53 protein-coding genes (1 of these 53 running past the window's edge) are annotated in these 57,530 nt (G+C 70.4%); 13 read left to right on the forward strand and 40 right to left on the reverse strand.

Annotation, left to right across the window (positions count from 1 at the left end):
- Positions 1-112: 112 nt before the first annotated feature.
- From ACWFR4_RS01500 to hisI, 4 genes are all read right to left on the reverse strand, one after another.
- Positions 113-355, reverse strand: coding sequence for an HGxxPAAW family protein (locus tag ACWFR4_RS01500; protein WP_453468861.1), 243 nt, complete (start codon positions 353-355; stop codon positions 113-115).
- Between the two features lie 141 nt (positions 356-496).
- Positions 497-1,153, reverse strand: coding sequence for a TIGR02234 family membrane protein (locus tag ACWFR4_RS01505; RefSeq protein WP_453650206.1), 657 nt, complete (start codon positions 1,151-1,153; stop codon positions 497-499).
- A gap of 22 nt (positions 1,154-1,175) precedes the next feature.
- The gene (locus tag ACWFR4_RS01510) at positions 1,176-2,657 is read right to left on the reverse strand and encodes an anthranilate synthase component I (protein WP_453468863.1); all 1,482 of its coding nucleotides are present in this window, start codon (positions 2,655-2,657) and stop codon (positions 1,176-1,178) included.
- Between the two features lie 75 nt (positions 2,658-2,732).
- Positions 2,733-3,107 (reverse strand): phosphoribosyl-AMP cyclohydrolase, encoded by a 375-nt coding sequence (hisI, locus tag ACWFR4_RS01515; protein WP_453468864.1) that lies wholly within the window; start codon positions 3,105-3,107, stop codon positions 2,733-2,735.
- A gap of 83 nt (positions 3,108-3,190) precedes the next feature.
- Between hisI and ACWFR4_RS01520 the strand changes: the two genes are divergently transcribed.
- Positions 3,191-3,826 (forward strand): TIGR03085 family metal-binding protein, encoded by a 636-nt coding sequence (locus tag ACWFR4_RS01520; protein ID WP_453468865.1) that lies wholly within the window; start codon positions 3,191-3,193, stop codon positions 3,824-3,826.
- 7 nt (positions 3,827-3,833) lie between these two features.
- Here ACWFR4_RS01520 and ACWFR4_RS01525 read toward each other — a convergent pair whose 3' ends face one another.
- The 10 genes from ACWFR4_RS01525 to hisD all read right to left on the reverse strand — a co-directional run bounded on the left by ACWFR4_RS01525 (position 3,834) and on the right by hisD (position 11,563).
- Positions 3,834-5,081: an MFS transporter gene (locus ACWFR4_RS01525; protein ID WP_453468866.1), complete on the reverse strand. Its 1,248-nt coding sequence runs from the start codon at positions 5,079-5,081 to the stop codon at positions 3,834-3,836.
- Between the two features lie 14 nt (positions 5,082-5,095).
- Complete coding sequence (locus tag ACWFR4_RS01530) at positions 5,096-5,683, reverse strand: ArsR/SmtB family transcription factor (protein WP_453650208.1); 588 nt, start codon at positions 5,681-5,683, stop codon at positions 5,096-5,098.
- A 129-nt stretch (positions 5,684-5,812) separates the two neighbouring features.
- Positions 5,813-6,568 carry an imidazole glycerol phosphate synthase subunit HisF gene (gene hisF, locus ACWFR4_RS01535; RefSeq protein ID WP_100592253.1) on the reverse strand — a complete coding sequence of 252 codons (756 nt, stop codon included), beginning with the start codon at positions 6,566-6,568 and terminating at the stop codon, positions 5,813-5,815.
- The gene (locus ACWFR4_RS01540; protein ID WP_453467190.1) at positions 6,565-6,966 is read right to left on the reverse strand and encodes a RidA family protein; all 402 of its coding nucleotides are present in this window, start codon (positions 6,964-6,966) and stop codon (positions 6,565-6,567) included. Before ACWFR4_RS01540 ends, hisF begins: the two co-directional genes overlap by 4 nt.
- On the reverse strand, positions 6,963-7,691 hold the full coding sequence (priA, locus tag ACWFR4_RS01545) for a bifunctional 1-(5-phosphoribosyl)-5-((5-phosphoribosylamino)methylideneamino)imidazole-4-carboxamide isomerase/phosphoribosylanthranilate isomerase PriA (protein WP_116502603.1): 729 nt from the start codon (positions 7,689-7,691) through the stop codon (positions 6,963-6,965). The genes ACWFR4_RS01540 and priA overlap by 4 nt, the downstream gene beginning before the upstream one ends.
- A complete protein-coding gene (gene hisH, locus ACWFR4_RS01550) occupies positions 7,691-8,353 on the reverse strand; it encodes an imidazole glycerol phosphate synthase subunit HisH (protein ID WP_453467188.1) in 663 nt (220 codons plus the stop codon). Before hisH ends, priA begins: the two co-directional genes overlap by 1 nt.
- A gap of 20 nt (positions 8,354-8,373) precedes the next feature.
- Positions 8,374-8,538, reverse strand: coding sequence for a hypothetical protein (locus tag ACWFR4_RS01555; protein ID WP_405481918.1), 165 nt, complete (start codon positions 8,536-8,538; stop codon positions 8,374-8,376).
- A 3-nt stretch (positions 8,539-8,541) separates the two neighbouring features.
- A complete protein-coding gene (gene hisB / locus ACWFR4_RS01560; protein ID WP_266565282.1) occupies positions 8,542-9,135 on the reverse strand; it encodes an imidazoleglycerol-phosphate dehydratase HisB in 594 nt (197 codons plus the stop codon).
- Positions 9,132-10,247 (reverse strand): histidinol-phosphate transaminase, encoded by a 1,116-nt coding sequence (locus ACWFR4_RS01565; RefSeq protein ID WP_453650210.1) that lies wholly within the window; start codon positions 10,245-10,247, stop codon positions 9,132-9,134. Before ACWFR4_RS01565 ends, hisB begins: the two co-directional genes overlap by 4 nt.
- The gene (gene hisD, locus ACWFR4_RS01570; RefSeq protein WP_453467196.1) at positions 10,244-11,563 is read right to left on the reverse strand and encodes a histidinol dehydrogenase; all 1,320 of its coding nucleotides are present in this window, start codon (positions 11,561-11,563) and stop codon (positions 10,244-10,246) included. Before hisD ends, ACWFR4_RS01565 begins: the two co-directional genes overlap by 4 nt.
- A 234-nt stretch (positions 11,564-11,797) precedes the next feature.
- On the opposite strand from hisD, the gene ACWFR4_RS01575 reads away from it, so the two are divergent.
- From ACWFR4_RS01575 to ybaK, 4 genes are all read left to right on the forward strand, one after another.
- Positions 11,798-13,372 carry an oxidoreductase gene (locus tag ACWFR4_RS01575; RefSeq protein WP_453650212.1) on the forward strand — a complete coding sequence of 525 codons (1,575 nt, stop codon included), beginning with the start codon at positions 11,798-11,800 and terminating at the stop codon, positions 13,370-13,372.
- Positions 13,373-13,514: 142 nt separating this feature from the next.
- On the forward strand, positions 13,515-14,510 hold the full coding sequence (locus tag ACWFR4_RS01580) for a hypothetical protein (protein WP_453467195.1): 996 nt from the start codon (positions 13,515-13,517) through the stop codon (positions 14,508-14,510).
- A gap of 11 nt (positions 14,511-14,521) precedes the next feature.
- Positions 14,522-15,304: an LON peptidase substrate-binding domain-containing protein gene (locus ACWFR4_RS01585; protein WP_453467183.1), complete on the forward strand. Its 783-nt coding sequence runs from the start codon at positions 14,522-14,524 to the stop codon at positions 15,302-15,304.
- A 36-nt stretch (positions 15,305-15,340) separates the two neighbouring features.
- Positions 15,341-15,841: a Cys-tRNA(Pro) deacylase gene (ybaK, locus tag ACWFR4_RS01590; RefSeq protein ID WP_453467193.1), complete on the forward strand. Its 501-nt coding sequence runs from the start codon at positions 15,341-15,343 to the stop codon at positions 15,839-15,841.
- A 147-nt stretch (positions 15,842-15,988) separates the two neighbouring features.
- On the opposite strand, the gene ACWFR4_RS01595 is transcribed toward ybaK, so the two are convergent.
- The 4 genes from ACWFR4_RS01595 to ACWFR4_RS01610 all read right to left on the reverse strand — a co-directional run bounded on the left by ACWFR4_RS01595 (position 15,989) and on the right by ACWFR4_RS01610 (position 20,479).
- Complete coding sequence (locus ACWFR4_RS01595; protein WP_453650214.1) at positions 15,989-16,648, reverse strand: AAA family ATPase; 660 nt, start codon at positions 16,646-16,648, stop codon at positions 15,989-15,991.
- A 34-nt stretch (positions 16,649-16,682) separates the two neighbouring features.
- Positions 16,683-17,516 carry an ABC transporter permease gene (locus tag ACWFR4_RS01600; protein WP_453467180.1) on the reverse strand — a complete coding sequence of 278 codons (834 nt, stop codon included), beginning with the start codon at positions 17,514-17,516 and terminating at the stop codon, positions 16,683-16,685.
- A 51-nt stretch (positions 17,517-17,567) separates the two neighbouring features.
- A complete protein-coding gene (locus ACWFR4_RS01605) occupies positions 17,568-18,590 on the reverse strand; it encodes an ABC transporter ATP-binding protein (protein ID WP_453650215.1) in 1,023 nt (340 codons plus the stop codon).
- Between the two features lie 581 nt (positions 18,591-19,171).
- Positions 19,172-20,479 carry an NYN domain-containing protein gene (locus ACWFR4_RS01610; protein ID WP_453467177.1) on the reverse strand — a complete coding sequence of 436 codons (1,308 nt, stop codon included), beginning with the start codon at positions 20,477-20,479 and terminating at the stop codon, positions 19,172-19,174.
- Between the two features lie 306 nt (positions 20,480-20,785).
- Between ACWFR4_RS01610 and ACWFR4_RS01615 the strand changes: the two genes are divergently transcribed.
- The gene (locus ACWFR4_RS01615) at positions 20,786-20,965 is read left to right on the forward strand and encodes a hypothetical protein (protein WP_116502594.1); all 180 of its coding nucleotides are present in this window, start codon (positions 20,786-20,788) and stop codon (positions 20,963-20,965) included.
- A 115-nt stretch (positions 20,966-21,080) separates the two neighbouring features.
- On the opposite strand, the gene dnaE is transcribed toward ACWFR4_RS01615, so the two are convergent.
- A complete protein-coding gene (gene dnaE, locus ACWFR4_RS01620; protein WP_453650217.1) occupies positions 21,081-24,620 on the reverse strand; it encodes a DNA polymerase III subunit alpha in 3,540 nt (1,179 codons plus the stop codon).
- Positions 24,621-24,845: 225 nt separating this feature from the next.
- Between dnaE and ACWFR4_RS01625 the strand changes: the two genes are divergently transcribed.
- From ACWFR4_RS01625 to ACWFR4_RS01645, 5 genes are all read left to right on the forward strand, one after another.
- Complete coding sequence (locus tag ACWFR4_RS01625; protein WP_453467271.1) at positions 24,846-26,171, forward strand: DUF2252 domain-containing protein; 1,326 nt, start codon at positions 24,846-24,848, stop codon at positions 26,169-26,171.
- An 83-nt stretch (positions 26,172-26,254) separates the two neighbouring features.
- Positions 26,255-26,944, forward strand: a complete 690-nt coding sequence (locus ACWFR4_RS01630; protein ID WP_453650219.1) for a hypothetical protein — start codon at positions 26,255-26,257, stop codon at positions 26,942-26,944.
- 61 nt (positions 26,945-27,005) lie between these two features.
- Positions 27,006-27,824 (forward strand): thioredoxin domain-containing protein, encoded by an 819-nt coding sequence (locus ACWFR4_RS01635; protein ID WP_453650221.1) that lies wholly within the window; start codon positions 27,006-27,008, stop codon positions 27,822-27,824.
- Positions 27,825-27,924: 100 nt separating this feature from the next.
- A complete protein-coding gene (locus ACWFR4_RS01640) occupies positions 27,925-29,604 on the forward strand; it encodes an alkaline phosphatase D family protein (RefSeq protein ID WP_453467288.1) in 1,680 nt (559 codons plus the stop codon).
- A gap of 318 nt (positions 29,605-29,922) precedes the next feature.
- The gene (locus ACWFR4_RS01645) at positions 29,923-30,921 is read left to right on the forward strand and encodes a zinc metalloprotease (protein ID WP_453467277.1); all 999 of its coding nucleotides are present in this window, start codon (positions 29,923-29,925) and stop codon (positions 30,919-30,921) included.
- A gap of 16 nt (positions 30,922-30,937) precedes the next feature.
- Here ACWFR4_RS01645 and ACWFR4_RS01650 read toward each other — a convergent pair whose 3' ends face one another.
- The 6 genes from ACWFR4_RS01650 to ACWFR4_RS01675 form a co-directional block, all read right to left on the reverse strand.
- A complete protein-coding gene (locus tag ACWFR4_RS01650) occupies positions 30,938-31,507 on the reverse strand; it encodes a dienelactone hydrolase family protein (protein ID WP_453467279.1) in 570 nt (189 codons plus the stop codon).
- A gap of 52 nt (positions 31,508-31,559) precedes the next feature.
- Positions 31,560-33,146 carry a Na+/H+ antiporter gene (locus ACWFR4_RS01655; RefSeq protein WP_453467281.1) on the reverse strand — a complete coding sequence of 529 codons (1,587 nt, stop codon included), beginning with the start codon at positions 33,144-33,146 and terminating at the stop codon, positions 31,560-31,562.
- Between the two features lie 174 nt (positions 33,147-33,320).
- Positions 33,321-33,824, reverse strand: coding sequence for a GNAT family N-acetyltransferase (locus tag ACWFR4_RS01660; RefSeq protein ID WP_372565166.1), 504 nt, complete (start codon positions 33,822-33,824; stop codon positions 33,321-33,323).
- Entirely contained in the window at positions 33,821-34,762 is a 942-nt protein-coding gene (locus ACWFR4_RS01665) for an RluA family pseudouridine synthase (protein ID WP_389533187.1), read from the reverse strand. Before ACWFR4_RS01665 ends, ACWFR4_RS01660 begins: the two co-directional genes overlap by 4 nt.
- Positions 34,763-34,824: 62 nt before the next feature.
- Positions 34,825-35,406, reverse strand: a complete 582-nt coding sequence (gene lspA, locus ACWFR4_RS01670; protein ID WP_453467283.1) for a signal peptidase II — start codon at positions 35,404-35,406, stop codon at positions 34,825-34,827.
- Between the two features lie 102 nt (positions 35,407-35,508).
- Positions 35,509-36,474, reverse strand: a complete 966-nt coding sequence (locus tag ACWFR4_RS01675) for a TraR/DksA family transcriptional regulator (RefSeq protein ID WP_453650223.1) — start codon at positions 36,472-36,474, stop codon at positions 35,509-35,511.
- 344 nt (positions 36,475-36,818) lie between these two features.
- On the opposite strand from ACWFR4_RS01675, the gene ACWFR4_RS01680 reads away from it, so the two are divergent.
- On the forward strand, positions 36,819-37,010 hold the full coding sequence (locus ACWFR4_RS01680) for a DUF1059 domain-containing protein (protein ID WP_116502588.1): 192 nt from the start codon (positions 36,819-36,821) through the stop codon (positions 37,008-37,010).
- 380 nt (positions 37,011-37,390) lie between these two features.
- The gene (ileS, locus tag ACWFR4_RS01685; RefSeq protein WP_453469018.1) at positions 37,391-40,519 is read left to right on the forward strand and encodes an isoleucine--tRNA ligase; all 3,129 of its coding nucleotides are present in this window, start codon (positions 37,391-37,393) and stop codon (positions 40,517-40,519) included.
- A gap of 267 nt (positions 40,520-40,786) precedes the next feature.
- Here the strand turns inward: ileS and ACWFR4_RS01690 are convergent, their stop codons facing one another.
- From ACWFR4_RS01690 to ACWFR4_RS01760, 15 genes are all read right to left on the reverse strand, one after another.
- Positions 40,787-41,977: a DivIVA domain-containing protein gene (locus tag ACWFR4_RS01690; RefSeq protein ID WP_453650225.1), complete on the reverse strand. Its 1,191-nt coding sequence runs from the start codon at positions 41,975-41,977 to the stop codon at positions 40,787-40,789.
- A gap of 46 nt (positions 41,978-42,023) precedes the next feature.
- Positions 42,024-42,308, reverse strand: coding sequence for a YggT family protein (locus ACWFR4_RS01695; protein WP_033318070.1), 285 nt, complete (start codon positions 42,306-42,308; stop codon positions 42,024-42,026).
- Between the two features lie 75 nt (positions 42,309-42,383).
- On the reverse strand, positions 42,384-43,022 hold the full coding sequence (locus ACWFR4_RS01700; RefSeq protein ID WP_227294226.1) for a cell division protein SepF: 639 nt from the start codon (positions 43,020-43,022) through the stop codon (positions 42,384-42,386).
- Between the two features lie 127 nt (positions 43,023-43,149).
- Positions 43,150-43,869, reverse strand: coding sequence for a YggS family pyridoxal phosphate-dependent enzyme (locus ACWFR4_RS01705; RefSeq protein ID WP_116502585.1), 720 nt, complete (start codon positions 43,867-43,869; stop codon positions 43,150-43,152).
- A gap of 6 nt (positions 43,870-43,875) precedes the next feature.
- Positions 43,876-44,607 carry a peptidoglycan editing factor PgeF gene (pgeF, locus tag ACWFR4_RS01710; protein WP_453462331.1) on the reverse strand — a complete coding sequence of 244 codons (732 nt, stop codon included), beginning with the start codon at positions 44,605-44,607 and terminating at the stop codon, positions 43,876-43,878.
- Positions 44,608-44,642: 35 nt separating this feature from the next.
- Positions 44,643-45,851, reverse strand: coding sequence for a cell division protein FtsZ (gene ftsZ / locus ACWFR4_RS01715; RefSeq protein ID WP_453462328.1), 1,209 nt, complete (start codon positions 45,849-45,851; stop codon positions 44,643-44,645).
- 285 nt (positions 45,852-46,136) lie between these two features.
- Positions 46,137-46,979: a cell division protein FtsQ/DivIB gene (locus ACWFR4_RS01720; RefSeq protein ID WP_453650228.1), complete on the reverse strand. Its 843-nt coding sequence runs from the start codon at positions 46,977-46,979 to the stop codon at positions 46,137-46,139.
- Positions 46,980-47,118: 139 nt separating this feature from the next.
- Positions 47,119-48,213, reverse strand: coding sequence for an undecaprenyldiphospho-muramoylpentapeptide beta-N-acetylglucosaminyltransferase (gene murG / locus ACWFR4_RS01725; RefSeq protein ID WP_453462322.1), 1,095 nt, complete (start codon positions 48,211-48,213; stop codon positions 47,119-47,121).
- Positions 48,214-48,219: 6 nt separating this feature from the next.
- Positions 48,220-49,533 (reverse strand): putative lipid II flippase FtsW, encoded by a 1,314-nt coding sequence (ftsW, locus tag ACWFR4_RS01730; RefSeq protein WP_453650230.1) that lies wholly within the window; start codon positions 49,531-49,533, stop codon positions 48,220-48,222.
- A gap of 87 nt (positions 49,534-49,620) precedes the next feature.
- Positions 49,621-51,069 carry a UDP-N-acetylmuramoyl-L-alanine--D-glutamate ligase gene (gene murD / locus ACWFR4_RS01735; RefSeq protein ID WP_453462316.1) on the reverse strand — a complete coding sequence of 483 codons (1,449 nt, stop codon included), beginning with the start codon at positions 51,067-51,069 and terminating at the stop codon, positions 49,621-49,623.
- Positions 51,051-52,124, reverse strand: coding sequence for a phospho-N-acetylmuramoyl-pentapeptide-transferase (gene mraY / locus ACWFR4_RS01740; RefSeq protein WP_266565220.1), 1,074 nt, complete (start codon positions 52,122-52,124; stop codon positions 51,051-51,053). The genes murD and mraY overlap by 19 nt, the downstream gene beginning before the upstream one ends.
- Positions 52,121-53,533, reverse strand: coding sequence for a UDP-N-acetylmuramoyl-tripeptide--D-alanyl-D-alanine ligase (locus ACWFR4_RS01745; protein WP_453462313.1), 1,413 nt, complete (start codon positions 53,531-53,533; stop codon positions 52,121-52,123). The genes mraY and ACWFR4_RS01745 overlap by 4 nt, the downstream gene beginning before the upstream one ends.
- 4 nt (positions 53,534-53,537) lie before the next feature.
- Positions 53,538-55,202: a UDP-N-acetylmuramoyl-L-alanyl-D-glutamate--2,6-diaminopimelate ligase gene (locus tag ACWFR4_RS01750; RefSeq protein WP_453650232.1), complete on the reverse strand. Its 1,665-nt coding sequence runs from the start codon at positions 55,200-55,202 to the stop codon at positions 53,538-53,540.
- Positions 55,203-55,233: 31 nt separating this feature from the next.
- On the reverse strand, positions 55,234-57,204 hold the full coding sequence (locus tag ACWFR4_RS01755) for a peptidoglycan D,D-transpeptidase FtsI family protein (protein WP_453462307.1): 1,971 nt from the start codon (positions 57,202-57,204) through the stop codon (positions 55,234-55,236).
- 4 nt (positions 57,205-57,208) lie between these two features.
- Positions 57,209-57,530, reverse strand: partial view of a hypothetical protein gene (locus ACWFR4_RS01760; RefSeq protein ID WP_453462304.1) — the 3' portion only. It continues 203 nt past the right edge of the window; 322 of the gene's 525 nt are visible here — the last part of the coding sequence; its start codon lies off the right edge, out of view — the gene reads right to left on this strand; its stop codon occupies positions 57,209-57,211.

The following is a 57,530-nucleotide window of genomic DNA, read 5'->3' on the forward strand; positions in this document are numbered from 1 at the left end:
TTCTGGCGGGCGCGGGCCGGGCGGCCCCGGGGCGGGGGGGGTGCGGGCGTTTGCGGGGCGGGGGCCCCCCCCCCGCCCCCCCCCCCCCCCCCCCCCACGACGTGGGGGAGGCTCAGGCCTCCGCGGCGACGACCTCGGGCGAGACGGCCGGCAGCGACTGCGGCTTCGGCTTGCCGAGACCCGCGGCGCTCATGGCGCCGCCGACGACCGCGGCGATGGCGAGCAGGGCCATGCCCGCCCAGAAGCCGACGGGGTTGGCCATCACCATGAAGGCGCCCGCGACGCAGAAACCGATGAAGGCGATGATGACACCGGTCCAGGCGGCCGGGGTGTGTCCGTGGCTGCTGTCCGCCATGGTTGCTCCTCGTTGCTCAATGCGTGGCTGATGCGTGGCCTCGTACCCCGCGCGTGGCACCGCGCTGGGTGGTGAGCCGGACGCTCGTGCCCATTGTCCCGCACTCGCGGGCATGGGCGGCACTCGGGGTCCGGGGCCCCGCTATGCCTCGTGTGTGGGGTCCTCGCCCCGGTCGAGGGCCTTCCACAGCTCCTCGGGGCGCTCCGGGTCGACGGGACGGGCCGCCTTGCGGGGCCGCGGGGTGCCGTCACGCTCGTAGCGGCCGCCCATCGACGGCCAGGAGCGGCCGTAGCGCAGGGCGAGCAGGCCGGCCAGGAGGATGAGCGCGCCGCCCGCGGCACCGACGTACGGCCATACGGTGTGGCCGAGGGAGCCGATGGTGGCGGCGGTGTTGCCCGAGACCTCGGCGGCCTTCTCGTCGAGGGCCGCGCTGTCGCCGGCGCCGAGGACGGCGGCGACGACGGCGCCCGCGCCGCTGAGCGCGAGGAGCCCGGCGACGAGCGTGCGCCCGGCGCGGCGGACCGCGAAGACGGCGACGAGGGCCGCGAGCCCCACTATGGCGAGGGCCGCGGGCACTCCGGTGACGTCACTGCCCTTGGCGGCGAGCGGGAAGCTGCCGCCGGGCACGGTCGCGGACCCGGAGGCCCACTCCTGCCGCGAGGAGAGCAGGGCCACCGCCGCGCCGACGGCGCCGAACAGGAGCGCGGCGGCGAGGCTGCGGCGGCCGTTGCGCGCGGCGGCCGTCTCCTGGGAGGCGGTCCCGGCTTCGGTTCGGGGGGATGGCACTGCGGAAGTCACCTCACCACTATCCCCCACGCCGTCAGGCGTCGTGCATCCGGTTGGCCGTGTGCACGGCGCGCAGCACCGCCGCCGCCTTGTTGCGGCACTCGGTGTCTTCGGCGACGGGATCGGAGTCGGCGACGATACCCGCTCCGGCCTGCACATATGCGGTGTTGTCGCGCAGGAGTGCGGTGCGGATGGCGATGGCCGTGTCGGAGTCCCCGGCGAAGTCGAGATATCCGACACATCCGCCGTACAGACCGCGCCGGGAGGGTTCGAGCTCGTCGATGATCTGCATCGCGCGCGGCTTGGGCGCGCCCGAGAGGGTGCCCGCGGGGAAGCAGGCGGTGAGGACGTCGAAGGCGGTGGTGCCCGGGGCGACCCGGCCGGTGACGGTCGACACGATGTGCATGACGTGCGAGTAGCGCTCGACGGACATGAAGTCGACGACCTCGACGGAGCCCGGTTCGCAGACGCGGCCGAGGTCGTTGCGGCCGAGGTCGACGAGCATCAGGTGCTCGGCGCGCTCCTTGGGGTCGGCCAGGAGTTCGTCGGCGAGCGCCTGGTCCTCCTGGGGGGTGGCGCCGCGATGCCTGGTCCCGGCGATGGGGTGCACCATGGCGCGCCCGTCCTCGACCTTGACGAGGGCCTCCGGCGACGAGCCGACCACGTCGAACCCGTCGAAGCGGAACAGGTACATGTACGGCGACGGGTTGGTGGCGCGCAGGACCCGGTAGACGTCGAGCGCGCTGGCCGTGCACGGCGTCTCGAAGCGCTGCGAGGGCACGACCTGGAAGGCCTCGCCCGCCCGGATGCGCTCCTTGATGTCCTCGACGGCCTCCTGGTAGTCCGTGCCGCCCCACAGAGCGGTGAACTCCGGGAGTTCGGAGGGCGGCAGCGCGGCGGGGGCCTGGACGACGGGCCGGGAGAGGTCGGCCTCCATCGCGTCGAGGCGGGCCACGGCGTCCGCGTAGGCCTCGTCGACGCCGGTGTCGAGGTCGTTGTGGTTGATCGCGTTGGCGATCAGCAGGACCGAGCCGTCCCAGTGGTCGAGGACGGCGAGGTCGCTGGTGAGCAGCATCGTCAGCTCGGGGAGCTTCAGGTCGTCGCGCTCGCCGGGGCCGATCTTCTCCAGGCGGCGCACGATGTCGTAGCCGAGATAACCGACCATGCCGCCGGTGAACGGGGGCAGGCCCTCGTAGCGGGGGGTGTGGAGGGTCTCGACCGTGGCACGCAGGGCGGCGAGCGGGTCGCCGTGGGTGGGGACGCCGACGGGCGGGGTGCCGAGCCAGTGCGCCTGGCCGTCGCGGGTGGTGAGGGTGCCGGCCGAGTGGACGCCGACGAAGGAGTAGCGGGACCACGAGCGGCCGTTCTCCGCGGATTCCAGGAGGAACGTGCCGGGGCGTTCACCGGCCAGCTTGCGGTACAGACCGACGGGGGTGTCGCCGTCCGCGAGGAGCTTGCGGCTGACGGGGATCACTCGGCGGTCGGTCGCGAGCTTGCGGAAGGTCTCGAGATCCATAGGAAGAGCTTAGGGCGTGTCCGGACAGGTCCGGTGCGCCGCCCGGTCCGTGGAACGGGCGGCGGGGCGGTGGTCTCAGGCGCCGGTGCCGGTCACCGTCAGCTCGTCCGCGTCGAAGCAGGTGCGGTCGCCGGTGTGGCAGGCCGCGCCGACCTGGTCGACCTTCACCAGGAGGGTGTCCGCGTCGCAGTCGAGGGCGACCGACTTCACGTGCTGGAAGTGACCGGAGGTGTCACCCTTGACCCAGTACTCCTGGCGGCTGCGGGACCAGTACGTGCAGCGGCCCGTCGTCAGCGTGCGGTGCAGCGCCTCGTCGTCCATCCAGCCGAGCATGAGCACCTCGCCGGTGTCGTACTGCTGGGCGATCGCGGGGACCAGGCCGTCGGCGCTGCGCTTGAGGCGGGCGGCGACGGCGGGGTCGAGGCTGCTGGGCGGGGGCGTGCTGGTCATAGGGACCATTGTGCCGCGCCCCGCGTGCCCTTTCGGGCGGGCGTCCACTGGGCGGACCGGTCGGGCGGTCGTAGGCTGGCCGTATGTCGACCCATGCAAAGCGTGAACGACTTCTCCTCGCCGACCTGTTGGAGGCGGCGGGCCCGGACGCCCCGACCCTGTGCGAGGGCTGGAACGCCCGTGATCTCGCGGCCCATGTGGTGGTGCGCGAGCGCCGCGCGGACGCCGCGGGCGGGATCCTGATCAAGCAGCTGGCGCAGCGTCTGGAGCGGGTGCAGGCCGAATTCGCCGAGAAGCCCTACGACGAGCTGATCCAGCTGATCAGGACGGGCCCGCCGCGTTTCTCGCCGTTCTCCCTCAAGCAGATCGACGAGGCCTCGAACGCGGTCGAGTTCTACGTCCACACGGAGGACGTGCGCCGCGCGCAGCCGGACTGGACGCCGCGCGAGCTCGACCCGGTCTTCGCGGACGTGCTGTGGTCGCGCCTCGAGCGGATGGCCCGCGTGATCGGCCGCAAGTCGCCGGTCGGCCTGGTCCTGCGCCGCCCGGACGGCCGAACGGCGGTGGCGCACAAGGGCACGCCCGTGGTGACGGTGACCGGTGAGCCCGCCGAGCTGCTGATGTTCGCGTTCGGCCGGCAGGACGCGGCGCGGGTGGAGACGGAAGGCGAGAAGGACGCGATCGGGAAGCTGCACGAGGCGAAGCAGCTCGGCATCTGATGCGGGTTCAGGCCGGGAGTTCGGCGCGGCGCAGCGGCGTGCGGCACAGACCGTAGACGCCGGCGAGGGCACAGATCGCGGCGCTGGCCACGAAGACCGGACCAGTGCCCCACAGGCCGACGGCCGCGCCGGTCAGCGGCATGGTGAGCGGGACGAGACCGAGGCTGCACAGGCTCGTGACGGCGGTGACCCGGCCGATGTAGGCCGGGTCCGCGTGGGTCTGTGTGAGCGCTCCGCACAGGGCGCCGCTGAGACCGGCGAGCAGCCCGATGACCAGCGCGACGGCGACCGCGGCGGCGAGGTGCGGTACGAAGGCGAGCGCACCGATGGCGGCGGCGCCGCCTCCCATGGTCGTGGCGAGGACGAGACCCGCGCGCGGCACCCGGCCGCGGACGGCGAGGAGCAGCGAGGCCGCGCCCGCGCCGACGCCGAACCCGGCGAGCACCGAGCCCATCCCTGAGGCGCCCCAGCCGCGCTGGTCGGCGAGGAGGGTCAGGCCGACGTTCAGGGGGCCGACGAAGCCGAGGTCGCTGAGGGCGATGACGACGACCAGCGGGGCGAGGACGCTGTGGCGGCGGACATATCGCAGACCGTCCGCGAGGCCGTTCCTCGCCGGGGCGCCGCTCTTGCCGTTGTCGTCAGGCAGGTCCCGGATGCGCAGGGACATCAGGAGCGGCAGCGAGATCGCGAACAGCAGTCCGGCCGCGCCGAACGCCGCCGCGGGGCCGCCGAGCGCGACGCCGAGACCGCCCAGGGGCGCGCCCACGACGTTGGCGAGGCGGACCGCGAGTCCACGCATGCCCTGGACCCGGGCGAGCTGGTCGCGTCCGGTGACGCGGGCGGGCAGTGCGCCGACGGCCGGGAGAAAGAGGGCGTCGACGATGCCGAAGACCAGGCCGAGGAAGGTGAGCGGCCACAGGCCCGGTCGGGTCGCGAGGAAGAGCCCGGCGACGCCGAGGACCGCGGCGCTGCGCACGGCGTCGCCGGCTATGACGATGCGGCGCGGCCCGAGCCGGTCGGCGATCACTCCCCCGCCGAGCATCAGCAGGGCCCGGGGTGCCGCGCTGACCGCCATGACGATCCCGGCCTGCGAGGGGCTGCCCGACTGGACGGCCGCCCAGGACAGGGCGACGTAGTAGATGTTGTCGCCGATCATCGAGGCGCCGTAGGCACCGAGCCAGCGCAGCACGTTGCCGTCGCGGTGGGCGGGCTTCTCGGGGTCGGGGGTGCGGGTGAGGGGCGCGGTCACGGTCATGGGAGGTGGTCCTCTCAGGCGCGGAACGGGAAGCCGTGCAGGTGCAGCGCGACGTTCTCGCGCCCTTGGGTGTCGCCCGCGGCCTGTGCGGCGCGGCCCTGCTCGTCGTACTTCCTGATGACGGCGAGCAGCTCGCCCGTCAGCTCGGTCAGCTCGGCCGCCGTCAGAGGCATCAGGGCTTCGGAGTCCGAGGACGCGGCGCGCCACTCGGGGGCCCAGGTGGAGCGCTCGTCGAGGTAGCGGCGGTAGAACTCGCTGCGCTGTTCGTAGAAGAGCCGGGTGGCCGCCTGGTGCGCCGCGGCCTTCTCGGGGGCGTCGCCGAAGTCCGCCTCGTGGATGCTGACGCCGTCGGACGCGGGCTGCCACCAGCGCTCGCGGCCGTCCCGCTGCGCCCCGGGCGCCTCTTCGATGAGCCCGGCGTCCGCGAGCTTGCGCAGGTGGTAACTGACCAGCGAGACCGCCCCGTCGACCTGCTCGGCGAGCTGCGACGCGGTCGCGGTGCGGGCGACGACCAGGGCTCGGTACAGCTGCGAGCGCAGCGGGTGGGCGAGCGCCTTGAGGGTGCCGAGGTCCGTGATGCGGCGGGTCTGTTCGTCGGTCATGGCATGAGCCTAGATACGAAAGAAATATTGCGCAACAGAAATTGCGCAACTGATCCTGTGCATCGGGCCGAGAAAAAGGCCCCGGCCACCCTGAGGGTGACCGGGGCCTGAGAGCGTGCGCTCCCGGCGTCAGCGGACGGGGTGACCCGCCTCGCGCAGCGTCTCCTTGACCTCGCCGATCCGCAGATCGCCGAAGTGGAAGACGGACGCGGCGAGCACCGCGTCGGCGCCCGCGGCGATCGCGGGCGGGAAGTGCTCGAGGCGTCCCGCGCCGCCGGACGCGATCACGGGCACCGTGACGTGCTTGCGGACGGCCGCGATCATCTCGATGTCGTAGCCGTCCTTCGTGCCGTCGGCGTCCATCGAGTTGAGCAGGATCTCGCCCGCGCCGAGCTCGGCGGCCTCGTGCGCCCACTCGACGGCGTCGATCCCGGCGGACTTGCGGCCACCGTGCGTCGTCACCTCGAACGTGCCGGACGGCGTGCGGCGCGCGTCGACCGACAGGACGAGCACCTGGCGGCCGAACCGCTCGGCGATCTCGCGGATCAGCTCGGGGCGGGCGATGGCGGCCGTGTTCACGCCCACCTTGTCCGCGCCGGCCCGCAGCAGCTTGTCCACGTCGTCCGCCGTGCGGACGCCGCCGCCGACGGTGAGCGGGATGAAGACCTGTTCGGCGGTGCGGCGCACCACGTCGTAGGTCGTCTCGCGGTTGCCGGAGGACGCCGTGATGTCGAGGAACGTCAGCTCGTCGGCGCCCTCGGCGTCGTACACCTTCGCCATCTCGACGGGGTCGCCCGCGTCGCGCAGGTTCTGGAAGTTGACGCCCTTGACGACCCGGCCGTTGTCCACGTCCAGGCAGGGGATGACCCGTACGGCCAGCGTCATGACGGTGTGTCTCCTCGGTACGCCTCCACCTCGACCTCGACGACCAGGCTCGGGTCGATGAAGCCGGAGACGATGATCATGGATGCTGCGGGGCGGACGGCGTCGAACAACTCCTTGTGGGCCCGGCCCACGTCGTCCACATCCCGCGCATGGGTGATGTACATACGGGTGCGCACCACATGCTCGCTCCCGAGCCCCAGGGTCTTGAGAGCGTCGAACGCGGCCTGGAACGCGTTGAGCGTCTGCTCGTACGGCGTTCCCGCATCGATGACACCGTTGACCACGGACGTACAACCGGACACCAGGACAAGGCCGTTGGGCAGTTCGACCGCGCGCGAGTAGCCCATGGCCTCCTCCCACGGCCCGTCCGAGTCGACCCTGCGTACGCCGTCGATCATGACGCCACCGCGGCGAGGGCCTCTTCCAGCGTGAAGGCCTTCGCGTACAGCGCCTTGCCGACGATCGAGCCCTCGACGCCCAGCGGGACGAGCTCGGAGATGGCGCGCAGGTCGTCGAGCGACGAGACGCCACCGGAGGCGACAACGGGCCGGTCGGTCACGGCGCACACGTTGCGCAGGAGCTCCAGGTTCGGGCCCTGCAGCGTGCCGTCCTTGGCGATGTCGGTGACGACGTAGCGGGCGCAGCCCTCGGAGTCGAGGCGCGCGAGCGTCTCGTAGAGGTCGCCGCCGTCGCGGGTCCAGCCGCGGCCGCGCAGCGTGGTGCCGCGCACGTCGAGGCCCACCGCGATCTTGTCGCCGTGCTCGGCAATGACCTTGGCGACCCACTCGGGGGTCTCCAGGGCGGCGGTGCCGAGGTTGACGCGGGTGCAGCCGGTGGCGAGCGCGGCGGCGAGCGTGTCGTCGTCGCGGATGCCGCCGGACAGCTCGACCTTGATGTCCATGGCTCGCGCGACCTCGGCGATCAGGGCACGGTTGTCGCCCGTGCCGAACGCGGCGTCGAGGTCCACGAGGTGCAGCCACTCGGCGCCGGAGCGCTGCCACGCGAGGGCGGCCTCGAGCGGGGAACCGTAGGAGGTCTCGGTGCCGGACTCGCCGTGCACGAGACGTACGGCCTGGCCGTCGCGGACGTCGACGGCGGGGAGGAGTTCGAGCGTGCGGGACATCAGAGGGTTCCGATCCAATTCGTGAGGAGCTGGGCACCGGCGTCGCCGGACTTCTCGGGGTGGAACTGTGTCGCCCACAGTGCGCCGTTCTCGATGGCGGCGATGAACGGCTCGCCGTGCGTGGCCCAGGTGACCTTCGGCGGGCGCATGTGGACGTTGCCGACCTCGAAGTCCCACTGCTGCACGGCGTAGGAGTGCACGAAGTAGAAGCGGGCGTCGCTGTCGAGGCCGGCGAAGAGCTCGGTGTCCTGCGGCGGGCGGACCGTGTTCCAGCCCATGTGCGGGACGATCTCGGCCTTGAGGGGCTCGACGGTGCCGGGCCACTCGTCGAGGCCCTCGGCCTCGACGCCGTGCTCGATACCGCGCGCGAAGAGGATCTGCATGCCGACGCAGATGCCCATCACGGGGCGGCCGCCGGCCAGGCGGCGGTCGATGATCCAGTCGCCGCGCGCTTCCTTGAGGCCCTTCATGCAGGCGGCGAAGGCGCCGACGCCGGGGACGAGGAGGCCGTCGGCGTTGAGTGCGGTGTCGAAGTCGCGGGTGATCTCGACGTCCGCGCCCGCGCGGGCCAGGGCACGCTCGGCGGAACGGACGTTGCCGAACCCGTAGTCGAAGACGACGACCTTCTTGCCGGCTGTGCCGGCGGGCTTGGCTGAAGTCATGGCTGGCTGCTCCCTGCCCCTCAGTTCCAGTAGTCGAGCCGCAGGACACCGGCGACCAGACACATGGCCGCGGCGATGGAGAGCAGCGCGATCAGGCTCTTGGGCAAGCCCTGCTTGACGAAGGAGATGACGCCGCCGATCAGGAAGAGACCGACGACGATGAGGACGGTGTTGAGGCCGTTCATGGCTTAGAGGGCGCCCTTCGTGGACGGAAGGATGCCCGCGGCGCGCGGGTCGTGCTCGGACGCGTAACGCAGCGCGCGGGCCAGCGCCTTGAACTGGCACTCCACGATGTGGTGCGCGTTGCGCCCGTACGGGACGTGGACGTGCAGCGCGATCTGGGCCTGCGCGACGAACGACTCCAGGATGTGCCGGGTCATCGTCGTGTCGTAGGAGCCGATCATGGGGGCCATGTTCTCGGGCTCGGTGTGCACCAGGTAGGGGCGGCCGGAGAGGTCGACCGTGACCTGGGCGAGCGACTCGTCCAGCGGGACGGTGCAGTTGCCGAAGCGGTAGATGCCGACCTTGTCGCCGAGCGCCTGCTTGAAGGCGGCGCCGAGCGCGAGGGCGGTGTCCTCGATGGTGTGGTGCGTGTCGATGTGCAGGTCGCCCTCGGTCTTGACCGTGAGGTCGAAGAGGCCGTGGCGGCCGAGCTGGTCGAGCATGTGGTCGTAGAAGCCCACGCCCGTGGAGACTTCGACCTTGCCGGTGCCGTCGAGGTCGATCTCGACGAGGACCGAGGTCTCCTTGGTGGTCCGCTCCACCCTGCCTACGCGACTCATGCGTTCCGCTCCTTCTTGATTGCGCGTACCGCATCGAGGAACGCGTCGTTCTCGTCCGGGGTGCCCGTGGAGACACGCAGCCACCCGGGTACGCCGTTGTCCCGGACCAGCACGCCCCGGTCGAGGATCTTCTGCCACACCGCGTGCGCGGCGCCTTCGCCTTCGAATCGGCCGAACTGCACGAAGTTGGCGTCCGAGTCGGTCACTTCGTAGCCCGCCGCCCGCAACTCGGTCACCAGGCGGTCGCGTTCGTCCTTCAGCTGCTCGACGTAACCGAGGAGCGTGTCGGTGTGCTCCAGGGCGGCGAGTGCCGTGGCCTGGGTGACGGCCGACAGGTGGTACGGCAGGCGCACCAGCTGGACGGCGTCGACGACGGCGGGGGCGGCGGCCATGTAGCCGAGGCGCAGGCCCGCCGCGCCGAACGCCTTCGACATCGTGCGCGAGACGACGAGGTTCGGCCGGCCTTCGAGCAGCGGGAGAAGGGACTTCCCGTGGCTGAACTCGATGTAGGCCTCGTCGACGACGACCATGGACGGCTTGGCGGCCTGCGCGGCCTCGTACAGGGCGAGGACCGTCTCGGGCGGGACCGCGCTGCCGGTGGGGTTGTTGGGCGTCGTGATGAAGACGACGTCCGGGCGGTTCTCGGCGATGGCCTTCACGGACGCTTCCACGTCGATGGTGAAGTCCGCGCTGCGCGGTCCGGAGATCCAGCCGGTGCCGGTGCCACGCGCGATGAGTGCGTGCATCGAGTACGAGGGCTCGAAGCCGATGGCGCTGCGGCCGGGGCCGCCGAAGGTCTGCAGGAGCTGCTGGATGACCTCGTTCGAGCCGTTGGCGGCCCAGACGTTCTCGATGCCGACGTGGTGGCCGCCGGTGCGCGTGAGATAGCCGGCGAGCTCGGTGCGCAGCTGGACCGCGTCCCGGTCGGGGTAGCGGTTGAGGTCGCGGGCGGCCTCGCGCACGCGCTCCGCGATCCGCTCGACGAGCGGATCGGGCAGCGGGTAGGGGTTCTCGTTCGTGTTCAGGCGTACGGGTACGTCGAGCTGGGGGGCGCCGTACGGGGACTTGCCGCGCAGCTCGTCCCGCACGGGCAGATCGTCGATACCGGTCACTGGCCGGGAACCTTCCATTCGAACCTTGCCTTGATCGCCGCGCCGTGCGCGGGCAGGTCCTCCGCCTCGGCGAGCGTGACCACGTGGTGGGCGACGTCGGCGAGGGCGTCGCGCGTGTAGTCGACGATGTGGATGCCGCGCAGGAAGGACTGGACGGACAGACCGGACGAGTGGCAGGCGCAGCCGCCGGTGGGCAGCACGTGGTTGGAGCCCGCGGCGTAGTCGCCGAGGGAGACCGGCGCCCAGGGGCCGACGAAGATCGCGCCGGCGTTCTTCACGCGCTGGGCGACCGCGGCGGCGTCGGCGGTCTGGATCTCCAGGTGCTCGGCGCCGTACGCGTCGACGACGCGCAGGCCCTCGTCGACCCCGTCGACCAGGACGATCGCGGACTGCCTGCCACGCAGGGCGGGGACGATCCGGTCGTCGATGTGTTTGGTGGCCGCGATCTGCGGCTCCAGCTCCTTCTCGACGGCGTCCGCGAGCTCCGCCGAGTCGGTGACGAGGACGGCGGCGGCGAGCGGGTCGTGCTCGGCCTGGCTGATCAGGTCGGACGCGACGTGCGCCGGGTCGGCCGTGGCGTCCGCGAGGACCGCGATCTCGGTCGGGCCCGCCTCGGCGTCGATGCCGATGAGGCCGGTGAAGTAGCGCTTGGCCGCGGCGACCCAGATGTTTCCGGGGCCGGTGACCATGTTCGCCGGGGCGCAGGACTCGGTGCCGTACGCGAACATCGCGACGGCCGTGGCGCCGCCCGCGGCGTACACCTCGTCGACGCCGAGCAGCGCGCACGCGGCCAGGATCGTCGGGTGCGGGAGGCCATCGAACTCGGCCTGGGCCGGCGAGGCGAGGGCGATCGACTCGACCCCGGCCTCCTGCGCGGGCACCACGTTCATGATCACGGAGGACGGGTAGACGGAGCGGCCGCCCGGCGCGTACAGGCCGACGCGCTCGACGGGCACCCACTTCTCGGTGACCGAGCCGCCGGGGACGACCTGCGTGGTGTGGGTGGTGCGGCGCTGCTCGCGGTGGACGATGCGGGCCCGGCGGATCGACTCCTCCAGGGCCGCGCGGACGGCGGGGTCCAGCTGCTCCAGGGCGTCCTGGAGGGCCTTGGCGGGAACCCGTACGGACTCCAGCTTCACCCCGTCGAACTGCTCCGCGTAATCGATCAGTGCCGCGTCGCCACGATGATGCACGGCCTCGCAGATCGGACGCACCTTCTCGAGGGCGGCCTGAACGTCGAAGTCGGCTCGGGGCAGCAGGTCGCGCAGTGCGGGGCCCTCGGGGAGGGCGTCGCCGCGCAGATCGATTCGGGCCATCGGCAGAAATTGCAGCACGTGCTCAATTCTCGCAGACGCCACATGAGCGACCGACGTCCGTATCAATGGCTGATACGGATCACCGCGCGAGACCGGAGGAAGACCTTCACCAGTAGCGTTCAGGCCGTCACTCAGCGGGCATGAACAGTTGTACTAAACCCACGAGTAGCGGAGCCGTACCGGGACGTGCGGGCTCCGTGTGGATCCGGGGGTCTACGGGGAGGAAGACGAGTCGTGGTCGACGGTACCGGCATCGGTGACCCGCCGGACGGTCTCACGGGCGCCGAGATCGGCATGTGGCAGGCCTTCCGCAACGGCAGTGTCTACGACCTGAGCTCGGGCGACCCGGACGTGGACGACCCGCACGGCGGACAGGCCTGGGGGCCCGGACGCAGCGTGCGGGCGCGGATCGTGGCCTGGCTGCTGCTGGACGGGCCACCCGCGCTGTCCGGGCGTGTCGCGTCGCTCAAGCTCAAGGGCGTACAGATCATCGACGCGCTCGACGTCTCGGGCGGCGTCGTCGTGCCGTACGTCGAGCTGAAGCAGTGCCGTTTCGAGAAGGAGATCCTGGTTCCCGAGGCCCGGTTCACCACCCTGCGCCTGGTCGACTGCTCGATCCCCCGCCTTGAGGGCGCCCGCGTCCACACGGAGGGCGATCTGCATCTGCCGCGCTGCCGCTTCCACAGCGGTGTACGCCTCACCGATGCGCACATCGGCACGGACCTGCTGCTCAACCAGGCCGTCGTGTACCGCGACCGGCGCGGCAAGTCGATCATGGCGGACGGCATGTCCGTCGGACAGGACCTGCAGGCCGAGATGCTGGAGACGCACGGGGAGCTCAGCCTGCGCGGTGCCCAGATCGGCGTCTCGCTCAGCCTGCGCGGCAGCCGGCTCTCCAACGCGTACGGGAGCCGCGCGCTCAACGCGCCGCAGCTGACGGTCGAGCGCTCCCTCTACCTGACCCCCGCCGGTGTCGGCAATCCGCTCCAGACCAGCGGCACGACACCGGCCCGCGGCACCCGCGTGCAGCGCTTCGAGTGCCAGGGCGGGGTGCGGCTCGACGACGGCCGGTTCGGTGACGCCGTCGACCTCGACCAGGCACGCTTCCACCTGGAGAACGACCAGGAGGTGTCGCTGCGCCGCATCCAGACGCCCGAGCTGCGCTTCCTGTGCGAGCGGCCGCAGCGCGGGCGGATCGTCCTGTCCGGCGCGAAGGTCGTCAACCTCATCGACAGGGCGGCGAGCTGGCCGGGCCCCGGCGGTCTGCGGGTGGGCGGCTTCACGTACGAGAACCTCATCCCCTCCGGCCCGTTCCCGCTGTCGCGGCGCCTCGAGTGGCTGTCGGCCGCGACGCCGGAGTACAGCCCGGAGCCGTACGAGAAGCTCGCGACCGTGCTGCGCAACAGCGGTGAGGACGCCGACGCGCGGGAGGTGCTGCTCGCCAAGCAGCGCCGCCGCCGCGAGACGCTGCCGCCGGCCGCGAAGATCTGGGGGTACATCCAGGACTGGACGGTCGCCTACGGGTACCGGCCCGGACGGGCCGCGGTGTGGATGGCCGTCCTGTGGGCGGCGAGCACGCTGGCCTTCTCCCACGCGTCACATCCGGCCATCAAACCGGGTGAGGCACCGCACTGGAGTCCGGCCCTGTTCTCGCTCGATCTCATCCTGCCGGTCATCGACCTGGGCCAGGACGGCTACTGGCAGCTGCGGGGCGGCTGGCAGTGGGCCGCGACCGTGCTGATCCTGCTCGGCTGGATCCTCGCCACGACGGTCGCCGCGGGCGCCACCCGGCTGCTCCGCAGAAACTGACCGGGCACCCTCGCATTTTTTGCCGGACCGCGGGCAACCATGGGCGCATTTCAGCCGTCATCCCAGCGCAACCATCAACCGAGCGACGGGGAGCGGGGTCCACACCTTGGCACTGCTGCGCGCCCTCATCCGCACCGCGCGGATGGTCCGCCACACCTCGGGTCTCGCGGCCGGGCTGCCCGCCGACGACGACGTCCTCCTGGACGTCCCCGACGAACGCCTCGCGCCCGCGCTCGTCGCCGCGGGCCGGGGCGAGTACGAGGCGGCCGCCAAGCTGCTCGCCGCCACCCGCGAGGCCGGCGAGTGGGAGAACCGGGACCGCTACGTCACCCGGCTCGCCGCCTTCGCCAGATCCCGCGGCGAATGGTTCGACGACTGGCGCTTCGCGGCGCCCCACGACCCGGACGCCCTCCTCGTCAAGGCCGAGCTGGAGGTCGCGCGCGGCTGGGAGTCCCCCGCACGCGCCGAGCTGCTGCGCGAGGTGACGCCGCTGATCACCGCCGCCGCCGAGGGCGACCCCGGCGACCCGGTGCCCTGGCGGGTCGCCCTCGACCACGCGCGCGGCACGAACGCCTCGCACACCGTCTTCGAGAGGCTCTGGGCCCAGGCCGTACGGCGCTCCCCGCACCACTACGGCTGCCATGTGTCGGCGCTCCAGTACCTGTCGGCCGCCTGGTACGGCTCGCACCGCGAGTGCTTCGACTTCGCCGAGCGCGCGGCCCAGGACGCCCTGCCGGGATCCCTGGTGCAGGCGCTGCCGGTGCGGGCCGCGTTCGCGTACCTGACGAGCGAGCAGGGCCCGGGACCGGCCGCCAAGGTGCCCCGCGAGCGCCTGGACGAGGCCGCCGACCTGGCGATCGCCCTGTCCCGCGAGTACGCCGCCGACGACCCCTGGCCCGCCGAGGTCCGCAACCTTCTCACGTACGTCCTGGTCCGCCTGGAACGCTGGTCCGACGCCCTGGAACAACTGCGCCTGACCGGCCCGTACGCGACGTCGTTCCCCTGGGACCGGATCTCGGACGACCCGCTCGGGCAGTTCCTGGAACTGCGTGACGGCGTACGGATCGAGGTGGCCGCGGCCCGTCCGCTCGGCGGCCGCGGGACCGGTCGCGGATCCCTCACCTCCGGCTCCCATTAGGCTTGACCGTCGTGACCACCGTCCGGCTTCCGCTCTTTCCGCTCAACTCGGTGCTGTTCCCGGGACTCGTGCTCCCGCTGAACGTGTTCGAGGAGCGCTATCGCGCCATGATGCGCGACCTGCTGAAGACCTCCTCCGGGGGTTCCGAGGCCTCCGGCGACCCCGCCGACTCCGACGAGCCGCGCCGGTTCGCCGTCGTGGCGATCCGCGACGGCCACGAGGTCGCGCCCAGCGCCCCCGGCATGCCGGATCAGGCGGCGAAGACCGCCGCCGAGGCGGGCCCCGCGGCCGGCTTCGGCGACGACCCGATCAAGGCCCTGCACGGCGTGGGCTGCATCGCGGACGCCGCGACGATCCGGGAGCGCGCCGACGGCAGCTTCGAGGTGCTCGCCACCGGCACGACCCGCGTGAAGATCCACTCGGTCGACGCGTCGGGCGCCTATCTGACCGCCGAGGTGGAGGAGCTGCCCGAGGAGTCCGGCGACGAGGCGGGCGCCCTCGCCGAAGGGGTGCTGCGCGCCTTCCGCTCCTACCAGAAGCGGCTCGCGGGCGCCCGTGAGCGCTCCCTGGCGACGGGCGCCGAACTGCCGGACGACCCGTCCGTCGTGTCGTACCTGGTGGCCGCGGCGGCCGTTCTCGACGTGCCGACCAAGCAGCGCCTCCTCCAGGCCCCGGACACGGCGTCGCGCCTGCGCGACGAGCTGAAACTCCTTCGCGCCGAGACGGCGATCATCCGTAATCTGCCGTCCTTGCCGGCCGGCGACCTGACCCGGCAGGCGACCAGCCTCAACTGACGTGGCCGGTCCCGACTGACGTAAGGCATGAGGACGTTGGCGAAGAAGTCCAAGAAGCAGCAGTCCGGGGGAACGCCCGCGACCGTGGCGCTCACCGCCGCGGGTACGCCCTTCACGACACACGCGTACGAGCACGACCCGGCCCATCCCTCGTACGGGGACGAGGCGGCGGAGGCGATGGGCGTCTCCCCCGACCGGGTGTTCAAGACGCTCGTCGCCGACGTGGACGGCGAGCTGACCGTCGCCGTCGTGCCGGTGGCGGGCCAGCTCGACCTGAAGGCCCTGGCGACGGCCGTCGGCGGCAAGCGGGCAGCGATGGCCGATCCGGCGGCGGCGGAGCGCACCACGGGCTATGTGCGGGGCGGCATCTCCCCGCTGGGCCAGCGCAAGAAGCTGCGTACGGTCCTGGACGACTCGGCGCGGGGGCACGACACGATCTGCGTCTCGGCGGGCCGCCGCGGCCTGGAGGTGGAGCTGGCCCCCACGGACCTGGCGACGCTCACGTCAGCGGTGCTGGCCCCCATCGGCCGCACCTGACCCCGACCGGAATCGCCGCCACCTCTCGACGCACGACATGTCCTCGGCTAAGTACCGAGGACATGTCGAAGAGGACGCGCAAGCGGAAGTGGCGGATCAGGAAGCACAAGGCCAATCACGGGCGCAGGCCCGCCTGAGAGCCCGCCCTCAGGCCGCCGGAGGGGTGTCCTGCGGGTAGTGGGTGTCGAAGTACGGGTCGGGATCGCGGGGCCCGAACAAGCCGGTCAGGCCGAGGTGGACGATCATCGCGGCGAGCGGCCAGGCGAGGAGCGCGCCCTTCGCCTTGAGTTCGAGCGGCGCGTCGAACGTGACGCCCTTGCCGACCTCCTTGGCGTGGGCCGCCACGTCCTGCGTGGGGCCCAGCCAGATCCCGAACCGCCAGGCGAGGATCCCGCCGAGAAGTCCGCCGACGGCCAGGGCGACGACGAGCGGTACGCCGCCACGCTTGCGCCACAGGAACACGGCGACGGCACTGACGACGCCGAACGCGAGGCCCAGCAGCGTGAACGTTCCGTCGACGCCGACGGCCTGCTCGCCCTCGGTGTCCTTGAGGTAGACGGCCTGGGCGTCCGCGATGAGCGGCACCTGCGGCGCGAGCCACATCCACAGCGCGCCCAGGAGCAGCCCGCACACGGCCAGTGCGACCGTGACGACGGCGGCCTCCCGCAACTCGGTCCTCATCCCTGGCCCGTCCTCCTGGTGCTCGTGAGCGTGAGACGGCACAGCGCCCGCGGGCCCGGAGGCCTGCCAGGGGTCGTGCTGGGGTTGCTGGGGTTGCTGGGGTCGTGGCGTCAGCGGTGCGGTCACCCTGCCATCGTGCCAGGCCCTTGCGACACGCGCGTCACCGGACGGCTGCCCGGCGGTACGCCCAGGTGGCGAGGGCCAGCGAGGCGACGCCGACACCCGCGCAGACACCCAGATCGAGGAGCACGACGCCCCAGTCCGGATGCGCCCCGAAGGTGCGGGCGAAGGCCTCGACGCCGTACGTCGACGGCAGCAGATCGCGCGCGTACTGGATGATGTCCGGCATGCGGTCGGCCGGCAGGACGCCGAGCAGGAGCGCCGCGGACATGCCCAACTGACCGAGCAGCGTGGCCAGTTCGGGCCGCGGGGCGAGCAGCCCGAGCGCGGCGCCGAGCCCGGAGAGCGCGGCACCGGCGAGCGGGATGACGGCGGCGAGCACCCACAGGTGCGCGAGCGGAAGCTGGAACATGACACAGCCGACGACGGCGGTGACCACGGTCCCGGGCACGGTGAACGAGGCGTACGCGCCGGCGGCGCCCAGCACCACGGCGGCGGGCGGCACGGGCAGCGTCGCGTAGTGGTCGAGCCCGCCGGCGGCCCGCAACTGCCCGAAATACTGCGCGAGCAGATTGAGAGCAACGAACGCGACAACCAAAACACTCGCCCCGGCGACAACAGCCTGCGCCTCCCGGCCCCCCTCCACCACGCCCCGCATCAGAATCATGATGCCGACGGACTGGAAGGTGGCGACGAAGAGCAGCGGGATCCTGGCGACGCGCGCCCGCGAGAGCTGCGCGCGGTACACGGCAGCGAGGGACGGCAGCAGCCGGGCCCTCGGGGCGAGCTCGCCGACGGCGTCACCCTCGGCGCTCAGCCCGCTCGCGCCCGCCCGGGCGCCGCCCTGAAGGACCTCAGCGGGTACGACACTCACGGTGCGCGACTCCTGTCGTGACTGTTCCGTCGGGTACGGGGGCAGCCGTGTTCACGACTTCACCAGCCCCTTGGCCTCGCCGCCGAGCGCCAGGTACACATCTTCCAGGCTCGGCGTGGTCAGGGAGAAATCGTCCAGCGCGGAGAACGCGGGGCCGCCGGTGACAGCGGCGACGGCGGCCCGCGCCTCGTCCGGGCCGAGCCGCAGTGACCAGCGGCGCCCCGACTCGACGGCGGAGGCGCGCAGCGCGGCGACGGCGGGCACGTCCAAGGGCGCCCGCTCCCGCCACACGAGCTCGACGCGCACCTCGCCGGCGACCTTCTCCTTCAGCCCGGCCGGGGTGTCACAGGCGATCACGCGCCCGCGGTCGAGCACGGCGACGCGATCGAGCACGGTCTCGGCCTCGATGACGTTATGGGTGACCAGCACGACGGTGGCGCCGCTCTCGGCCCGCCGCCGGTCGACGGCGGCCCAGACGGCACGACGGGCGACGGGATCCATCCCCGTGGTCGGCTCATCGAGCACGAGCAGCGGCCGCTCCCCCACGAGAGCGGCAGCAAAGCAGGCAAGCCGCCGCTGCCCGCCGGAAAGCTTCTTCAGGGGCCGCGACGCAATCGCCCCGAGCCCCAGCTCCTCCACCACGGCGTCCCGCTCGGCCCGGGCCGAGCGCAGATCGAGCCCCCGCAGCCGCCCGGTGGTCTCGGCGGCGAGCGACACGGTCAACTCGTCCAGAGCGCTCGACTCCTGCCCCAGATACGCCAGAATCCGCGAGGCCCGCTCCGGATAGCGCACGATGTCGTGGCCAAGAATCCCGACGCTCCCGCTGTCGGGCCGCATCAGCCCGGTCAGCTGCCGTACGAGGGTGGACTTACCGGCGCCGTTGGGTCCGAGCAGCCCGAAGATCTCCCCGCGCCGGATCTCGAGGGACACCCCGTCGGTGGCCCGGATCGCAGCGTTCCCGGGCGCTCCGCGACGCCCGCGGGTGGCGGGATACGTACGCACGAGATCCCGCACGACGCACACCACATCCCCCCGTCGCCCTCTGGGGGCCGCCTGTGCCGTGCGCGTACTCACGAAGGACGAGACTACGGGGTCGCACCCTCCCGACGACGCCCGGGTAGGGACATGCCACCGAAAACGGGACGCGCCCCACCCCCACCCACGTACACGGATCGGCGGACCCGGCGGACACCGGCCCCCACGCAGCCGCGCCCGCGAACGTATGTCCGCCCAGAGCCAACACGCAGCCGCACCCGCGACCGAACGGAAGGGACCGGGCCGGCATTGACCACCCTGAGCCGGCACACAGCCGCACCCGCGACCGAACGGAAGGGACCGGGCCGGCATCGACCACCCGGAGCCGACACACAGCCGCACCCGCGACCGAACGGAAGGGGCCGGTCCGGTATGTCCGCCCGGAGCCGGCACACACGACTGACGCGCACGAAATCCGACGCCGAACCATCCAAGCGAGGACGGACATACCGGACCGGCCCCGCACCCACAACGGGCACGAGCCACAAGCCGAAAGCAAGCCCGCACCCGACAAGGGGCACCCGGCACCGGCACCGGCTCCCGCACCCGCACCCGCACCCGCACCCGCACCCGCACCCGCCAAGACCACCACCCCGAGGCAAGACCACTCCGCCCCCGTACTACTCCGCGGTCACCCTCTCCGCAGCGCTACGCACATCAACCTCCCGCCAGAACCCGGCCCGAATCGCATACCGATCGTGCTCGTCGATCTGATCGTCCTTGTGGGCGAGCAGCCCGAACCGCGCGGCATACCGCAGCAACTCCCCGTCGATACGATGCGGCACCCGCGGATACATGGTGGACAGCTTCTGCAGCTGAACCTGGTCCCCCAGCCGCTCCATCCACCGCCGGGCGAACACCTGCCCCACCTCGAAGGGGTCACCCCCGACGGTGGTGATGTCCTCCTCGCGGTCGGCCCACCGCTGCTCCGCGGTGGTCAGCTGGGCCAGCGTCGGCAGGGACGCCGCGTCCGCCGACTCCCCCACGACCCCGGGCCGATCCACCCACCCCTTGTCGGACGACCACCGCAAGGTGGCGTTGGCGGGGTGCTGCCCGGGGTGAACATGAGGATGCACCGTAAGCCCAGGAGCGGCGCCGGGCCCGCGCAGGGCGGCAAGGTCCTTGGGCGTAGGGACACCCTTCCCCGCACCACCCCGCTCGTCCTCGGCTCCCACACCGTCACCCTCGCGCGCGGCCACCCCGTGATCGACACCGTCACCGACCGGGGCACCCCCCTGCCCGGCGCCGCCGCCCGGCACATCGGAGAGATCCGCGGAGTGCCCCGCCGCGGAGGCAAGCGCCGACTCAGGCAGCGGCGCGGACAGAATCGCCGCGATCTCCGGCCGCGGAGCGGGCTGCGGCGCACAGATCCCGCCGACTTCCTTGGCCCGCACGGCCTTGGTGATCCAGGCCCGGTCGAGCACGCGCCGCTCATCCGCCTCGGCGACGAGGTCCTCGGACTGGTTGTAGTCGCCGTCGGCGGCCTGCACGGCCCACAGGTGCACGGCGACCCCGTGCTCTTTCGCGGCCATCATGCCGGGCAGCAGATCGCCGTCGCCGGTGACGAGCACGATGTCGGAGCAGGCGCGGTTACGGGCGAGTTCGGTCAGCTCGGCGTGCATCGCCGCGTCGACCCCCTTCTGCGCCCAGCGCCCGTCGCTACGGGTAAGCGCACCGAGTCGCACGGTCACGCGGGGCATCACGCGGAGCCGGCGGTGCTCGGGTTGAGGCACCCGGTCCGGCGCCCCGTCGAACCAGTAGATCCGCAGAAGTGGCCGCTCGGTGTCGGATTCGGCGCGCTCACGCAGCCCTTGGATGAGGGCGACATGATCGACGGCGATCCGGGACCGGGACGGCTCCCCCGCGAGGAGACTCGCGGCGGCCCCGAGCAGGTAACCGGCGTCCACCAGGACGATGCAACGGTCCACGCGATCCACCCTCTTTCGCTGAATTACCGGCGTCCGGAGGTCCCACGGTGTCGACGATCGCGGGTTCGCCTCGGGTTTCCTTCGAGTCTGCCCGACCACACGGGGGTTAACGGCCCGAACTCGATCTTCGGCGTGGCGGATCGGACGAATTCCCGAAACGGCCCGCTCACAGAACTCCCGTCGCGCTCCGAACAACGCCCTGACAGCGCTTATTACGCACGGTAATTCTCTGAAATGCGTGCCTCGTCAGCATATGTGAATCTGAATCCGGCCCTGGCCCCTAGACCCCCGCAGGAGGCAGTCACCATGGCCAAGAACAAGAACCGCAAGCAGGGCGACCAGCGCAGCCGCGCCTCCGCCTCCGAGCAGGCTTCCGAGCAGGCCAAGTCGGCCGGTATGGAAGCACAGTCGGAGATGCAGTCGCAGGCTCAGGGCACGCCCGCGGATGTTGCCCGTAAGCACCAGCGCCGCTTCGGCCACAACTGACGCCTTCCGTAAGGCAGGTGGCCCTTTGGGCACACAGTGAGGGGCGCTCCCGGAGGAATCCGGGAGCGCCCCTCACTCATGTAATGACCAAAGCCTCAGGGCCTCTCAGGCCGCGTCAGCCCGCCAGGCAGGACGGCCCGAGCAGCACCTTCAGGTCGCCGAAGAGCGCGGGGTCGGGCTGCACACGGTGCCGGTCGAGCCGCAGCACCGTTGTCTTACGGGCCCCTTGGAGCTTGATCCTCACCTCGCTGTTGCCCTTGTGGTGGCTGAGGATCTCGCCGAGCCTGCTGACCATCGGCGGGGTCACCTTCACCGTGGGGATGGTGATCGTCACGGGCGCGTTGGTCCCGGCGTTCGACAGGTCGGGGACCATGAGTTCCATCGCGACGAGGCGCGGCACGTCCTCGCGCTTGTCGAGGCGGCCCTTGACGAACACGACGGCGTCCTCGACGAGTTGGGTCGACACCAGCTGATACGTCGCCGGGAAGAACATGCACTCGATGGAGCCGGCCAGGTCCTCGACGGTCGCGATGGCCCAGGCGTTGCCCTGCTTGGTCATCTTGCGCTGGAGGCCCGAGATGATGCCGCCGATGGTGACGATCGAGCCGTCCGAGAAGTCGCCGCCGGTGAGCTGCCCGATGCCGGCGTCGGCCTTGTCGGACAGCACGTGTTCGAGGCCGAACAGCGGGTGGTCGGAGACGTAGAGACCGAGCATCTCGCGCTCCTGGGCGAGGAGATATGTCTTCTCCCACTCGTCCTCGGAGAATTCGACGTCGAGCCCGAATCCCGGCTCGCTGCTGTCCTCCTCGCCCATGCCGCCGAAGAGGTCGAACTGGCCCTCGGCCTCCTTGCGCTTGACCTGCACGACGTTGTCGATCATCGGCTCGTACTGTGCGGTGAGGCCCTTGCGGGTGTGCCCCATCGTGTCGAACGCGCCTGCCTTGATCAGCGATTCCGTGGTGCGCTTGTTGCAGGCGGCGGCCTCGACCTTGTCGAGGTAGTCGGGGAAGGAGGCGTACTTCCCCTTCGCCTTGCGGCTGCGGATGATCGACTCGACCACGTTCGTACCGACGTTACGGACGGCGGAGAGGCCGAAGAGGATCACGTCGTCGCCCTGGGCGGCGAAGTTGTGTTCCGACTCGTTCACATTCGGCGGGAGGACCTTGATGCCCATGCGGCGGCATTCGTTCAGATAGACCGCGGACTTGTCCTTGTCGTCCTTCACCGACGTGAGCAGAGCGGCCATGTACTCGGCCGGGTAGTTCGCCTTGAGGTAGGCGGTCCAATAGGTGACGAGGCCGTACGCGGAGGAGTGCGCCTTGTTGAACGCGTATCCGGCGAAGGGCACCAGGACGTCCCACAGCGCCTGGATCGCCGCGTCGGAGAAGCCCTTCTTCTTGGCGCCGCCCTGGAAGAGGACGAAGTTCTTCTCCAGCTCCTCGGGCTTCTTCTTTCCCATCACTCGGCGCAGGATGTCGGCCTCGCCGAGCGAGTACCCGGCGATGATCTGGGCGGCCTTCTGCACCTGCTCCTGGTACACGATGAGGCCGTAGGTGAGACCCAGGGTCTCCTTCAGCGGCTCTTCGAGCTCCGGGTGGATCGGGGTGATCTCCTGGCGCCCGTTCTTGCGCTCCGCGTAGTTCGTGTGCGAGTTCATTCCCATCGGGCCCGGCCGGTACAGGGCCGAGACGGCGGAAATGTCCTCGAAGTTGTCGGGCTGCATCTGGCGGAGCAGCGAGCGCATCGGGCCGCCGTCGAACTGGAACACACCGAGCGTGTCACCGCGGCACAGCATCTCGTACGTCTTGGGGTCGTCCAGGGGCAGCGCGAGCATCTCCAGCTCGACGCCCTTGTTGGCCTTCACCATCTTGACGGCGTCGTCCATGATCGTGAGGTTGCGCAGGCCAAGGAAGTCCATCTTCAGCAGGCCGAGCGACTCGCACTGCGGGTAGTCCCACTGCGTGATGGTCACGCCGTCCGTGTGCCGGACCCAGATCGGGGCGTGGTCGACGATGGGCTCGCTGGACATGATGACGCCGGCGGCGTGCACGCCCATCTGCCGGACCAGGCCCTCGACGCCCTTGGCGGTGTCGATGACCTTCTTGACGTCCGGCTCGTTCTCGTACATCCCCCGGATCTCGCCCGCCTCGCTGTAGCGCGGGTGGGCGGGGTCGGTGATGCCCGACAGGTCGATGCCCTTGCCGAGGACGTCGGCGGGCATCGCCTTGGTGAGGCGGTCGCCCATCGCGTACGGGTAGCCGAGCACGCGCGCGGAGTCCTTGATCGCGTTCTTGGCCTTGATCTTTCCGTAGGTACCGATCATGGCGACCTTGTCGGCGCCGTACTTCTCGGTCACATACCGGATCACCTCGACGCGCCGACGCTCGTCGAAGTCGATGTCGACATCGGGCATGGAGACGCGCTCGGGGTTCAGGAACCGCTCGAAGATCAGGCCGTGCGTGATCGGGTCGAGGTCGGTGATGCCCATGGCGTAGGCGACGATCGAACCGGCCGCGGAGCCTCGGCCGGGGCCGACCGCGATGCCGTTGTTCTTGGCCCACATGATGAAGTCGGCGACGACCAGGAAGTACCCCGGGAACCCCATCTGGATGATGATGTCCATCTCGTACTCGGCCTGCTTCTGCCGGTCCTCGGGGACGCCGCCCGGGTAGCGGCGGTCCATGCCGACCCGGACCTCTTCCTGGAACCAGGTGACCTCGGTGAAGCCCTCCGGGATGTCGAACTTCGGCATGAGGTCACGCTTCTCGAACATGCCGGTGGTGTCGATCTGCTCGGCCACCAGGAGCGTGTTGGCGCAGCCCTCCTGCCAGGCGTCCGAGGAGTCGATGGCGTACATCTCGTCGGTCGTCTTGAGGTAGTAGCCCGTGCCGTCGAAGCGGAAGCGGTCCGGGTCCGAGAGGTTCTTGCCGGTCTGGATGCAGAGCAGGGCGTCGTGCGCGGTCGCCTCGTGGGCGTACGTGTAGTGCGAGTCGTTCGTCACCAGGGGCGGGATGCCGAGCTTCTTGCCGATCTCGAGGAGTCCGTCGCGGACGCGGCGCTCGATCTCGATGCCGTGGTCCATCAGCTCCAGGAAGTACCGGTCCTTGCCGAAGATGTCCTGGTACTCGGCGGCCGACTTCAGGGCCTCGTCGAACTGGCCGAGGCGAAGGCGCGTCTGCAGCTCGCCGGACGGGCAGCCGGTCGAGGCGATGAGCCCCTCCGACCACTGGGAGATCGTCTCCTTGTCCATGCGCGGCCACTTCTGCAGCCAGCCCTCCGCGTACGCGTCCGAGGACAGCTTGAACAGATTGTGCAGGCCCGTGCTGTTCGCCGCCCAGATCGTCTTGTGGGTGTAACCACCCGAACCGGACACGTCGTCCCGCTTCTGGTGCGGCTGGCCCCACTTGACCTTGCGCTTGTTGCGCCGGGACTCGGGGGCGACGTACGCCTCGATCCCGATGATCGGGACGACCCCGGCCTTCTTCGCCGAATGAAAGAAGTCGTACGCCCCGTGGAGGTTGCCGTGGTCGGACATGGCGATGTGCGTCATGCCCATTTCATTGCAGGCGTTGAACATGTCCTTGAGCCGCGCGGCACCGTCCAGCAGCGAGTACTGGGTGTGGACGTGCAGGTGCGTGAACGGCGGCTTTGACACGGCTTCGGCCTCCAACGGAAAACGGAAAGATACGGACCGGCGACGGGCTGCGGGCAGTCGGACGGACAGCTTGAAAGTCTACGGGTGGGCGCTGACAACCTGCGGGCACTCGGGGGTACGGTCGGGCGTTGGACAGAGCAGGACAGCTGTCCCCCATGGCACGATCCACGGTCACCATCCCCCGTCACCCCCGACGGCACAGCCCGCACCAGGAGGCACCCCGCGATGTCGGTCCCGCAGCCCACCGCTGAGCAGCGCGGCGAGCAGATCCTCACCGTCTTCGACACCGCGTTCGGCGAGCTCCTGGCCGCCGACCCGGCGGCGTTCCGGGTCAAGTTCCGGAAGATGGCCTCGTCCGCATTCGCGTTCTACCGCGGCACGGCGTGCCTGTTCTACGCGGACCTGGAGCGCGAGCGGCACGGCGGCCCGTACCTGGACGACCGCACGGGCCGGGTGTGGATCCACGGCGATCTGCACGCTGAGAACTTCGGCACGTACATGGACTCCACGGGCCGCCTGATCTTCAATGTGAACGACTTCGACGAGGCGTACGTCGGCCCCTTCACCTGGGATCTCAAGCGCTTCGCCGCCTCCGTGGCCCTGATCGGCTACTCGAAGGCACTCGGTGACGAGCAGATCACCGAGCTGGTGCAGACGTACGCGGGCGCGTACCGCGAGCGGATCCACGCGCTGGCGACGGGCGCGAAGAGCGACGAGGTGCCGCCCTTCACGCTGGACACCGCCGACGGTCCGCTCCTGGACGCGCTGCGCGACGCCCGCTCCCTGACGCGCTTCGGGCTGCTCGACTCGATGACGGAGATCCGTGACTTCGAGCGCCGCTTCGCGCCCGGCGGCGGCTCCATCGAGCTCGACGCGGCCACGCGCTACAAGGTCCTCGCGGCCTTCGACGGGTACCTGGAGACGCTTCCCGAGTCGTCCCTGGCCCGTCCCGACTCGTACCGCGTGAAGGACGTCGTGGGGCGGCGCGGCATCGGCATCGGCTCCGCGGGCCTGCCCTCGTACAACATCCTCCTGGAGGGCAACAGCGACGCCCTGGAGAACGATGTCGTGATCTATCTCAAGCAGGCGCAGACGCCGGCCGTGTCGCGGCACATCACCGACGCGTCGATCCGCGACTACTTCCAGCACGAGGGCCACCGCACGGTGATCTCGCAGCGCGCGCTCCAGGCGCACGCTGACCCGTGGCTGGGCTGGACCGAGCTGGACGGCTCGGGGCAGCTGGTCGCCGAGGTCTCGCCGTACGCGGTGGACCTCGACTGGTCGGACATCGACGACCTGGAGGAGATCGCCGCGGTCGTCGCCGACCTCGGCCGGGCCACGGCGACGATGCACGCGGCGGCCGACGACCTGTCCGGGCAGTCCCTGGTGCCGTTCTCCACGGAGCGGGCCATCGACGCGGCCATCGCGGCGGACGAGGACGGTTTCGCGGGTCTGCTGGTCGACTTCGCGCACGACTACGGGGCACGCGCGCGTGCGGACCACCAGATCTTCGTGGACCTCTTCCGCAACGGCCGGATCCCGGGCCTGTAGGCCACAGAGGCCGACAACACTCCCGTAACGCACAGCGACCCTTTAGGGGTCCCTTACAGGAACGCATGGCACACTCCTCCGCGATGGACGACATATCCGGGACCCAGCTCAGAGCCGTGCGCGCGGCGCTCTTCACGGCGCTCGTCGTGACGCTCTCCGCCGCGTCGCACGTCCTGCTGTCCCGGGCCCCCCTTCCGGTGGTGACGGTGGCGGCCACGGCCTTCGCCGTCTTCGTCCTCGCGTACGCGCTGGCGGGGCGTGAGCGGAGCTTCGGCCGGATCGCGGCCCTGCTCGTGCCGCTGGAGCTGGCCGCCGACACGGTGTTCACCACGGGCCAGCACGTCTGTTACGGCGCGGCGGGCGGGCCCGTCGCCGGGCCGCTGCGCGCAGTCGGCCTGGACGTCCTGTGCGGCGGCAGCGTCGGTACGCCGCTGGCCCGCATGACCGGCGGCCACACGGACGAGGCGACCGCGCTCCTCGCGCACACCGACCCGGCCGCCGCCTGGCTGCTCCTCGGCGCGCATGTCGCCGTGGGCCTCCTCGCCGCCGCCTGGCTGCGCCGCGGCGAGCAGGCGCTGGCCCAGCTGCTGCGCGCGGTCGCCGGGTTCACCTTCCGGCCGCTGCTGATCGCCTTCGCCGCGGTACGGGCCCACCTGGAGCCCGTACGCCGCCTGCCGCGGCGCCCCTCGCGCCGGATGCGGGCCGCGCGTACGCAGCTGTGGGCGCACTCCGTGGGACGGCGCGGACCGCCGTGCGTGGCCCTGGCCGCCTGAGGCCCGGGCCCGGCACAGCAGTCCCCCCGAAGACTTCGCAGAACCCACACGGAGAACGATCATGAGCCAGAGGAACAGCCAGGCCGCGAAGACGGCCGCCCGCGAGCGGCTTCGCGTCGAGCGCGAGCGGCAGGCCAAGAAGGAGAAGGCGAAGCGCCAGGCGATTGTCGCCGGCGGGATCGTCGCGGTCCTCGCGATAGCCGGCGGCATCGGCTTCGGCGTCATGCAGATGAACAAGCCCACCTACTGGGAAGCGGCGAAGGACGACGCCCTGGTCGCGCCCAAGAACACCACGGGCAAGAACAACACGACGGTGACCCTCGGCGAGGACTCCGCCAAGAAGACGATCATCGCCTACGAGGACTCGCGCTGCCCGGTCTGCGCCGCCTTCGAGCAGACGGTCGGCACGACGGTGAAGAAGGACCTCGACGACGGCAAGTACAAGATCCAGTACGTCGGCGCCACCTTCCTCGACAAGAACCTCCAGGGCGAAGGCTCCAAGAACGCGCTCAGCGCGCTCGGCTCCGCCCTGAACGTCTCCAAGGACGCCTTCTGGGACTACAAGGAGGCGCTGTACTCCAAGAAGTGGCACCCGGAGGAGACCACGGACAAGTTCAAGGACGACGCGTACCTCATCAAGGTCGCGAACACCGTCCCGGAACTGAAGAACAACTCGGCCTTCCAGAAGGACGTCAAGGACGGCACCTTCGACAAGTGGGCCCTGGAGATGTCGAAGAACTTCGACAACAACAAGTACGGGGTCGAGGGCACCCCGTCGTTCGTGATGGACGGCAAGCAGCTCACCGGCCCCGACGGCAAGACGGCGCCCAGCACCGTCGCCGACTACAACACCGCGGTCGACAAGGCCCTCAAGGGCTGACGCCGACGCGCTGACGAAGTGTGGGCGAACTCTTCGGAGTTCGCCCACTTTTCGCTTTTACTGGTCAGTAATGTGATCACCTGTGACCAGTCGACTCAACATAGACAGCCCTCTCGGCACCGCTGCCGGTACGGCCAACGCCCTTGCCCCGCGCCGCCGTTCGGTCGTGAAGGCAGCCGCCGCCACGGCCGGCGCCGCCGCCCTCGCCCCGCTCGCCACCGCGCCCGCCGCACACGCGGCCGACGGGCCCGCCTTCCTGCACGGAGTCGCGTCGGGCGACCCGCTGCCCGACGGAATCCTCCTGTGGACGCGCGTGACGCCCGCCCCCGACGCCGTGCCCGGCTCCGGAAAGGGCCCCGACACGGACGTCCGCTGGGAGGTCGCCCAGGACAAGGACTTCCGCAAGGTCGTGGCCCACGGCACCACCACGGCGCGGGCGTCCGCCGACCACACCGTCAAGGCCGATGTAAGGGGCCTGCTCCCGGCGAGCGTCTATTACTTCCGCTTCTCCGTAGAGGGCGACCAGGGCGCCGTCTCCCCTGTGGGCCGTACGCGCACGGCACCCGCGCTCGACGCGCAGGCCGCCGGCGTCCGGTTCGGCGTGGTCTCGTGCGCCAACTGGGAGGCCGGCTACTTCTCCGCGTACCGCCATCTCGCCGCCCGCACCGACCTGGACGCGGTGCTCCATCTCGGCGACTACATCTACGAGTACAAGACCGGCGAGTACCCCGAGGCCAAGTACGTCGTACGGCAGCACGAGCCGCGCCACGAGATCCTCACGCTCGCCGACTACCGCGTGCGCCACGGCCTGCACAAGACCGACGCCGACGTGATGGCCGTGCACGCCGCGCACCCGCTGATCGCCATCTGGGACGACCACGAATTCGCCAACGACGCCTGGTCGGGCGGCGCCGAGAACCACACGCCGGGCACCGAGGGCGACTGGGCGGCGCGTCAGCAGGCCGCCAAGCAGGCCTACTTCGAGTGGATGCCGGTGCGCCCGTCCACCGCGGGCACGGTCTACCGCCGCCTGCGCTTCGGCAAGCTGGCCGATCTGCACCTGCTCGACCTGCGCTCGTTCCGCTCCCAGCAGTCGACCGTCGGCAACGGCGACGTGGACTCCCCCGAGCGCTCGATCACCGGCCGCGCCCAGCTCGACTGGCTGAAGGCGGGCCTGGCCGCGTCCGACGCCTCGTGGAAGCTCGTCGGCACCTCGGTAATGATCTCGCCGGTCGCCTTCGGCTCGCTGCCGGCCCATCTGCTGGAGCCGCTCGCCGAGTTGCTCGGCCTGCCGACCGGCGGCCTGGCGATCAACGTCGACCAGTGGGACGGCTACACGCACGACCGCAAGGAACTGATCGGCCACCTGCGGGACAAGGCGATCCGCAACACGGTCTTCCTCACCGGCGACATCCACATGGCCTGGGCGAACGACGTACCGGTGACGGCCGGAACCTATCCGCTCTCCCCGTCCGCGGCCACGGAGTTCGTCGTCACGTCGGTGACCTCCGACAACCTCGACGACATCCTGCACGTGGCTCCGAACACCATCTCGACGGTGGCGGAGGGCGCCGTCAAGGCGGCCAACCGCCATGTGAAGTGGCTGGACATGGACGCGCACGGGTACGGCGTCCTCGACGTCACCGCCGAGCGCTCGCAGATGGACTACTACGTCGTCTCCGACCGCAAGGATCCGGCCGCGACGACCTCCTGGGCCCGCTCCTACCGCACGCTCAGCGGCACGCAGAAGGTCGAGCGGGTGAACACACCGGTGCGCTGACCCGGACCCCGAGTGACTGACGAGGGGCCAATTCCAGCCACTCGTCGGCGCGTTAAGAACAGATCACAGCACTACGGCGGGTGGTGCTGTCCGCGGATCGAATGCGGACACACCGCCCGTCGCGGTAACCGCTCCCGTTACGTACGGATCTCAAACTCCGGACGCCGCACGAAAATTTCTTCCCGTTGACCCGAATTGCCGGAGGAAGAGCGGTAATTGATTGGGCCAGAACATCGCTCTTCAAGGGCTGACATGGCCACGTAATCTCCCCGCGGCGGCGAGGAAGTTCCTCTCCCCACCCGTCCGCGAGGAGTCCGCATGACCACGCTTGCCCGAATATCTCCGCTGATGCGCCGCCGGCTGATCGGCACCGCGCTGGTGGCCGGAACCCTGGCCATCGCCCCGCTGTCCGCCCCGTCGGGCAGCGCCGCGACCGCCAAGGCGTCGGCCTCCGCGCAGAAGTGCGCCGACAGCGGCAACGCCGTGGCACGCGAGAAGAAGCCCACCGGCGCCGACCACGCGCAGGAGCCGAACGAGGTCAGCGCGGCCAAGGCCAAGTCCATGGACGCGGACATGCAGCGCAGACTCGACAAGATGCGCGCCGACGGAACGCTCTCCAGAGGCCTCGCCGCCGCGTCGACCACGATCCCGGTCTACGTCCACGTCATCCACGACGGCGCGACCGGCAATCTCACGTCGACCGACATCACCAAGCAGATCGACGTCCTGAACGCGGCCTACAGCGGCCAGGGCACCGGCAACAACGACTCGGGCTTCACGTTCACGCTGGCCGGCACCGACTACACGGACAACGCCGCCTGGTACAACGGCATCACACCGGGCTCCGCCGCCGAGAAGTCCATGAAGTCCTCGCTCCGCAAGGGCGGCGCGGGCGCGCTGAACTTCTACACGGCCAACCTCGGCCAGGACCTGCTCGGCTGGGCGACGTTCCCGTCCTCGTACAAGTCGAACCCGTCCGACGACGGCGTGGTCGTCCTGGACACCTCGCTGCCGGGCGGCTCGGCCACCAACTACAACCAGGGCGACACGGGCACCCACGAGATCGGCCACTGGATGGGGCTGTACCACACGTTCCAGGGCGGCTGTAACGGCAACGGTGACTACGTCTCCGACACCCCGGCCGAGAAGAGCGCCGCGTTCGAGTGCCCGACCGGGCGCGACACCTGCACCAACAAGACGGGTGTCGACCCGATCCACAACTTCATGGACTACACGTACGACTCCTGCATGTACCAGTTCACCGCGGGCCAGGTGCAGCGGATGAAGGACAGCTGGACGGCGTACCGCGCGGGCTAGCGGACCGCGGCACGGCCTAGAGCGAATCGAGGAAGCCGAGCGCCACCCGCCAGGTGGCCTCGGCCGCCTCCGCGTCGTAGTCCGGCAGTTCGGGGTCGCTGTAGAGGTGGCCGGCGCCCGGGTAGCGGTAGACCTCCACGTCGGCGCCGGTCCGGCCCATCTGGAGATACCAGGCGCTCAGCCAGTCGTCGGTCTCGAACGGGTCGGGCTCGGCGACGTGCAGCTGGACGGGCAGTTCGTCCACGGAGGCGTTCTCGGCGATGTCCGAGGTGCCGTGCAGGAGCAGCAGGCCGCGCGCCTTGTCGTCGCCGAGGGCCAAGGTCTGCGCGATCGAGGCGCCGAGGGAGAAACCGGCGTAGACGAGCCCGCGCTCGGAGTAAGGGGCGGCGGCGAGGATGGCGCGCTTGAGCAGCTCGTCCTTGCCGATCTCCTCGTTGAAGGCCATGCCGTCCTCGACGGTGTCGAAGGTGCGGCCCTCGAAGAGGTCCGGGGTCCACACCTCGTGTCCGGCGGCCCGCAGCCGGTCGGCCGCGTCACGGACGGCGGGACGCAGGCCGTAAGTCGAGTGGAAAAGCATGATGTTCATGTGGCCCATGGTGCCATCCGAGGGCGCCCGTGCCCGTCAGCGGCCGCGCTCCTCAGCGCAGGCTGCGCACGTCGAGGTGGCGCAGTACGCGGTCCACGATCTCGGGGTCGGCGCCCGGCTCGCTGCGCGCCGCGAGCACCTCGTGGCGGGCGGCGGAGAGCATCTCGTTCTGGATGCGGCGCACGCGCTTGATTCTTGAGACGCGCTTGGCGTGCGCCTCCTTGCGTTCCTCGCTGCCCAGTTCGGGGTCGATGCGCAGTCCGATGTCGTAGGCCCTGCGCGCCATCTGGTCGGAGAGGTCGTCGGGCAGCTCCTCGACCTCCTCGATCTCCTTCAGCCGCCGCTTGGCGGCCCTGGCCGCGCGGAGCGCGAGCTGCTGCTCGAACTCCTTCTCGGCCTCGGCGTCCGCCTTGACCCCCAGCTTCTTCACCAGCCAGGGCAGGCTCAGCCCCTGGAGCACGAGGGTGCCCATGATGACGCCGAACGCGATGAAGACGATCTCGTCGCGGTCGGGGAACGGTGAGTTGTCGTCCATGGTGAACGGGATGGCGAGGGCCAGGGCGACGGAGGCGACCCCGCGCATTCCCGCCCACCACATGATCACGGTCTCGCGCCAGGAGATCGGGATGTCCTCGTCGACGTCCCGCCGCACATGCAGACGCCGCGTCAGCCAGGTCGCCGGAAGCAGCCACAGCAGACGTACGAAAATGACGACCGCCACGACGGTGCCGGCCCAGCCGAGCATCTCGCCCCAGCGGCCTGCCGCGGTCCTGATCGCGTTGTGCAGTTCGAGTCCGATGAGGCCGAAGGCGACGCCGGTGACGAGTGTGTCGACGATGTCCCAGAAGGCGCGGCCGGTCAGCCGGGTCATGACGTCGTCCGCGTCGAAGGCGTACTCGGCGAGGAACAGCGCCGTGACGAGTACGGCGAGCACACCGGAGCCGTGCAGCTCCTCGGCCAGCACGTACGAGGCGAACGGCATCAGGAGCGTCAGGCCGATCTGGAGCGTGGAGTCGTCGAGGTAGTCCATCAGCTTGTTGGCGGTCCAGCCGATCACGAGCCCGACGACGAGCGCGACGACGGCGGACAGGAGGAGCGAGACGACGGCCTCCGGCCAGGAGAAGCTGCCGCTCACCACCGCGGCGATGGCCACGTGGTAGAGCACGATCGCGGTCACGTCGTTGAACAGGCCCTCGCCCTCCAGGGTCGACACCAGGCGGCGGGGCAGGCCGAGTTGGCCGGCCACGGCGGTCGCGGCGACGGGGTCGGGGGGCGCGACGAGGGCGCCGAGCGCGACGGCCGCGGCGATCGGCAGGCCCGGCACGATGGCGCTGGCGACGAACGCGACGGCCGCCGTGGTGACGAAGACCAGGGCCACGGCGAGCAGGAAGATCGGTCTCTTGTTCGCCGCGAACTGACGCCATGACGTGCGCTTCACGGCCGCGTAGAGCAGGGGCGGCAGGAGGATCGGGAGGATCAGTTCGGGCGGAACCTCGACGTTCGGCACGAACGGGAGGAGGGCCAGGCCGATGCCGAGCAGCGTCATCAGCACCGGCGCGGGCAGCCCGAGCCGGTCTCCGAGTGGCACGCTCAGCACGGCCCCGAGCAAGAGCACGAACAGCAGGGCCAACTGATCCACGGTGCGCACCCCGGCGAGTAACGGCGGTCAAGCCATCGGACGATCAAGTCCCCAGCGTGCCACGCACATCGCTCTGTGGTGATTTGTGGCGCGAGTCGGCGCCGTGGAGACGCTGCTCCGCCCCGCTGAGACACGAGTCGGCCCCTTGAGACCGGCCGCGCTCCGCGCTCGGCCCTAGACCTGCGGCTGCCCCAGCGCCTTCCGCATCGCCCGGTGCGGAATCCCCGCGTCGGGGAACTCCGGCCCGTACACGGCATAGCCGAGGCGCTCGTAGAACCCCAGCGCGTGTGTCTGCGCGTGCAGGTCCACGGCGACGAGCCCACGCTCCGCCGCGGCGTCCTCGATGGCCCGCACGAGGGCCGCGCCCACGCCGAGCCCGCGCGCGGCCTTCGCCACCGCGAGCCGTCCGAGCGCGCCGACCCCGGCGTCCCCGCCGTTCTTCGCCACGGCGGCGGCGCCGGTCAGCAGCCGCCCCGTGCCGAGCGGCTCACCGTCGGCGCGCAGCGCCAGCACGTGCACCGTGCCGGCCCCGCCGTCGTGCTCGTCGTACTCGAGCTCCTGAGGAACCCGCTGCTCGACGACGAAGACCTCCTGGCGCACCGCGAAGCACGCCTTGCGGTCGGCCTCGCTGTCGGCGACCCGCACCACGTATGAGGAAGAGGGCTGCGGCACCGTCACGAGCTCTCCGCCCGGACGCGGTCCAGGGCCGTCTGCAGGTCCTCGGGGTACTCGCTGGAGAACTCCACCCACTCACCGTCCGCCGGGTGCTCGAAGCCGAGCCGCACGGCGTGCAGCCACTGGCGGGTGAGGCCGAGCCGCTTGGCGAGCGTCGGGTCGGCGCCGTACGTCAGGTCGCCGACGCAGGGGTGCCGGTGGGCCGACATGTGCACGCGGATCTGGTGCGTACGCCCCGTCTCCAGCTTGATGTCCAGGAGGCTGGCGGCGCGGAACGCCTCGATGAGGTCGTAGTGCGTGACGGAGGGCTTGCCCTCGGCGGTCACGGCCCACTTGTAGTCGTGGTTCGGGTGGCGCCCGATGGGGGCGTCGATCGTGCCGCTCATCGGGTCCGGGTGCCCCTGGACCAGCGAGTGGTAGCGCTTGTCGACGACGCGCTCCTTGAACTGCCGCTTCAACGTCGTGTACGCGCGCTCCGACTTGGCGACGACCATGAGGCCGGAGGTGCCGACGTCGAGCCGGTGGACGATGCCCTGGCGCTCGGCGGCGCCGGACGTGGAGATCCGGTACCCGGCTGCGGCGAGGCCGCCGATCACGGTCGTCCCGGTCCAGCCGGGGCTGGGGTGCGCGGCGACGCCGACCGGCTTCATGATCACAACGATGTCGTCGTCGTCATGGACGATCTCCATGCCCTCGACGGGCTCGGCGACGATCTGCACCGGGGCGGGCGCCTGCGGCATCTCCACCTCGAGCCAGGCCCCGCCGTGCACGCGCTCGGACTTGCCGACCACAGAGCCGTCGACCGCGACCTTCCCCGCCGCGGCGAGCTCGGCGGCCTTGGTGCGGGAGAAGCCGAACATGCGGGAGATGGCGGCGTCTACGCGCTCGCCCTCCAGGCCGTCGGGCACGGGCAGGGTTCGGATCTCGGGAAACGTGCTCACCCATTGAGTATGCAGGAGCCCGCCGACACTCCGGACCGCGCGAGGGGAAAGCCCCTGGTCCCTCAGTCTTTGTGGACGGTCCCGTCCGGGTCGAGCCCCCGGAACGAGAGGAGCACGATCAGGATGCCGCCGCACACGATCGCCGAGTCGGCGAGGTTGAACACGGCGAAGTTCTTCGGCGCGATGAAGTCGACCACGGCCCCTTCGAAGACGCCGGGCGAACGGAAGATTCGGTCGGTGAGATTGCCGAGCGCCCCGCCGAGGAGCAGCCCCAGGGCGATCGCCCAGGGCAGGCTGTAGAGCTTGCGGGCGAGCCGGGCGATCACGACGATCACGGCCGCGGCGATCACGGTGAAGATGATCGTGAAGGCCTCGCCGATGCCGAACGCGGCGCCCGCGTTCCTGATCGCCTCGAGCCGCAGCCAGTCACCGAGGAGCTCGATCGGCTCGTGGTGCTCCAGCCTCGCGACCACGATCATCTTGCTGACCAGGTCGAGGGCGTACGCGAGGGCGGCCACCGCGAACAGCACGGCGATCTTCCGCTTGCCCCTGGGCCGCTCCTGGGCCTCCCCGCCGTTGTCCGGCCCGTCTGCCCCCGCATCCGGGGTGTCCGGAGTACCGATGACGCGCTCCGCCTCTGCCACGTGAGTCCCTCAACCTAGGTACCTGACTGAGGACGAGAGTACGGCACACACGTACGCCCTCAGCAGCCCAGGAGCGACTCCATGACGCCGCGCGCAGCGGGGTCAGTAACGGCGCTCCTGCTTCTGCTTGCACTCGACGCACAGGGTCGCCCGCGGGAAGGCCTGCATCCGAGCCTTGCCGATGGGGTTCCCGCAGTTCTCGCAGACCCCGTACGTCCCCGCGTCGAGCCGCTCCAGGGCGCGCTCGGTCTGCTGGAGCATCTCCCTGGCGTTCGCGGCCAGCGACAGCTCGTGCTCCCGTGTGATGTTCTTCGTGCCGGTGTCCGCCTCGTCGTCGCCGGCGCCGTCCCCGGAGTCCCGCATGAGCCCGGCGAGGGACTTCTCCGACGACTCGATCTCGCTGTTCAGGCGAAGCGCCTCGCTCTGGAGCTCCGCCCGCGCCTCCGCGACCTCCGCCGGGGTCCAGGGGTCCTCCCCCGGCCGTACCGCGAGCTCGCCCGGCGTCGCGGCCGCGACCCTCGCCTTCGGCACCTCGCGGGGCTTCTTCGCCGTGGCCGTGCCAGGGGTCTTCTTCGCAACCACAGTCGTGGCTCCCGTCGTCTCCGCGGCCGACGCCGCGCCATCGGCCGCGGACGCGACCGCTTTCTTCTCCGCGGTCTTGTGGCCGGTGGCCTTCTTGACCGCGCTCTTCCTGGCGCCCGTTCTCCCGGCCGCGCCCTTCTCGGCGCCGGCACTCTCCGCTTCCGCGGAGGCCTGTGTGGACGTCGTACTCGTGGCGGCCTTCGCAGCCTTCGTCGACTTGGCGGTCTTGGTGGCCTTGGTGGCCTTGGATACGGGCTCGGCGGCCGTCTTCGCGGCCTTCGCCGTCTGCTTGGCGGTCGCGGTCTTCGTATCCACGCTCTTCGTAGTGGTCTTCGTGGCCGCCGTGCTCTTCCTGTCGGCCCTCTCCGTCGCGGTGCTCTTCTTCCCGGCGGCCGGCTTCTTCGCGGCCGGAGCCGCCTTGGCCGCCGCCGTCGCGGGCACCGCCTCCTCGGCCGCGGCCTTCACGCCGGCGGATGCCTCACGCACCCCCACCGGACTCTTTTTCGCCACCATGGCCGCGGCCCCTTCACATTTTGTGATCTTGCTCGCGAATCGTGCTGGGACGATAAATCGACTTCTGACCCGCGGCAACGGGGCACACCGCCCGATGCGCCCGCCCCACACGTCCCGCACGGCAGACTTGCAAGCGTTGTGCCCAGCTCCCCGCCGGGTAATCCGCCGAGGCCCCGGCCCGAGGATCCGCAGCGCCCCATGTCGCCATTCGGGTCAGCCCACGCGGCCGTGACCAGCCCGGCGAAAGCCCCTGACGAGCCCGCCCCGCAGGACTCCGGAGGAATAAACTGAGGCGGAAGCGGAGAAGGTGCATCATCATGCGCAAAGTAGTCGACTGTCGCGACATGCCGAGCGAGACGAACTGCACGCTCGCCATCACGGGCGAGGAGGACGAGGTGGTCCGCGCGGCGGCCGAGCACGCCGTGTCCGTCCACGGTCACACCGACACCCCCGAGCTGCGGAACATGATCCGCAGCGGACTCAAGGACGAGATCCCTCAGCACGTCTGACACCAGCCGCCCCGGGTCGCTGCGCCGCCCGCCCCAAAACCGGTCGGCCGCGTACGCCTGGGCCCCGTACACTGGGCGGAGCGAGAAGCGTGGATGGGGCCGAGTAGCGGCGTACGCAGCCATGAGCGACCCGGGGACGGTGGAAGCCCGGGGGCGAGCGCGACGCGAAGATCACCCCGGAGCCGCCGGAAGAAAGCCCCCCTCGCGGGGCGAGTAGAACCGGCATCGCGACCCCAATGAGGGGGCTCACCGGAGCAGTCAGCGCCCCGGAGGGCCAAGGAGGGTGGTACCGCGGGAGCGCGCCGCACACGGCGTACGTCACAGACGAAGCTCTCGTCCCTCCGACGGAGACGGAAACAGTGTCCGCCGGAGGAAGATCGATGACGTACCGCCAGGTGCCCGCCCAGGTCGACCTGCCCGCCCTCGAGCACGCCGTGCTCGACTTCTGGCGCGAGCAGAAGATCTTTGCCAAGAGCTTGGAGCAGTCCGAGGGACGCCCCGAGTGGGTGTTCTACGAGGGCCCGCCCACGGCCAACGGCATGCCGGGCGCCCACCACATCGAGGCCCGCGTCTTCAAGGACGTCTTCCCGCGCTTTCGCACCATGCGCGGCTATCACGTGGCCCGCAAGGCCGGCTGGGACTGCCACGGCCTGCCCGTGGAGCTGGCGGTCGAGCAGGAGCTCGGCTTCAACGGCAAGAAGGACATCGAGGCGTTCGGCATCGCCGAGTTCAACGCCATGTGCCGCGAGTCCGTGACCCGGCACACCGACGCCTTCACCGACCTGACGACCCGCATGGGGTACTGGGTCGACCTCGACGACGCGTACCGCACCATGGACCCCGAGTACATCGAGTCCGTCTGGTGGTCGCTCAAGGAGATCTTCAACAAGGGCCTGCTGACCCAGGACCACCGCGTCGCCCCCTGGTGCCCCCGCTGCGGCACCGGGCTCTCGGACCACGAGCTGGCGCAGGGATACGAGACGGTCGTCGACCCCTCCGTATACGTCCGTTTCCCGCTCACCTCCGGTCCGCTGGCCGGCGAGGCCTCGCTCCTCGTCTGGACGACGACCCCCTGGACGCTCGTCTCGAACACGGCGGTCGCCGCGCACCCCGACGTCCGTTACGTCGTCGCGACGGACGGCAACGAGAAGGTCGTCGTCGCCGAGCCTCTCGTCGAGAAGTCGCTCGGCGAGGGCTGGGAGAAGACCGGCGAGTCCTTCACCGGCGCCGAAATGGAGCGCTGGAAGTACCAACGTCCGTTCGAGCTCGTGGAGTTCCCGGCCGAGGCCCACTACGTGGTCAACGCCGACTACGTCACGACCGAGGACGGCACCGGTCTCGTCCACCAGTCCCCCGCGTTCGGTGAGGACGACCTCAAGGTCTGCAAGGCGTACGGCCTGCCGGTGGTGAACCCTGTCCGTCCCGACGGCACCTTCGAGGAGGACGTCCCGCTCGTGGGCGGTGTCTTCTTCAAGAAGGCGGACGAAAAGCTCACCGAGGACCTCAAGGACCGCGGCCTGCTCTTCCTGCACGTCCCGTACGAGCACAGTTATCCGCACTGCTGGCGCTGCCACACTGCGCTGCTCTACTACGCGCAGCCGTCCTGGTACATCCGCACCACGGAGATCAAGGACCGCCTTCTCCAGGAGAACGAGAAGACCAACTGGTTCCCGGAGAACGTGAAGCACGGCCGCTTCGGCGACTGGCTGAACAACAACATCGACTGGGCGCTCTCCCGCAGCCGCTACTGGGGCACCCCGCTCCCGCTGTGGCGCTGTGAGGACGACCACCTCACCTGCGTCGGCTCGCTGGCCGAGCTCAGCGAGCTGACCGGCACCGACCTGGCGAACCTCGATCCGCACCGCCCGTTCATCGACGAGGTCACCTTCGCGTGCCCCCAGTGCGAGAAGACGGCCACGCGCGTGCCCGAGGTCATCGACGCCTGGTACGACTCGGGTTCGATGCCGTTCGCGCAGTGGGGCTACCCGTACAAGAACAAGGAGCTCTTCGAGAGCCGGTACCCGGCGCAGTTCATCTCGGAGGCCATCGACCAGACCCGCGGGTGGTTCTACACCCTCATGGCGGTCGGCACGCTCGTCTTCGACAAGTCGTCCTACGAGAACGTCGTGTGCCTCGGCCACATCCTCGCCGAGGACGGCCGCAAGATGTCCAAGCACCTGGGGAACACCCTCCAGCCGATCCCGCTGATGGACCAGCACGGCGCGGACGCGGTGCGCTGGTTCATGGCCGCCGGCGGCTCCCCGTGGTCCGCGCGCCGCGTCGGCCACGGCACGATCCAGGAAGTGGTCCGCAAGACCCTCCTGACGTACTGGAACACGGTCGCCTTCCAGGCCCTGTACGCCCGTACGTCGGACTGGTCGCCCAGCGAGGCCGACCCGGCCCCCGCCGACCGCACCCTGCTCGACCGCTGGCTGCTCTCCGAACTGCACGCGCTCACCGACCAGGTGACGCAGTCCCTGGAGGCGTACGACACCCAGCGCGCCGGCAAGCTGCTCTCCTCGTTCGTCGACGACCTGTCGAACTGGTACGTGCGCCGCTCGCGCCGCCGCTTCTGGCAGGGCGACAAGGGGGCCCTGCGCACCCTGCACGAGGTCATCGAGACGGTCACGCGTCTGATGGCGCCGCTGACCCCGTTCATCACGGAGCGGGTCTGGCAGGACCTGGTGGTTCCCGTCACGCCGGGCGCCCCCGAGTCGGTCCACCTGTCCACCTGGCCGGAGGCGGACCTCTCCGCCGTCGACCCGGACCTGTCACGCCAGATGGTCCTCGTCCGGCGCCTCGTCGAGCTGGGCCGCGCCACGCGCGCGGAGTCGGGCGTCAAGACGCGTCAGCCACTGTCCCGCGCGCTGGTCGCGGCCGCGGGCTTCGAGACGCTCAACCCGGAGCTGCACGCGCAGATCACCGAGGAGCTCAACGTCTCCTCGCTGGCGTCGCTCTCCGAGGTCGGCGGCTCCCTGGTCGACACGACCGCCAAGGCGAACTTCCGCGCCCTGGGCAAGCGGTTCGGCAAGGGCGTCCAGGCGGTCGCGAAGGCGGTCGCCGAGGCGGACGCCGCCGCGCTCTCGCTCGGCCTGCGCGAAGGCACGGCGTCGGTCGAGGTGGACGGCGAGACGATCACGCTGGCGCCCGACGAGGTCATCATCACGGAGACCCCGCGCGAGGGCTGGTCCGTCGCCTCGGACTCCGGCGCGACGGTCGCGCTCGACCTGGAGATCACGGAGGAGCTGCGTCAGGCGGGCCTGGCCCGTGACGCGATCCGCCTGATCCAGGAGGCCCGTAAGAACAGCGGCCTGGACGTCTCGGACCGGATCGCCCTGCGGTGGACCTCCACGGAGCCCGCGGTCGTCACGGCCCTGTCCGAGCACGCCAAGCTGATCGCGGACGAGGTCCTCGCCACGGACTTCGCCCAGGGCGAGGCCGACGACACCTACGGCGAGACGTTCACGGACGAGCCTCTCGCATTCGCGTTCCGCCTCCGCAAGGCGTAACCCACGACCGAAGGCCCGGTCCCGCCAGAAATCTTGGTGGGCCCGGGCCTTCGGCGTTTCGTACTCACGCACAGATGAACGTTTCTGCACCGCACCCAAGGCGGCATCCGCGCCTGGCTCACAGCGGTGTCCGCAGCTGGCCCACGGCGGTGTCCGCCTCTGGCCACCGGCAACTTCTGCACTTGACCACGGCAAAGGGCCGGGCCCCCGGAAATCCGGGGGCCCGGCCCTTGAACGCTGCCGACGCCTAAGGCGTGGTCACGCCCGTCAGTTGTCGTCCTCGTCGATGAGGAAACCGCGCATCGGCGACGGAGCCTGCTGCATCGGCGCGGGACCCTGCGGCCGCACCGGCGCCATCGGCTGGGTCATCGCGGGCGACATCTGCTGCTGGCCGCCGTAGGACGGACCGGCCGCCGGCTGGTTGCCGCCCATGTTCTGGTTGCCACCGTAGGACGGGGCACCCGCACGGGCCGACGCCATGGAAGGCGCGGGCGACGGCGGCAGCGACGCGGCCGCCGGCGTCCGGGGGGGAGCCAGCGAGTCGTCGGCCTGGGTCTCCAGCTGACGCAGCTGCGACTCGAGGTAGGACTTCAGACGCGTGCGGTACTCGCGCTCGAAGCCACGCAGGTCCTCGACCTTGCGCTCCAGCGTGGCGCGGGCGGACTCGAGGGAGCCCATCGCGACGCGGTGCTTCTCCTGCGCGTCCCGCTCCAGGGCGTCGGCCTTGGCACGGGCGTCACGCTCGAGACCCTCGGCGCGGCTGCGGGCCTCGCCGACGATCTTGTTGGCCTCGGAACGGGCCTCCGCGATCGCCTGGTCGGCGGTCTGCTGCGCAAGAGAGAGGACACGGGCGGCGCTGTCGCCACCGGGGCCCTGACCGGGCTGCGGCATCTGCGGACCGTGACCGCCCATGGGGCCACCCATGGGACCGCCCATCGGGCCGCCCATCTGCTGCTGCATCTGGCCCTGGCCCATCGGCCCCTGACCGAGCTGGTTCTGGCCGGGGTGACCCTGGCCCATCGGACCCTGGCCCATCGGACCCTGGCCCATCGGGCCGGGACCCTGCTGACCGGGACCCTGCGGACCATGTCCACCGGGGCCTGCGGGCAGCTGCGGCGCACCGCTGGGCAGCTGGGGCGGGCCGCCCATGGGGCCACCCATCTGCTGCTGCGGCTGCACCGGCTGCGGACCCGATATTGCGGCGGGCACCGGCGCACCGGGACCGCGCTGGTCCTGCGGTTCCGGAGGCTTGCGCATACCGCCCTGCTGCTGGTTCTGCGCAGCGGCGCGGGTGGCTGCGGCGAGCTTCGCGCGCAGGTCCTCGTTCTCTCGGAGAAGGCGAGTCAGTTCGCCTTCGACCTCGTCGAGGAAGGCATCGACCTCGTCCTCGTCATAGCCTTCTCGGAGGCGGACGGTCGTGAACTGCTTGTTCCGCACGTCCTCGGGGGTCAACGGCATCTCTTCACCTCAACGTAGTCGTCGGCATTCGGCAAGACCGTATCGTTCACAGCCGGCTCACGACGGAGATCAGGATGTAGACGATGATCATCAGTACGAAGAAGGACAGGTCGAGCGCCACGCCCCCGAGACGCAGCGGCGGAATGAACCGCCGCAGAAGCTTGAGCGGTGGATCAGTGACAGTGTAGGTGGCCTCAAGTACGACCACCATCGCCTTGCCGGGTTGCCACGAGCGGGCGAACTGGAAGACGTAGTCCATGACCAGCCGGAAGATCAGCACGATGAGGAAACACATCAGCGCGATGTAGACAACATCCAAAACCACGCTCATGTCCGCGGTTCCCTCTCCCCTGTGTCTCGTGCCTCGTGGCTAGTTACTGCACCGGCACTTCACCGGTGCTGCGTCTCAGCTCTGGTTGAAGAACCCGCCCTCTGCGATGCGGGCCTTGTCCTCTGCCGTGACATCGACGTTAGCAGGCGACAACAGGAACACCTTCTGCGTCACCCGCTCAATGCTGCCGTGCAGACCGAAGACGAGGCCGGCGGCAAAGTCGACAAGTCGCTTCGCGTCGGTGTCGTCCATCTCCGTCAGATTCATGATCACCGGAGTGCCCTCACGGAAGTGTTCCCCGATGGTACGGGCCTCGTTGTACGTCCGGGGGTGCAGCGTCGTGATGCGGTAGGGCTCCCGCTCGGACACAACCTTGGGCATGATCACCGGTGCGTTCTTCTCCAGGCTCTGGCGTTCAGGTGTGATGGATGCCACGGGGGCGATTCGCGCCGGACGTCCGGATTCCGCGGGCAGCGGAACCGGTTCGCGCTGGGCGGGAGGCTGCACCACTCGTACCGATTCGTCCCGTTGGGACTGGTGTGGCTGATGAGTGTTGTGCGACTGATGCGACGGTTCGTGGCGCCTGCGGTCCCGCTCGGGTTCGGGGTCCAGCTCAGGCTCGAAGTCGTCGTCGGGGTCGAACCCCCGGCCGTCGTACCCATCGTCCTCCACGAGGCCGAGGTAGACCGCCATCTTGCGCATCGCGCCGGCCATTGCTCTGAGTCCTCCGCTCTGTGGTGGATCGGCTGACGTCAACCAAAGTGCCTGCGATCCACGCGATCTCCCCGCCCATCAGCGAGAATGACCATATTTTCTGCTGTGGTCCGACTTCTTGGCGACGTTACCCGAGCCTGGGTCGGACTCCGAGTACCGCCGTACCGACGCGCACATGTGTCGCTCCGGCCGCCACGGCCTGTTCGAGGTCCGCACTCATCCCTGCTGACACCATGTTCGCAGCCGGATGAGCCCGGCGCAGGTCAGTCGACAAATCCATCAGCCGCTCGAACGCGGCCTGTTGGCGGTCCGCGTACGGGCCGGTGAGCGGTGCGACCGTCATCAGACCGTCGAGGCGCAGACCGGGAGAGTCCGCCACAATTGCGGCCAACTCCTCGATTCCGCCCGGCCCCACGCCGCCGCGCTCGCCCCGCCCGTTCTCCCCCGCGTCCAGTGCGACCTGGATCAGGCAGCCGAGTTCACGCTCCGCGCGCACGGCCGCCGTCGACAGTGACGTGACGAGCTTCGACCGGTCGACGGACTGCACGACGTCGGCATAACCGACCACGGAGCGAACCTTGTTGGTCTGCAACTGCCCGACAAAGTGCCACCGGAGCGGCAGATCCGCACATTCCGCAGCCTTGGGCGCCGCGTCCTGGTCGCGGTTCTCGGCGACATCGCGCACACCGAGTTCCGACAAGATCCGCACATCGCTCGCGGGGTACGTCTTGGTGACCACGATCAGGGTCACTTCCTCGCGCTTACGGCCTGCGGCGGCGCACGCCGAAGCGATGCGTTCCTCCACCTGTGCCAGATTTGCTGCGAGTTGAGCCTTACGGTCCGTCATGTCCCATCAGTCCAGCCAGACATAGCCAGCGAGCCGACCAGTGGTGCGGTCGCGGCGGTACGAGAAGTGGTCGTGCGACTCCAGGGTGCACACCGGCGACTGCTGCCGGTCACGCACCCCGAGCCGCTCCAGCTGGGCATGTACTCCGGCGGTCACATCGACGGCAGGGGTGCCCCAGCTGGTTTCGGCGTACGCCGCGGGTTCCGCGGCGGCCACCTCGGCGCGCATCCCGTCCGGGACTTCGTAGCACTTCCCGCAGACGGCGGGGCCGGTGCGGGCCACGATGCGGGCGGGTTCGGCGCCGAGCTCCACCATCGCCCCGACCGCCGCGGGAACGACTCCGGCGACCATGCCGGGGCGTCCGGCGTGGGCGGCGGCGGCGATTCCCGCGACCGGGTCGGCGAGCAGAACCGGGGTGCAGTCCGCGGTGAGCACCGCGAGAGCGAGTCCGCGCCGTGCGGTGACGATCGCGTCGACGGACGGGATGTCGGCCGCCGAACCCCAGGGTCCGTCGACCACCGCGACATCCGGGCCGTGCACCTGGTTCATCCAGACCACGTGCGTCGGGTCGAGGCCGAGCGACTGCGCCGCACTGCTGCGGTTGGTGTGGACGGCGGCCGGGTCGTCGCCGACCGCGCCGCCGAGGTTGAGCTCCTCGTACGGAGCGGCGCTCACCCCGCCCCACCGGTCGGTGAAGGCGAAGTGGGCGCCGCTCGCGTGGTCGCGCTGTCCTATCACTTCAGGAGGTCACTTCTGCAGGTCACGTGTGCCGGTCACTTCAGGAAGTCCGGCACGTCCAGCTCTTCGGCCTGGCTGTCCTGGTAGGGACGGGCCGGCGGAACCTGCGGCGTGACCGGGGCGGACTGCATCTCGCTCGCAGGGGTGGCCTCGACGGGCTCCGGAATCTTCGGTTCGTCGCGCGGGGTGACGCTGCCGAGGCTGCCGAAGGACGGACGGGCCTCGGTGGCTCGCGGCGCCGGCTCCTCGCGCTTGGCGGACGCACCGCCGATCACGTTGTCCCGCTTGGACGGCGGCTGTCCGCCGTCGAAGCCTGCCGCGATGACGGTGACCCGCACCTCGTCACCCAGGGCGTCGTCGATGACGGCACCGAAGATGATGTTGGCCTCGGGGTGCGCGGCCTCACTGACCAGCTGCGCCGCCTCGTTGATCTCGAAGAGACCGAGGTCGGAGCCGCCGGAGATGGAGAGCAGCACGCCGCGTGCGCCGTCGATGGAGGCCTCGAGGAGCGGCGAGGAGATCGCCATCTCCGCGGCGGCCACCGCGCGGTCGTCGCCGCGGGCCGAGCCGATACCCATGAGCGCCGAACCGGCCTCGGACATGACCGACTTGACGTCGGCGAAGTCGAGGTTGATCAGGCCGGGCGTGGTGATCAGGTCGGTGATGCCCTGGACACCGGACAGGAGGACCTGGTCGGCCGACTTGAAGGCGTCGAGGACGGAGACCTGCCGGTCCGAGATGGACAGGAGACGGTCGTTGGGGATGACGATGAGGGTGTCGACCTCTTCGCGGAGCTCGGCGATGCCGTCCTCCGCCTGGTTCGCGCGGCGCCGGCCCTCGAAGGTGAACGGCCGGGTGACCACACCGATCGTCAGGGCGCCCAGCGAGCGTGCGATGTTGGCGACGACAGGTGCGCCGCCGGTGCCGGTGCCACCGCCTTCGCCGGCGGTGACGAAGACCATGTCGGCCCCCTTGAGGACCTCCTCGATCTCCTCGCGGTGATCCTCGGCCGCCTTGCGTCCGACGGCCGGATTGGCTCCGGCGCCGAGTCCGCGGGTGAGTTCACGGCCGACGTCGAGCTTGACGTCCGCGTCGCTCATCAACAGGGCTTGCGCGTCGGTGTTGATGGCGATGAACTCGACGCCCTTGAGACCGACCTCGATCATCCGGTTGATGGCATTGACACCACCGCCGCCGACACCGATGACTTTGATGACTGCGAGGTAGTTCTGCGGTGCTGCCACGTCGAAGGCCTCTCGCCTCGAGTTACGTGTCGCCGCCTCGCATTGGTACGTTGCGACGACTGATGCCGAATTGGGGCGGCCCGGACTACTTGTCTGCCGACCCGAACCCTAACGCTGAAGTTTAGGGTTACCAGTGTGTCTGTTCCCTGGACTCTTCCGAACAGGACACTAAGTCGACAAGTGGCGCACGTTCAACGAACACGCCGAACCTCCCGTTTTTCTTTTCACCCTATGTGATCAGCCGTAGCAGTGCCCAACCAGGGTGCTGGCCTGCGCTGATGTGCGTCAACTCCCCGATGACGCAGGGGCGGTGGGGACACTTACGTCGAAGTGCCGCGCCTTCGGGGCGGCTTTCATGAGGGCGGTGAGGGTGGTCGCCTTGGTGTCGCCCTTCTCACCACTTCCCCATGCGACGGAGCGGCCACCGCTCAGCTCCAGGGACACGTCGTCGTACGAACGGACCCTGACCGCGCGGGTGTCACGGGCCACGGCCGGGGGCAGATCTCCCGCGACGCGGACCGCCTCGCGCACCAGACGATCGGGGCCGAAGCGCCGCAGGCTTGCGGCGGCGCCTGTCTGATCCGGTGTCAATTCCAGTCGGGGAACGCCGCGAGGGGCCTTCTGTACGGCCGCGAAACGGACACCCTTGGCATCAATTTCGACGAACTTGCCCGCGTTGGAGTCACCTTCGGGATTTTCGCCGTTTTTACCGTTTGCTCCGTTTTCGGCAATCAGGACCGGCTTGCGTTCGGTCACTTTCAATCCGATTCCGTGCGGCCAGGAACGTACGACCTCGACCGAGTCGATCCGGGGCAATTTCCGGCGAAGACGGTCCTCAATGTCGCCCGTGTCGACGGAAATGAGCGGGGCGCCGACCGGAACGGCGGCGGCCGCGCGCACTTGAGCGGGCGTCAGGACCCCGGTCCCCGAGGTCGTGACGCGCTCCACCCTCAGCCACTGAGAGCCGTACAGGAGCCAGATGGTGGCGGTGCCGAGCAGGAGCGCGACCCCGGTCACGATCAGGACGCGCGGGCGCGGCAGGCGCAGGCGGCGGCCACGAGGAGGCCGGGGCGGGCCGGACTTCGGCTTGTGCCGCTCACCGCGGTCTGCGGTCGTCGGTCCGGCCACGCGCACTCCCTGTCCTGGCTCGGTTCACCTCCGGGGCGCCTCGGCCGGCGTCGGGGGCCCGAGCGTGCTCAGCCCTTCGGACCTCCGCGCGCTCGACCTCTCGACACCGGCGCGCCCCTTCGCCTCACTCGCCGGTGTGTTATTGGCGGTGGCGTGAGGCGATCGCCTCACGCACCATGGCGACGAGCAGCTCGTCGGCGTCCCGGCGGCCGAACTCGGAGGCGGCGCGGGACATCTCGTACAGCCGGTGCGGGTCGCCGAGCACGGGCAGGACATTGCCCATGATCCACTCGGGCGTCAGCTCCGCGTCGTCGACCAGCAGGCCGCCGCCGGCCTTGACCACCGGCTGGGCGTTGAGCCGCTGTTCGCCGTTGCCGATAGGCAGCGGGACGTAGGCGGCGGGGAGCCCGACGGCGGAGAGTTCGGCGACGGTCATCGCGCCCGCGCGGCAGAGCATCATGTCGGCCGCTGCGTACGCGAGGTCCATCCGGTCCACGTACGGTACCGGGATGTACGGGGGCATCCCCGGCATCTGCTGGACGTGCGGCAGTTCGTTCTTGGGGCCGACGACGTGCAGGATCTGGATGCCGGACTGCTGGAGCAGCGGAGCGACCCGCTGGACGACCTCGTTGAGGCGGCGCGCGCCCTGGGAACCGCCGGAGACGAGCATCGTCGGAAGGTTCGGGTCGAGGCCGAAGGCGGCGCGCGCCTCGGGCCGTACGCGCGCCCGGTCGAGCGTGGCGATGGTGCGGCGCAGCGGGATGCCCACATAACGGGCGCCGCGCAACTTGCTGTCGGGCGTGGAGACCGCCACGCCCGCGGCGTAGCGCGAACCGATCTTGTTGGCGAGTCCGGGGCGGGCGTTGGCCTCGTGGACGACGATCGGCACACCGAGGCGCTTGGCCGCGAGGTAACCGGGCAGGGCGACATAGCCGCCGAAGCCGACGACGCAGTCCGCCTTGGTCCGCTCCAGGATCTGCTCGGCCGCCTTGATGGTGCCCCGCAGCCGGCCCGGGACGGTGATCAGTTCAGGGGTTGGCTTGCGCGGCAGCGGTACGGCGGGGATCAGCGCGAGTTCGTATCCACGCTCGGGTACGAGCCGCGTCTCGAGCCCCTTCTCCGTACCGAGGGCCGTGATGCCCACGGTCGGGTCCTGCCTGCGCAGGGCGTCCGCGAGGGCGAGCGCGGGCTCGATGTGGCCGGCGGTCCCCCCGCCGGCGAGTACGACATGCACCGAAATTCACCGCTCTCCGGACGTACGCGCCGTGGCGCGCCGTCGCATCGTGTTCCATCTCATCCGAGGCTGCCGCATGGCCAGGGCCGCCCGCGCCGCGGGTTCGTCCCGCGCGAACGCGATCAGAAGTCCTACGGCGAACATGGTCGGCAGCAACGCTGACCCCCCGTACGAGAACAGCGGGAGCGGGACACCGGCGATCGGCAGGAGACCGAGCACCGCACCGAGGTTGACCACGGCCTGAGCCGTGATCCAGGTGGTCACGCCACCCGCGGCGTACCTCACGAAGGGGTCCTCCGTGCGTCCGGCCACGCGGATACCCGCATAGCCTAGAGCCGCGTACAGGGCGAGCACCGACAGCGTCCCCGCAAGGCCCAGTTCCTCACCGGTGATGGCGAAGATGAAGTCGGTGTGCGCTTCGGGGAGTTGGCCCCATTTCTCCACACTCGCCCCGAGTCCGGATCCGAAGAATCCGCCCGAGGCGAGGGCGTAGATGCCGTGCAGTCCCTGCCAGCAGATGTCGTCGGGGCCGGCGTCGGTGGAGCCGAGGCAGGACAGGCGTGCCATGCGGTTGGGGCTGGTCTTGATGAGGAAGGCGCCGATGGCGGCCGCGACGGAGAGCACGCCGACGAACAGGCGGGTGGGCGCCCCGGCCAGCCAGAGCAGTCCGAAGAGGATGGCGGTGAGCAGGATCGCCGTGCCCATGTCGCCGCCGAGCATGATCAGTCCGAGCAGCAGGAAGGCCACCGGGACGAGCGGCACCAGCATGTGTTTCCACTGGGTCAGCAGCCGCTTGTCGTGCTTGCGTGCCATGAGGTCGGCGCCCCACAACACGAGGGCCAGCTTCCCGAACTCGCTGGGCTGGAGCATGAAGGGGCCGCCCAGCGAGATCCAGTTCTGGTTGCCCCCGATGGAGACTCCTATCCCCGGCACCTGCACGAGGACCATCAGGAAGACGCTGACGGCGAGCAGCGGGTAGGCCAGCGCGCGGTGCAGCTTCACCGGCATCCGCATGGCCGCGAGCAGGAGGGCCCCGCCGATCGCCGCCGCGAGGAACTGCTTGCGGAAGTAGTACGAGCTGGGCAGCCCGTTCTGCAGCGCCGTGATCATCGAGGCCGAGTAGACCATCACCAGGCCGAGCACGGTGATCAGGAGGCTGGAGCCGAGGATGAGGTAGTACGCGGTGAGAGGGCGGTCCCAGGCGCGGCGGGCCTGGGTGTAGAGGCGTCGTACGGGGCTGACGCGGGCCGGCCTGGCCGGTTTCTTCGGGGGCCGCGCCGCCGGGGGCCGCCGGGCCGCCCGCGCGCTGCTGCCGGGCATCAGCGCACCCCACCGCTGTACGACGATGACGCTGCCACGATCCCCTCCCGAGGGTGCCCGGCGCCACCGGGCACCCGAAGGCCCCCGTCAGACGCTCGTGGAGCCGAGTTCGCGGACCGCTTCCGCGAACGCGTCGCCACGCTTGTTGTAGTTGGTGAACATGTCCATCGACGCACAGGCCGGGGCCATCAGCACGGTGTCCCCCGGCCGGGCGAGCCGCGCGGCCTCCTGGACCGCCTGCGACATCGCCCCAGTGTCGGTCCGGTCGAGGTCGACCACCGGGACTTCAGGGGCGTGTCGCGCGAGGGCTTCCCGGATCAGCGCGCGGTCCTGACCGAACAGGACGGCCCCGCGAAGTCGCTTCGCCGACTTGGTGACGAGCTCGTCGAAGGTCGCGCCCTTGGCGAGCCCTCCGGCGATCCACACGATCGACTCGTAGGCGGCCAAGGAGGCTTCCGCGGCATGGGTGTTGGTCGCCTTGGAGTCGTCGATGTACGCGACTCCGTCGACGTCGGCGACGTGCGCGATGCGGTGCGCGTCGGGCGTGAACGCTCGCAGTCCGTCGCGTACGGCGGCGGGCTCGACGCCGAAGGCGCGCGCGAGGGCGGCGGCCGCGAGGGCGTTGGCGATGTTGTGCGGGGCCGGCGGGTTGACGTCCGCGACCTCGGCGAGCTCCTGGGCGTTCTTGTGCCGGTTGTCGACGAAGGCCCGGTCGACCAGGATGCCGTCCACGACGCCCAGTTGAGAGGGGCCGGGCGTGCCGAGGGTGAAGCCGATCGCGCGGCAGCCCTCCTCGACGTCGGCCTCGCGGACCAGGTCTTCGGTGGACGGCTTGTCGGTGGCATCGACGTTGTAGACGCAGGCGACCTGATTGCCCTCGTAGATAAGGCCCTTGTCGGCGGCGTACGCCTCCATGGAGCCGTGCCAGTCGAGGTGGTCGGGCGCGAGGTTGAGGACCGCCGCGGAGTGGGCGCGCAGCGAGGGCGCCCAGTGCAGCTGGTACGAGGAGAGCTCGACGGCGAACACGTCGTAAGCGTCGTCGCCTTCGAGTACGACGTCGATGATCGGCGTACCGATGTTGCCGACGGCCGCCGTGCGCAGGCCCGCCGCCTCCAGGATCGACGCGAGCATCTGCGTGGTGGTGGTCTTGCCGTTGGTGCCCGTGACGGCGAGCCAGGGGGCGGCGCCGGGGCCGCGCAGGCGCCAGGCGATCTCCACGTCCCCGACGACGTCCACGCCCGCCTTTGCCGCAGCCGCGAAGAGCGGGGACGAGGGCTTCCAGCCCGGTGACGTGACGACGAGTTCGGTGCCGCCGGGGAGCGTCTCGGCGTCCCCGAGGCGGGCCGCCACGCCGAGCTGCGCGAGCTCGGCCGCCCTGGCGCGGTGCGTCTCGCTGTCGCCGCCGTCCACGACCGTGACCGACGCGCCGAGGCCGGCCAGGGCGCGGGCGGCACTGATGCCGCTCACGCCGAGACCGGCGACGGTGACTCGCTTGTTCTGCCAGTCGGACGCAGTGGTCACTTGTCGGCTGCCCATCCCGCGTAGAAGAGGCCGAGTCCGACGATCACGCACATGCCCTGGATGATCCAGAAGCGGACCACCACAAGGACTTCGGACCAGCCCTTGAGTTCGAAGTGGTGTTGCAGTGGCGCCATGCGGAAGACGCGCTTGCCGGTGAGCCGGAAGGAGCCGACCTGGATGACCACGGACATCGTGATCAGGACGAACAGGCCGCCGAGCAGGGCGAGCAGGAACTCCGTGCGGGAGCAGATGGCCAGACCCGCGAGGGCGCCGCCGAGCGCGAGGGAGCCGGTGTCACCCATGAAGATCTTCGCGGGCGAGGTGTTCCACCACAGGAAGCCGAAGCAGGCGCCCATCAGGGCCGATGCGACGACCGCCAGGTCGAGTGGGTCTCTGACCTCGAAACAGGCGGCGGGGTTGGTGAGGGTCTGCGCGTTGGCGCAGGACTCCTGGAACTGCCAGACACCGATGAAGGTGTACGCGCCGAAGACCATCACGGAGGCGCCGGTGGCGAGGCCGTCGAGGCCGTCCGTGAGGTTCACGCCGTTCGACATCGCGAGGATCATGAACAGCGCCCAGACCACGAACAGGACCGGGCCGATCGTCCAGCCGAAGTCCTGCACGAAGGAGAGCTTCGTGGAGGCCGGGGTGTTGCCGCGGTTGTCGGCGAACTGGAGCGAGAGCACCGCGAAGGCGATGCCGACGGTCAGCTGTCCGGCCATCTTCGCCTTGGCCCGTAGGCCGAGCGAGCGGCGCTTGACGATCTTGATGTAGTCGTCGAGGAAGCCGACCAGGCCCATGCCGCCCATCAGGCCGAGCACCAGCAGGCCCGACAGGGTCGGCGCGGCGCCGGTGATGACCTTGCTCATGAAGTACGCGATGAACGTCGCCAGGATGAAGGCGATACCACCCATCGTCGGAGTACCGCGCTTGGCATGGTGCTCGCGCGGGCCGTCGTCACGGATGTACTGGCCATAGCCCTTGCGCGCAAGGAGCTTGATCAGCAGGGGCGTCCCGATCAGGGTCAGGAAGAGCCCGATCACACCCGCGAAGAGGATCTGCTTCATCATCGGGCAGCAACCTCGCCCACGTTGTCGCCGTCGACGGCGAGCAGCGCCTGCGCGACGCTCTCCAGGCCCACCGACCTGGAGGCCTTCACGAGCACGACGTCACCCGGGCGCAGCTCGCTGCGCAACAGGTCGACAGCCGCCTGTGCGTCGGACACGTGCACCGACTCCTCACCCCACGAACCCTCGTTATAGGCGCCCAGTTGCAGCCAGGACGCTTCCCTGCCCCCGACTGCCACGAGCTTGCTGACGTTGAGCCGGACGGCAAGCCGTCCGACCGCGTCGTGCTCGGCCAGCGCCTCGTCCCCGAGCTCGGCCATATGACCGAGCACCGCCCATGTACGGCGCCCTCTGCCCATCGCTGCGAGCGCTCGCAGAGCGGCTCGCATGGACTCGGGGTTCGCGTTGTAGGCGTCGTTGACGACTGTCACGCCGTCCGGGCGCTCGGTGACCTCCATACGCCAGCGGGACAGTGTGCCCGCCTCGGAGAGCGCGAGGGCGATCTCCTCCACGGACATGCCAAGGTCATGGGCGACGGCGGCCGCGGCGAGCGCGTTCGACACGTGGTGCTCACCGTACAGGCGCAAGGTCACGTCGCTGCACCCGGAGGGTGTGCGAAGGCTGAAGGAAGGCTGTCCGTTCTCCGTGAGACGGACATTCTCGGCGCGCACGTCGGCGTCGGCGGCCTCTCCGAAGAGCAGCACCCTCGCCTTCGTCCGGGAGGCCATCGCGCGGACCAGGGGGTCGTCGGCGTTGAGGACCGCGGTGCCGTCGGCCGGCAGGCTCTCGACCAGCTCGCCCTTGGCCTCGGCGATCTGCTCGCGGCCGCCGAACTCGCCGATGTGCGCGGTGCCGACGTTGAGGACGACGCCGATCCTCGGCGGGGTCAGGCCGGTGAGGTACCGGATGTGGCCCTTGCCGCGCGCGCCCATCTCCAGGACGAGGTAGCGGGTGTCGTCGGTGGCGCTCAGCGCGGTCAGCGGCAGGCCGATCTCGTTGTTGAACGAGCCCGGCGTGAAGACCGTGGGCGCCTTGCGGCGCAGGACCTGGGCGATCAGGTCCTTGGTGCTGGTCTTGCCGGCGGAGCCGGTGAGCGCGACGAGGGTGGCGCCGAGCCGTTCGACGACGGTGCGCGCCAGCGCGCCGAGGGCGGCCTGCACGTCGTCGACAACGATGGCGGGCACCCCGACCGGGCGCGAGGCGAGTACGGCGGCGGCTCCGGCGTCCACCACGGCGGCCGCGTAGTCGTGGCCGTCGACGCGTTCGCCGACGAAGGCGGCGAACAGGCTGCCGTCCGTGACCTTCCGGGAGTCGATGACGACCGGTCCGGTCACCTGGACCGACGGATCCGGTATGTCGTACGTCTGCCCGCCGACGACTGTGGCGATCTCGGCGAGGGAGAGGGCGATCACAACTTCATCCCTGGGTTTGCTGGATAGCTTCGCGAAGCACCAGGCGGTCGTCGAAGGGACGCACCACCCCGGCGATGTCCTGGCCCTGCTCGTGGCCCTTGCCCGCGACGAGGACGGTGTCGCCCGGCTGTGCGCGGGCGACCACGGCGGCGATGGCCGCCGCCCTGTCCTCGAAGACCTGCACCTCGGCGCGCTCGTGGGCCGGCACCTCGGCGGCGCCGGCGAGCATCGTGGCGAGGATCGCGAGGGGGTCCTCGGAGCGGGGGTTGTCCGATGTCAGTACGGCGGTGTCGGCGAGCCGGGCGGCGGCGGCGCCCATCGGCATCCGCTTGGTGGTGTCACGGTCGCCGCCGCAGCCGAGCACGATGTGCAGCTTGTTCTCGGTGACCTTGCGCAGCGCGCGCAGCACGGACTCGACGGCGTCGGTCTTGTGCGCGTAGTCGACGACGGCGAGGTAGGACTGGCCTGCGTCGACGCGCTCCAGGCGGCCGGGGACGCCCGGCACGGCGGCGACACCGTCCGCGGCCTGCTGCGGGTCGATGCCCGCGACGGCGAGCGCGACGATCGCGGCGAGCGCGTTGGCCACGTTGAACGGCCCGGCCAGCGGGGACTTGGCGATGATCCGCTCGCCCTTGGGGCCGACGGCCACGAAGGCGGAGTCGAACGGGCCGACCTCGACGTCCTCGGCGCGCCAGTCGGCGTCCGGGTGGCCCTCGGCGGAGAAGGTCACGACGGGCACTTCGGACTCGTCGATGAGCCGGCGGCCGTACTCGTCGTCGAAGTTCACGACACCCTGTTTGCTGCGTGCGCGCGTGAACAGCTGCGCCTTGGCCCGGAAGTAGTCCTCCATGTCGGAGTGGAACTCCATGTGCTCCGGGCTGAGGTTGTTGAAGACCGCCACGTCGAAGACGCAGCCGTCGACCCGGCCGAGCACCAGGGCGTGGCTGGAGACCTCCATCGCGACCGCGTCCACACCGCGCTCGCGCATCACCGCGAACAGCGCCTGGAGGTCGGTGGCTTCGGGAGTGGTGCGCTCCGACTTGATGCGCTCGTCGCCGATGCGCATCTCGACGGTGCCGATGAGTCCGGTGCTGTGCATCGTGCGCAGCCCGCCCTCGATGAGGTAGGCCGTCGTGGTCTTGCCGGACGTGCCCGTGATGCCGATCTGGAGCAGGTCGCGGCCGGGGTGGCCGTAGATCGTGGCCGCCAGCTCTCCCATCCGGCCGCGCGGGTTCTCCACGACGAGGGCCGGCAGACCGGCCGCCGCGACGCGTTCGGCGCCCGACGGGTCGGTGAGGGCGGCGACGGCGCCGAGGCTCGCGGCCTGGGCGGCGAAGTCGGCGCCGTGGAAGCGGGCGCCGGGCAGGGCCGCGTAGATGTCGCCGGGGCGCACGGCGCGCGAGTCGTGCGTGATGCCGGTGCTCCGCGTCGACGCCGAGGGCTCATCGGGCGCGGGGACACCCAGCTGATCTGCGAGATCGGCAAGTCGTGTCGCGGTGACCTGCACCGGTCGCGGCGGTCCCGGATATGTCACGGGAACGCCCTTCTGGGTGTTTTGGGACTGATCAGCGTGTGGCACGGCGGTGAGCGTACCGGGCTCACCCCCCATGGAGCGAAGCGAGGGGCGTGGCGCGGGCTGGTTCCCGGGGTCCGGGGTGATCGTTGTCACGGGCTGTACCTGGTCACTCTCGGGGCTCGGATCAGGGCTGGTAGCTGACGGGCAGCCGGGCGGGCTCGGCGCCGGTGGGCGGCACCTGGAGCGTCTTGAGGGCGAACTCCATGACCTGCTTGTAGATGGGGCCACAGATCTGGCCGCCGAAGTAGCTGCCCTTGGTGGCGTTCTGGATCGCGCAGTAGACGGTGACGCGCGGCTTGTCGGCGGGCGCGAAACCGGCGAACGACGACGTGTACCCCTTATACCTGCCGGTGGCCGGATCTACTCGGTTGGCGGTGCCGGTCTTGCCGGCGACGCGGTAGCCGGGGATGCGCGCCTTGGCGCCGGTGCCCTCCTCGTCGTCCACGACGGACTCGAGCATCTGCGCGACCGTCTTGGCCGTCTTCGCGCTGACGACCCGGTTCTCCTTGGGCCTTGGGGCCGGCGTGAACCTGCCGTCGGGTCCCTTGGTGCCGCGTACGAGGGTGGGCTCCACGCGTACGCCGCCGTTGGCGATGGTCGAGTAGACGGAGGCCGCCTGCATCGCGTTGATGGAGAAACCCTGGCCGAAAGGGATCGTGTACTGCTGCGAGGTCGACCACTTGTCGGCGGGGGCCAGGATGCCCGGGGTCTCGCCCGGGAAGTCGAGCCCGGTGGGGCTGCCGATGCCGAACTTGCGCAGGTACGACGAGAGCACCTGGTTGGCCTGGGGCTGGGTCTTGCCGAGCTGGCCCGCCGCCAGGATGGTGCCGATGTTGCTGGACTTGGCGAGCACGCCGTTCAGCGTGAGGTGCCAGGTGGGGTGGTCGATGTCGTCCTGGAAGAGCCGGTCGCCGCGGTGCAGCCGGTTGGGCACCGTGACATGTGTGTCGGGGGTGGCCGCGTTCTCCTCGATGACGGCGGCCATCGACATGACCTTCGCGGTGGAGCCGGGCTCGTACGCGTCCTGGAGCGCGGCGTTGCCCATGGCGGTGGAGTTGGCCTGCGAGAGGTCGTTGGGGTCGAAGCCGGGTGCGTTGGCCATCGCCAGGACCTCACCGGTCCGGGTGTCCTGCACCATCACGTAGCCGCGGTCCGCGCCGGACTTCTTCACCTGGTCGGTGATGGCCTTCTGCGCGGCCCACTGGATGTCGCGGTCGATGGTGAGCTCGATCTCCGAACCGGGCACGGCGGGCTGCTCGTTGCTGCCGGCCGTGGGGACCTGCCGGCCGCCGGACTGGGCGTACTTGATCTTGCCGGGCTTGCCCGCCAGATCCTTGTTCAGCTGCTGCTCGATACCGCCGCCGCCCTTGCCGTCGGCGTTGACCCAGCCCAGTATCCCGGCGGCCAGATCGCCGTTCGGGTACACGCGCTTGCTGCTGGGGTCGGCGAAGACTCCGGCGATGACGCTCGCCGACTTCTCCCGGTCCGCCTTCTCGGAGAGCGTGCTCTTGAGGTCCTTGATCTGCTTCCAGACCTGGGGGGTCTGGCGGCGGGCCAGGAGGACGTAGCGCGTCCTTGGGGTCCGCAGCTTCTTCGCGACCACGTCGGCGTCCGTGCCGAGGATCGGGGCGAGGAGCGCCGCGGCCTGCTCGGGCGCGTCCCGCGGCACCACCGGGGCCGTGGAGTTCTTGGCGGCCGCCGTGTCCGCCGGCCGGAACATCGTGGGGTCGGCCGTGATGTCGTACGCGTCCACGCTGGTGGCGAGCGCGACCCCGCTGCGGTCCGTGATCCCGCCGCGCTCGGCCGCGAGGACGTGTTCGACGTACCGGTGCTGTTCGGCCTTGGCCGCGTACGCGCTGGCGTCGACGGCCTGCACCTGGAGCAGGCGTACGACGAAGGCGATCAGGACGAGGGTGAGGCCGAGGCTGACCATGCGCAGCCGGGGGCGCGGGCTGCCGAGGCGCAGGGCGGCGGACGCCTTGACGGGGGCGGGACGCGGGCGCCTGGCGCCGGGGTTCGGGCGCCGGGAGGCGGCGGGGCGGCCGTTCCTCGCGGGGGCTGGGACCCGGCGTCGCGGGGGCTCCCTGTCGGTCATTCCGTCACCTGCCGGAGGTCGAGGGCGCGGGTTTCACCTGCGAGGACGTGGGATTCGGCGTGGCCTTGGGGGTCGCGGACGGGGTCGGCGAGGGGCTCGGATTCGTGCCCGCGGCCTCGGGCGGAGGCGGCGCGGGCCGCCACAGCGTGGAGGGGGCGGCCGCCGCGCCGGGGACGCCGCGCACGGTGCCGTCGGGATTGAGGAAGGCCGGGTCGCCGCCGGGGACCATGCCGAGCTCACGGGCGCGGCGCTGCAGGGCGTCGGGGGCCGCGTAGGCGTCGACATCACGCTGGAGCGCCTGCTCGTCGTCGGTGAGGTCCGTCGTC

Source organism: Streptomyces sp. NPDC055140, assembly GCF_053607285.1.

Bases quoted from the DNA above. Each gene is read 5' to 3' on its own strand.
- ACWFR4_RS01700 (WP_227294226.1), bottom strand. From the start codon at position 43,022: ATGGCCGGCGCGATGCGCAAGATGGCGGTCTACCTCGGCCTCGTGGAG.
- ACWFR4_RS01635 (WP_453650221.1), top strand. From the start codon at position 27,006: ATGAGCCAGAGGAACAGCCAGGCCGCGAAGACGGCCGCCCGCGAGCGG.
- ACWFR4_RS01680 (WP_116502588.1), top strand. From the start codon at position 36,819: ATGCGCAAAGTAGTCGACTGTCGCGACATGCCGAGCGAGACGAACTGC.
- ACWFR4_RS01500 (WP_453468861.1), bottom strand. From the start codon at position 355: ATGGCGGACAGCAGCCACGGACACACCCCGGCCGCCTGGACCGGTGTC.
- hisF (WP_100592253.1), bottom strand. From the start codon at position 6,568: ATGACGCTGGCCGTACGGGTCATCCCCTGCCTGGACGTGGACAACGGC.
- ACWFR4_RS01580 (WP_453467195.1), top strand. From the start codon at position 13,515: ATGGTCCGCCACACCTCGGGTCTCGCGGCCGGGCTGCCCGCCGACGAC.
- ACWFR4_RS01520 (WP_453468865.1), top strand. From the start codon at position 3,191: ATGTCGACCCATGCAAAGCGTGAACGACTTCTCCTCGCCGACCTGTTG.
- ACWFR4_RS01615 (WP_116502594.1), top strand. From the start codon at position 20,786: ATGGCCAAGAACAAGAACCGCAAGCAGGGCGACCAGCGCAGCCGCGCC.
- hisH (WP_453467188.1), bottom strand. From the start codon at position 8,353: ATGACTTCAGCCAAGCCCGCCGGCACAGCCGGCAAGAAGGTCGTCGTC.
- ACWFR4_RS01555 (WP_405481918.1), bottom strand. From the start codon at position 8,538: ATGAACGGCCTCAACACCGTCCTCATCGTCGTCGGTCTCTTCCTGATC.
- ACWFR4_RS01705 (WP_116502585.1), bottom strand. From the start codon at position 43,869: ATGACGGACCGTAAGGCTCAACTCGCAGCAAATCTGGCACAGGTGGAG.
- ACWFR4_RS01530 (WP_453650208.1), bottom strand. From the start codon at position 5,683: ATGACCGACGAACAGACCCGCCGCATCACGGACCTCGGCACCCTCAAG.
- ACWFR4_RS01645 (WP_453467277.1), top strand. From the start codon at position 29,923: ATGACCACGCTTGCCCGAATATCTCCGCTGATGCGCCGCCGGCTGATC.
- ftsW (WP_453650230.1), bottom strand. From the start codon at position 49,533: ATGCCCGGCAGCAGCGCGCGGGCGGCCCGGCGGCCCCCGGCGGCGCGG.
- hisD (WP_453467196.1), bottom strand. From the start codon at position 11,563: ATGGCCCGAATCGATCTGCGCGGCGACGCCCTCCCCGAGGGCCCCGCA.
- ACWFR4_RS01690 (WP_453650225.1), bottom strand. From the start codon at position 41,977: ATGCCGTTGACCCCCGAGGACGTGCGGAACAAGCAGTTCACGACCGTC.
- ACWFR4_RS01625 (WP_453467271.1), top strand. From the start codon at position 24,846: ATGTCGGTCCCGCAGCCCACCGCTGAGCAGCGCGGCGAGCAGATCCTC.
- priA (WP_116502603.1), bottom strand. From the start codon at position 7,691: ATGTCCCGCACGCTCGAACTCCTCCCCGCCGTCGACGTCCGCGACGGC.
- ACWFR4_RS01540 (WP_453467190.1), bottom strand. From the start codon at position 6,966: ATGATCGACGGCGTACGCAGGGTCGACTCGGACGGGCCGTGGGAGGAG.
- ileS (WP_453469018.1), top strand. From the start codon at position 37,391: ATGACGTACCGCCAGGTGCCCGCCCAGGTCGACCTGCCCGCCCTCGAG.
- ACWFR4_RS01650 (WP_453467279.1), bottom strand. From the start codon at position 31,507: ATGAACATCATGCTTTTCCACTCGACTTACGGCCTGCGTCCCGCCGTC.
- ACWFR4_RS01695 (WP_033318070.1), bottom strand. From the start codon at position 42,308: ATGAGCGTGGTTTTGGATGTTGTCTACATCGCGCTGATGTGTTTCCTC.
- hisI (WP_453468864.1), bottom strand. From the start codon at position 3,107: ATGACCAGCACGCCCCCGCCCAGCAGCCTCGACCCCGCCGTCGCCGCC.
- hisB (WP_266565282.1), bottom strand. From the start codon at position 9,135: ATGAGTCGCGTAGGCAGGGTGGAGCGGACCACCAAGGAGACCTCGGTC.
- ACWFR4_RS01755 (WP_453462307.1), bottom strand. From the start codon at position 57,204: ATGACCGACAGGGAGCCCCCGCGACGCCGGGTCCCAGCCCCCGCGAGG.
- mraY (WP_266565220.1), bottom strand. From the start codon at position 52,124: ATGATGAAGCAGATCCTCTTCGCGGGTGTGATCGGGCTCTTCCTGACC.
- ACWFR4_RS01630 (WP_453650219.1), top strand. From the start codon at position 26,255: ATGGACGACATATCCGGGACCCAGCTCAGAGCCGTGCGCGCGGCGCTC.
- murD (WP_453462316.1), bottom strand. From the start codon at position 51,069: ATGGGCAGCCGACAAGTGACCACTGCGTCCGACTGGCAGAACAAGCGA.
- ACWFR4_RS01510 (WP_453468863.1), bottom strand. From the start codon at position 2,657: ATGGATCTCGAGACCTTCCGCAAGCTCGCGACCGACCGCCGAGTGATC.
- ACWFR4_RS01525 (WP_453468866.1), bottom strand. From the start codon at position 5,081: ATGACCGTGACCGCGCCCCTCACCCGCACCCCCGACCCCGAGAAGCCC.